Source organism: Candidatus Rokuibacteriota bacterium (assembly GCA_016188005.1).
Taxonomy (GTDB): Bacteria; Methylomirabilota; Methylomirabilia; order Rokubacteriales; family CSP1-6; genus UBA12499.
In genome coordinates, this window is sequence record JACPIQ010000007.1 from 57,258 (window position 1) to 108,992 (window position 51,735).

General features: G+C 68.0%; 51 protein-coding genes (1 of these 51 cut by a window edge). 1 reads left to right on the forward strand and 50 read right to left on the reverse strand.

Annotated elements, in window-relative coordinates; all coding sequences use genetic code 11:
- The 40 genes from HYV93_01440 to cysC all read right to left on the reverse strand — a co-directional run.
- On the reverse strand, positions 1–479 hold the 5' portion of the coding sequence (locus tag HYV93_01440; protein MBI2524621.1) for a class I SAM-dependent methyltransferase. Its footprint begins 223 nt before the window's first position; only the first 479 of its 702 coding nucleotides appear in the window; its start codon is at positions 477–479; the stop codon falls past the left edge of the window.
- A complete protein-coding gene (locus HYV93_01445; GenBank protein ID MBI2524622.1) occupies positions 476–1,324 on the reverse strand; it encodes a class I SAM-dependent methyltransferase in 849 nt (282 codons plus the stop codon). The genes HYV93_01440 and HYV93_01445 overlap by 4 nt, the downstream gene beginning before the upstream one ends.
- A 56-nt stretch (positions 1,325–1,380) precedes the next feature.
- A complete protein-coding gene (locus HYV93_01450; protein ID MBI2524623.1) occupies positions 1,381–2,721 on the reverse strand; it encodes an O-antigen ligase family protein in 1,341 nt (446 codons plus the stop codon).
- Positions 2,718–4,076, reverse strand: coding sequence for an O-antigen ligase family protein (locus HYV93_01455; protein ID MBI2524624.1), 1,359 nt, complete (start codon positions 4,074–4,076; stop codon positions 2,718–2,720). The genes HYV93_01450 and HYV93_01455 overlap by 4 nt, the downstream gene beginning before the upstream one ends.
- Positions 4,077–4,889, reverse strand: a complete 813-nt coding sequence (locus HYV93_01460) for a glycosyltransferase (GenBank protein MBI2524625.1) — start codon at positions 4,887–4,889, stop codon at positions 4,077–4,079.
- Positions 4,886–5,797 (reverse strand): methyltransferase domain-containing protein, encoded by a 912-nt coding sequence (locus tag HYV93_01465; protein ID MBI2524626.1) that lies wholly within the window; start codon positions 5,795–5,797, stop codon positions 4,886–4,888. Before HYV93_01465 ends, HYV93_01460 begins: the two co-directional genes overlap by 4 nt.
- Positions 5,794–6,498 (reverse strand): class I SAM-dependent methyltransferase, encoded by a 705-nt coding sequence (locus HYV93_01470; GenBank protein MBI2524627.1) that lies wholly within the window; start codon positions 6,496–6,498, stop codon positions 5,794–5,796. The genes HYV93_01465 and HYV93_01470 overlap by 4 nt, the downstream gene beginning before the upstream one ends.
- On the reverse strand, positions 6,495–7,358 hold the full coding sequence (locus tag HYV93_01475; protein ID MBI2524628.1) for a polysaccharide deacetylase family protein: 864 nt from the start codon (positions 7,356–7,358) through the stop codon (positions 6,495–6,497). The genes HYV93_01470 and HYV93_01475 overlap by 4 nt, the downstream gene beginning before the upstream one ends.
- A complete protein-coding gene (locus HYV93_01480; GenBank protein ID MBI2524629.1) occupies positions 7,358–8,521 on the reverse strand; it encodes a glycosyltransferase family 4 protein in 1,164 nt (387 codons plus the stop codon). The genes HYV93_01475 and HYV93_01480 overlap by 1 nt, the downstream gene beginning before the upstream one ends.
- The gene (locus HYV93_01485; GenBank protein MBI2524630.1) at positions 8,518–9,681 is read right to left on the reverse strand and encodes a glycosyltransferase; all 1,164 of its coding nucleotides are present in this window, start codon (positions 9,679–9,681) and stop codon (positions 8,518–8,520) included. Before HYV93_01485 ends, HYV93_01480 begins: the two co-directional genes overlap by 4 nt.
- Positions 9,682–9,769: 88 nt before the next feature.
- On the reverse strand, positions 9,770–10,672 hold the full coding sequence (locus HYV93_01490) for a hypothetical protein (protein MBI2524631.1): 903 nt from the start codon (positions 10,670–10,672) through the stop codon (positions 9,770–9,772).
- 217 nt (positions 10,673–10,889) lie between these two features.
- Positions 10,890–11,771, reverse strand: a complete 882-nt coding sequence (locus tag HYV93_01495) for a sulfotransferase (protein ID MBI2524632.1) — start codon at positions 11,769–11,771, stop codon at positions 10,890–10,892.
- Between the two features lie 71 nt (positions 11,772–11,842).
- On the reverse strand, positions 11,843–12,424 hold the full coding sequence (locus tag HYV93_01500) for a sugar transferase (GenBank protein ID MBI2524633.1): 582 nt from the start codon (positions 12,422–12,424) through the stop codon (positions 11,843–11,845).
- A gap of 73 nt (positions 12,425–12,497) precedes the next feature.
- Positions 12,498–13,730 carry an SPASM domain-containing protein gene (locus tag HYV93_01505; GenBank protein ID MBI2524634.1) on the reverse strand — a complete coding sequence of 411 codons (1,233 nt, stop codon included), beginning with the start codon at positions 13,728–13,730 and terminating at the stop codon, positions 12,498–12,500.
- 33 nt (positions 13,731–13,763) lie between these two features.
- Positions 13,764–14,417: a class I SAM-dependent methyltransferase gene (locus HYV93_01510; protein ID MBI2524635.1), complete on the reverse strand. Its 654-nt coding sequence runs from the start codon at positions 14,415–14,417 to the stop codon at positions 13,764–13,766.
- A complete protein-coding gene (locus tag HYV93_01515; GenBank protein ID MBI2524636.1) occupies positions 14,414–15,583 on the reverse strand; it encodes a glycosyltransferase family 4 protein in 1,170 nt (389 codons plus the stop codon). The genes HYV93_01510 and HYV93_01515 overlap by 4 nt, the downstream gene beginning before the upstream one ends.
- Positions 15,584–15,664: 81 nt before the next feature.
- Entirely contained in the window at positions 15,665–16,804 is a 1,140-nt protein-coding gene (locus tag HYV93_01520) for a radical SAM protein (protein ID MBI2524637.1), read from the reverse strand.
- Positions 16,801–18,468 (reverse strand): WecB/TagA/CpsF family glycosyltransferase, encoded by a 1,668-nt coding sequence (locus tag HYV93_01525; GenBank protein ID MBI2524638.1) that lies wholly within the window; start codon positions 18,466–18,468, stop codon positions 16,801–16,803. The genes HYV93_01520 and HYV93_01525 overlap by 4 nt, the downstream gene beginning before the upstream one ends.
- Positions 18,469–18,607: 139 nt before the next feature.
- Entirely contained in the window at positions 18,608–19,624 is a 1,017-nt protein-coding gene (locus tag HYV93_01530; GenBank protein MBI2524639.1) for a class I SAM-dependent methyltransferase, read from the reverse strand.
- A complete protein-coding gene (locus HYV93_01535) occupies positions 19,621–20,922 on the reverse strand; it encodes a DUF4910 domain-containing protein (protein ID MBI2524640.1) in 1,302 nt (433 codons plus the stop codon). The genes HYV93_01530 and HYV93_01535 overlap by 4 nt, the downstream gene beginning before the upstream one ends.
- Positions 20,906–22,063 (reverse strand): sulfotransferase, encoded by a 1,158-nt coding sequence (locus HYV93_01540; GenBank protein ID MBI2524641.1) that lies wholly within the window; start codon positions 22,061–22,063, stop codon positions 20,906–20,908. Before HYV93_01540 ends, HYV93_01535 begins: the two co-directional genes overlap by 17 nt.
- Complete coding sequence (locus tag HYV93_01545) at positions 22,063–23,517, reverse strand: hypothetical protein (GenBank protein MBI2524642.1); 1,455 nt, start codon at positions 23,515–23,517, stop codon at positions 22,063–22,065. The genes HYV93_01540 and HYV93_01545 overlap by 1 nt, the downstream gene beginning before the upstream one ends.
- 185 nt (positions 23,518–23,702) lie before the next feature.
- Positions 23,703–24,824, reverse strand: a complete 1,122-nt coding sequence (locus HYV93_01550) for a hypothetical protein (GenBank protein MBI2524643.1) — start codon at positions 24,822–24,824, stop codon at positions 23,703–23,705.
- A complete protein-coding gene (locus HYV93_01555) occupies positions 24,821–25,699 on the reverse strand; it encodes an SDR family oxidoreductase (protein MBI2524644.1) in 879 nt (292 codons plus the stop codon). Before HYV93_01555 ends, HYV93_01550 begins: the two co-directional genes overlap by 4 nt.
- Positions 25,700–25,717: 18 nt before the next feature.
- Positions 25,718–26,086: a cupin domain-containing protein gene (locus tag HYV93_01560; GenBank protein ID MBI2524645.1), complete on the reverse strand. Its 369-nt coding sequence runs from the start codon at positions 26,084–26,086 to the stop codon at positions 25,718–25,720.
- An 18-nt stretch (positions 26,087–26,104) separates the two neighbouring features.
- Entirely contained in the window at positions 26,105–27,943 is a 1,839-nt protein-coding gene (locus tag HYV93_01565) for an ABC transporter ATP-binding protein (GenBank protein ID MBI2524646.1), read from the reverse strand.
- A 24-nt stretch (positions 27,944–27,967) separates the two neighbouring features.
- On the reverse strand, positions 27,968–29,335 hold the full coding sequence (locus HYV93_01570; GenBank protein MBI2524647.1) for a hypothetical protein: 1,368 nt from the start codon (positions 29,333–29,335) through the stop codon (positions 27,968–27,970).
- Between the two features lie 3 nt (positions 29,336–29,338).
- On the reverse strand, positions 29,339–30,343 hold the full coding sequence (locus HYV93_01575) for a Gfo/Idh/MocA family oxidoreductase (protein ID MBI2524648.1): 1,005 nt from the start codon (positions 30,341–30,343) through the stop codon (positions 29,339–29,341).
- A complete protein-coding gene (locus HYV93_01580; protein ID MBI2524649.1) occupies positions 30,337–31,104 on the reverse strand; it encodes an SDR family oxidoreductase in 768 nt (255 codons plus the stop codon). The genes HYV93_01575 and HYV93_01580 overlap by 7 nt, the downstream gene beginning before the upstream one ends.
- A complete protein-coding gene (locus HYV93_01585; GenBank protein MBI2524650.1) occupies positions 31,101–31,772 on the reverse strand; it encodes an acylneuraminate cytidylyltransferase family protein in 672 nt (223 codons plus the stop codon). Before HYV93_01585 ends, HYV93_01580 begins: the two co-directional genes overlap by 4 nt.
- Before the next feature lie 28 nt (positions 31,773–31,800).
- Complete coding sequence (locus HYV93_01590; GenBank protein ID MBI2524651.1) at positions 31,801–32,862, reverse strand: N-acetylneuraminate synthase family protein; 1,062 nt, start codon at positions 32,860–32,862, stop codon at positions 31,801–31,803.
- A gap of 18 nt (positions 32,863–32,880) precedes the next feature.
- On the reverse strand, positions 32,881–33,648 hold the full coding sequence (locus HYV93_01595; protein ID MBI2524652.1) for a formyl transferase: 768 nt from the start codon (positions 33,646–33,648) through the stop codon (positions 32,881–32,883).
- 7 nt (positions 33,649–33,655) lie between these two features.
- Positions 33,656–34,237, reverse strand: coding sequence for a GNAT family N-acetyltransferase (locus HYV93_01600; protein ID MBI2524653.1), 582 nt, complete (start codon positions 34,235–34,237; stop codon positions 33,656–33,658).
- A 2-nt stretch (positions 34,238–34,239) separates the two neighbouring features.
- Complete coding sequence (locus HYV93_01605) at positions 34,240–35,331, reverse strand: hypothetical protein (protein ID MBI2524654.1); 1,092 nt, start codon at positions 35,329–35,331, stop codon at positions 34,240–34,242.
- Entirely contained in the window at positions 35,303–36,583 is a 1,281-nt protein-coding gene (locus tag HYV93_01610) for a DegT/DnrJ/EryC1/StrS family aminotransferase (GenBank protein MBI2524655.1), read from the reverse strand. The genes HYV93_01605 and HYV93_01610 overlap by 29 nt, the downstream gene beginning before the upstream one ends.
- Positions 36,584–36,590: 7 nt before the next feature.
- Entirely contained in the window at positions 36,591–37,535 is a 945-nt protein-coding gene (locus tag HYV93_01615; GenBank protein MBI2524656.1) for a Gfo/Idh/MocA family oxidoreductase, read from the reverse strand.
- Positions 37,536–38,312: a glycosyltransferase family protein gene (locus tag HYV93_01620; protein MBI2524657.1), complete on the reverse strand. Its 777-nt coding sequence runs from the start codon at positions 38,310–38,312 to the stop codon at positions 37,536–37,538.
- 45 nt (positions 38,313–38,357) lie between these two features.
- A complete protein-coding gene (pseB, locus tag HYV93_01625) occupies positions 38,358–39,374 on the reverse strand; it encodes a UDP-N-acetylglucosamine 4,6-dehydratase (inverting) (GenBank protein ID MBI2524658.1) in 1,017 nt (338 codons plus the stop codon).
- A 51-nt stretch (positions 39,375–39,425) separates the two neighbouring features.
- Positions 39,426–39,881 (reverse strand): GNAT family N-acetyltransferase, encoded by a 456-nt coding sequence (locus tag HYV93_01630; protein MBI2524659.1) that lies wholly within the window; start codon positions 39,879–39,881, stop codon positions 39,426–39,428.
- A gap of 175 nt (positions 39,882–40,056) precedes the next feature.
- Entirely contained in the window at positions 40,057–40,827 is a 771-nt protein-coding gene (cysC, locus tag HYV93_01635; GenBank protein ID MBI2524660.1) for an adenylyl-sulfate kinase, read from the reverse strand.
- Positions 40,828–41,141: 314 nt separating this feature from the next.
- Between cysC and HYV93_01640 the strand changes: the two genes are divergently transcribed.
- The gene (locus HYV93_01640) at positions 41,142–42,797 is read left to right on the forward strand and encodes a hypothetical protein (protein ID MBI2524661.1); all 1,656 of its coding nucleotides are present in this window, start codon (positions 41,142–41,144) and stop codon (positions 42,795–42,797) included.
- A 70-nt stretch (positions 42,798–42,867) separates the two neighbouring features.
- Here the strand turns inward: HYV93_01640 and HYV93_01645 are convergent, their stop codons facing one another.
- The 10 genes from HYV93_01645 to HYV93_01690 all read right to left on the reverse strand — a co-directional run.
- Positions 42,868–43,461 carry an ABC transporter substrate-binding protein gene (locus HYV93_01645; GenBank protein MBI2524662.1) on the reverse strand — a complete coding sequence of 198 codons (594 nt, stop codon included), beginning with the start codon at positions 43,459–43,461 and terminating at the stop codon, positions 42,868–42,870.
- A 128-nt stretch (positions 43,462–43,589) separates the two neighbouring features.
- Positions 43,590–45,119 carry a glycosyltransferase gene (locus HYV93_01650; GenBank protein ID MBI2524663.1) on the reverse strand — a complete coding sequence of 510 codons (1,530 nt, stop codon included), beginning with the start codon at positions 45,117–45,119 and terminating at the stop codon, positions 43,590–43,592.
- A 9-nt stretch (positions 45,120–45,128) separates the two neighbouring features.
- On the reverse strand, positions 45,129–45,410 hold the full coding sequence (locus HYV93_01655; GenBank protein ID MBI2524664.1) for a septum formation initiator family protein: 282 nt from the start codon (positions 45,408–45,410) through the stop codon (positions 45,129–45,131).
- Entirely contained in the window at positions 45,407–46,693 is a 1,287-nt protein-coding gene (gene eno, locus HYV93_01660; GenBank protein ID MBI2524665.1) for a phosphopyruvate hydratase, read from the reverse strand. The genes HYV93_01655 and eno overlap by 4 nt, the downstream gene beginning before the upstream one ends.
- A gap of 223 nt (positions 46,694–46,916) precedes the next feature.
- Entirely contained in the window at positions 46,917–47,786 is an 870-nt protein-coding gene (locus tag HYV93_01665; GenBank protein MBI2524666.1) for a polyprenyl synthetase family protein, read from the reverse strand.
- 20 nt (positions 47,787–47,806) lie between these two features.
- Complete coding sequence (locus HYV93_01670; protein ID MBI2524667.1) at positions 47,807–48,046, reverse strand: exodeoxyribonuclease VII small subunit; 240 nt, start codon at positions 48,044–48,046, stop codon at positions 47,807–47,809.
- On the reverse strand, positions 48,027–49,382 hold the full coding sequence (locus HYV93_01675; protein ID MBI2524668.1) for an exodeoxyribonuclease VII large subunit: 1,356 nt from the start codon (positions 49,380–49,382) through the stop codon (positions 48,027–48,029). Before HYV93_01675 ends, HYV93_01670 begins: the two co-directional genes overlap by 20 nt.
- A gap of 9 nt (positions 49,383–49,391) precedes the next feature.
- Entirely contained in the window at positions 49,392–50,246 is an 855-nt protein-coding gene (locus HYV93_01680; GenBank protein MBI2524669.1) for a bifunctional 5,10-methylenetetrahydrofolate dehydrogenase/5,10-methenyltetrahydrofolate cyclohydrolase, read from the reverse strand.
- Between the two features lie 11 nt (positions 50,247–50,257).
- Complete coding sequence (locus HYV93_01685) at positions 50,258–51,052, reverse strand: TIGR00282 family metallophosphoesterase (GenBank protein MBI2524670.1); 795 nt, start codon at positions 51,050–51,052, stop codon at positions 50,258–50,260.
- 2 nt (positions 51,053–51,054) lie between these two features.
- Positions 51,055–51,735 (reverse strand): HDIG domain-containing protein (locus tag HYV93_01690; protein MBI2524671.1); only part of this gene is annotated, 681 nt, incomplete at its 5' end.

The window sequence follows — 51,735 nt, forward strand, 5'->3', positions numbered from 1 at the left end:
TAGAGGTCGTACCACAGGATGTGACCGCCGGAGCGGAGCACCCGCGCCATCGCCGCGCTCGCGCGCCGCCGCATCCCGTCGTCCAGCATCGAGCTGAACGCGAGCACCTGCACCACCAGGTCGAACTGCTCGCTCTCGAACGGCAGCTCGGCGGCGTCACCGCAGCGAACGTCCACGTTCGGGTGCATGCGGCGCGCCTCCTCGATCGCGTCAGGCCGGATGTCGATGCCCTTCAAGCGCTCTGGAAGACACCCATAGGTCATGAAGCGCCGGAGGACCTCCCCGGACCCGCATCCCACCTCGAGCACGTCCAGCCGCGCCAAGTCGGTGAGCCCATGGTCACGAAGCAGGCGCAGCATATCACGCTCGAGCTGTTGCATCCAAAGCAGATGGCCGGGCGAGAAGTACGAGTAGCGCCCTGGAGGAACGTCCCGCTCGCGCCGCGCGTACGCGATCCTGATCCGCTCGACCTCGCTCATCGGGCGCTCCCCGGCGGCACCTCTGGTCGCGATGCGCCCACCAGCATGATGTCCCCGACGTCCACGTAGAGGCGCGCCTTCCCGATGCGCGAGTCCCGGAGGCGCTCGTAGAGAACGCGGCACAGGCCGAGCTGGGTCATGCTGTGCCCGATGAACATCAGGTGCCGAAGGGTCACGTATCGCCCGGAGGTCTCGACCGTCCGGACCTCGAACCCGGCCGATTCCAACATGCGCCGCATCGACCGCCGGGAGAAGAAGTGCAGGTGGAACGGCGGCGATATCAGCCGCCACTTCCGGCCGAGCACCCGGGCCATCCCGCTGTCGAAGTCGCCCGTCGTGATGTAGACCCGGCCGCCCGGACGCAGGACCCGGAACGCCGAGCGCACGTACGCGTCCGGGTTCGGCACATGCTCCAGCACATCCCACATGGTGACCACGTCGAAGGAGCCGTCGGGGTACGAGAGATCCGGAAGCTCGCCGACATCGACCGGAATCCCCAGCCGCGCCCGAATGGACTCCGCCGCGAAGCGCGAGATCTCGATTCCCCTGACGTCCCACTCCTTCGCGGAGATCTCGAGAAAGAGCCCGTCAGCACAGCCGACGTCCACCAAGCGGCCGCCGGCCGGCGGCATGCCAATCGCGCGGACCCAGAGTTCGAAGTTCTTGCGCCGCACGTCCTGATCCTGGAAGTAGGCGATCTCGAAGAACTCCTCGTTGTAGAGGGCCGCCAGCTCCTCCCGCCCGGGAAAGGGAGATACCCAGCCATGGCCACAGTCGAGGCAGCGGGCGATGGCGTAGCCGTTCTTCCGGAAGGCAACCCGCGACAGCGAGCTGCCACAGGCCACACAGCCGTTCCGGGTCTCCGGGATTCTCTCGCACCGGGCCCGTGCCGCCGGCTCCCTCATCGTCCCGCCGCACCAACACCGGCAGCCGCCCGATCGTGCGTTGCCTCCCGGAGGAGCCCTGTCGTCAGACCGACTGGCAGGGCAAGAAAGAATTCGTTCTGGCTGCCCGCGGAGACGAACAGGTCCATCGACGCGCCATAGGCGAACAGAGCCCCGGCAAGAAGCAACCACGTCCGCTGTCGTGGCGCCAGCCTCAGGTCGGCAAGCCGGAGCGCTCTCCCGACCCCCATCGCCCACAGGGACAGGTAGAAGGCGAGGCCGACCAGCCCGGTCTCCACCGCGTAGCGAAGCAGCTCCGAGTGCGGGGTGGTCGTCGGCCCGAGGGGCGACCCCTCCCGGCTGATCACCGTCTGGAACTGCTTGACACCGACACCGAGGAGCGGGCTGTCGCCGAACTTCCGCACGGAGAAGTCCAGAAGAAACAAGCGGCCCCCGGCATGCGCGCTCTTCACCGACTTCCAGCTGTGCTCGAGATCCGTCAACCCCTGGAGGAGCTCGTTGATCGAGCCGATGTGCTCGGCCACCACCGCCGGCGCGTGTCGCTCGAGAAACGGCATCGCGTGAGTGACGAATACGGGCACCGCGAGGACCATCGCGGCGACCCCCAATGCGACGATCAGCAGAAGAGTCGCCACACGCCGCATGACGACCGCCAGACCGACGGACACCGTCGGCGTGATCCGCGACAGGTACAGGGCGAACACGCCGGCCGCCGCGACGCCGACCCAGCCCTTCCGCTCCAGTGAGAGGAGGGTCAGGCACGTAAACAGGACGGCCGCCAGTCCGAGGCCCAGCCTCCGCGCCCCGGACCGGTCGAGAAACCCGAGTGGGAACAAGATCGAGGCGAGGAGGCCGAAGGCCCACTTGGGCTCGCCGGCGTCCTTGTAGCCGGCGAACTTGCCGCGCGCGACGTGGTAGAGCACGACGCCGACGACGATCACCACCAGGCCGGCGACGAGCACGCGGATGAACCGTTCTCGCGCTCGTTCGTCGGCGCCGACGCCCACGAGGGTCGCAGTGAACAGCAAGAACTCGGCCTTCTGGCCAAACCCGGCGACGGCCGCCTTCGAGCTGGCAAGCAGCAGGCCGTTGAGAAAGAGATAGACGGCGAAGAGGCCAGAGAGAATGAACCACCAGTCACGATGGAGACCCTGCACGGCCGACGCCCGCCACAGCCCCCCGAGCAGCGTCAGCGCGATCAGAGCGGCAAGCATCGGATCGAACGGCCGCAGCGTCAACCCGAGGACCTTGGTCTTGAGCGGGAGAAAGAGCGTCAGGACGGCACACGCCAGTCCCGGCGCCAGCAGGGCGGTCGCCCACTCCGCTCTCCCCTTCACGTGCCCTGCTGCTCGCGCCACAGGCCAGTCGCCAGCCCCACGGGGAGGGTGAGGAACAGCTCGTTCTGAGCGCCCGCCGCGACGAAGAAGTTCATGAACAGGCCGTAGCCGAGCATCGCCCCGACGACCATCACCCAGGTCCTGTGCCGTGCATCGGCCATCATCCGTGCAGCCGTCGCGACTCGCCTGGCCCCGAGCAGCCACAGCAGCAGGTAGAGGGACAGGCCCACGCCACCTGCCTCGACCGCGTACTGGGCGTACTCGTTGTGGGCGGTCGTCGCAAACGCGAGCGTCGGCGCGTCGCGCGCGATCGCCGGCTGGAACTGGTCCACGCCGATGCCGAACAGGGGGGACTCCCTGAGCTTCTGGAGCGAGAAGGCGACGAGGAACAGTCGCTGCCGTGCGTTCGGCGCCTCCACGTACTTGTAGCTCTCAGAGATGTCGGACAAGCCGACGACGAAGTCGCCCAGGGCCCGGACCCGGTCCACCGAGTCGGGGGCGCGCTCCTCCAGCAGCGGAGTGACGCTCGCGACCAGAAGTGGGATCGTCACGAGGAGTCCGGCGGTCAGCGCGATCAGCCCCCCGTAGAGAGCCACCGCCCGCACCGCCCGCCGTCCGATCGTTCTCCGGACGGCGTAACGGTGGGTGCGCAGGTAGAGGGCGGCGAGGACGGCCAGGACGAACGCCCCCCAGCCCTTCCGCTCGAGCGACAGCAGCATCAGCCCGACCGATGCCAGCAGCATCACCTTCAAGACGTGGCGCCCGCGCGACCGCGACCGGTCGAGATACGCCAGGGGAAACAAGATGGACGCCAGGAGCGCGAACGCCCACTTGGGCTCCCCCAGCCGCTTGTAGTCGACCCACTGGCCGGCCGCGACGTGCCAGAGCACCGTTCCGGCGACGACAGCCCCGAGTCCGAGGAGGAGCAGCCGGAGGAACGTGTCTCTCGCCCGCTCGTCGCCACCGACGGCCGCGATCGTCACCGCCAGGAAGAGGAACTCGACCTTCTGCATGAGCACCTTCACGGCGTCCTTGACACCTGCCAGCAGGAGGCCGTTGAGGGTGAGGTAGACGGCAAACAGGACGAAGAGGATGAACCACGCGTCCCGGGGGATCGCGCGGATCGCGGGGCCCCGGAGCAGACCCGCCGAGAGGAACATCGCCACGAAGAGGACGACCAGGGGGTCGAACGGACGGAGGGTGAGCCCCCCGACGACGGTCTTGAGCGGCAGGAAGAGGCTCACGACGAGCGCCGCCGCGCCGAAGGCGAGCAGCGCCGAGCGACGGACCGGGATGACGAGCCCCAGACCCCACAGGGTCGGCGCAGATCGGCTGACGCTCAGCGTCGATGCCACTCAGGTCACCCGCCGGCGATCGCGCGCCCGGCGCGCCAGGAGCCCGGCCTCGTACGCCACGAACCGGAAGATCCCGCGTGCGATCTGGGCCGCCATCGTGCGGGCCGTGTACCGGATCGGGATTCGATTGTTCCGGAGGATCCCGTAGAGTTGCCGCTTGTGGTACGCGATGGACGTGAGGCTCGTTCCACCGGAGACGCCGCCGAGGCGGAAGTAGGCGATCGTCCGGGGGAGCTGATGCGCCTTCTCGCCCCCCAGCAACGCCCGGAGGATGAAGTCCCGGTCGGCCCCGATCCTGAACCGCGGGTCGTACAGGCCATGTCTCCTGTGCACGTCGGCACGGACGAACCACGTCGGGTGGCCGATCATGTCGAGCTTGGGTGGCAGGATCTCCTCCGCCGTCGTCTTCTTCGTGAAGACAACCCGCCCGTCGAGGGCCGACACCATGTCCAGATAGCCATAGAAGATGCCGGTCTCCGGTCGCGCCCGCGCCGCCTGCACCACCGCGTCCACGGCGTCGGGGCAGTAGTAGTCGTCGCCATGAACCACGCCGATCAGGTCGCCCGTCGCGATCCGGATGCCCTTGTTGATCGCGTCGTAGATTCCCCCATCCGGCTCGCTCACCCACCGGGCGATCCGATCCTCATACCGCTTGATGATTTCCACGGTCCCGTCCGTGGACCCGCCGTCGATCACGATGTACTCGATGCGCGGGTAGGTCTGGCTGATCACCGAGCGGAGCGTCTCTTCGATGTAGGGGGCCCCGTTCCGGACGACCGTCACGACACTGACCAGCGGGTTGGCCTGGCTCACGCCGCCCTCTTGCGATGCGTCGCCATCAGCCAGGAGACCCGCAGCTCGTCGAGCGGGTAGTGGCGGAAGGCCGGGTGCAGGCGCTCGAGCGCGAAGTCCGGGGGAAGGGGGGCCAGGGTGTGCCGTGCCACCAGCCGCTCGAACCCGTGGTCGGCGAACAGCGCCTCCCAGTCGCGGCTGCGCAGCCGGTTGGTGTAGGAGCCGCGGTGGCTCGTCATCAGTTCCCAGACGGGCCGCGAGTACCGGAGGAAGCGGAGCCAGTCCTGCCCGGGCTGCATGCTGTAGTGGTCACGGAGGTCGATGATGCTGCAGACCACTCCGCCGGGCTTGAGGACCCGCCGGATCTCGCCGACGAGGGCTGCCGGCTCCCGCACGTGTTCGAGTGCGCTCCGCGACCACACCACGTCGACCGTCTCGCTGTCGACCGGCATCCGGGTGCCGTCGAAGCGGCGGACTTGCAAGGACGTCTCCGGGATCCGGCGCGCGTCCCCGAACCGCCGGAGGTCGAGGCGGGGCCGGAGCCAGCCGTGCGTGTCGTCCTGCGCGATCAGGCGGAGCAGCGCCTCGTAGGTGCTGGGGACGCGAACCTCCTCACCCAGGTACGGCAGCACGTCGAGACCGACCACGCGGCGAGCCCCCAGGAGCAGCGCCAGGTAGAGGAGGTCTGGCGTCTGGCCCGGCCCCAGCTCGATCACGACCCTGTCCGTCAGCCCCACCGACGCCTCCTCGAGGAGGCTCAGCAGGTCCCGCAGCACCGTGAGTGCGCGCTCCGGGTCGTGCTCGATCCCGGTGGTGTGATAGCGCCGCGCCAGGACCCGGCCCAGCGGAGAGCGCATCATCAGGTTCTGCACGACGTGTCGCACCGGGTTGTCGAGAAGGCGGGAGTCCAGGAGGGTGCCAAGGCTCACGGGGTCAGCGACTCGACGTGGGCCGTCACGATGTAGCAGATCCCCGAGTGGTCGATGCGGTGGATGTCGAGACGCCGAAAACCCGCGGCCAGGCTCGCCTCCATGATCGCCGCCTCATCGTAGCCGTAGACGGCGCACCGGCCGAGGAGGCGATACCGCAGGCGCCGGGCCGGCTCGCGAAACCAGTGCCTCCCGGGGAATGACAGGACAGCGCACCGGCCGACGAGCGGCCGGAGACGGGCCAGGAAGCGCGGCGCGTCCGCAACGTAGTCCATCACGCCCATGACCACGCCGTAGTCGAATACCGCCCCGGCCACCCCGGGCGGGCACCCGTCCGGGAACTCCGCGTCCACGAACTCGCACACGTCGTCGACCCCGAGCGTCCTGGCGCGCGCGCGCGCGTGCGCGACCATCCCCGGCGCGATGTCGAGTCCGACCACGCGGCCCGCACCCCGGCGCGCCGCCTCCAGGGAGTAGGTCCCGGTGCCGCAGCCGATGTCGATCACCGTTCTCCCCGAGAGGTCCGCCCCCAGGCGCTTGAACGTCTCCTCGTATCGCTCGTAGATGTCCCGTCGGAGCGTTCGGTCCACCAGACGCCAGAACGCGTTCCGCCGGCCGCCGTAGAGCGTGTCCCAGGTCCCGGCGAAGTCCGAGAAGAACGTGCTGACGCGCTCCGCCTGCCGGGGGGGCACGCCCGTCATGCCTTCCCTGCTACGAGATCGGGCAGGGTGTTCGCCTCCAGGTAGTCCACCACCCGGGTGAAGGGAAAGAGCGAGAGGAGGGCGCGCAGCTTCTCCCGCGCGGAGCGCACGCCCGTGTAGGTACGAAGCCGTCGGGCGAGCGTCATCTCCGCGATCCTCGGGACGATCTCGCCGATCTCGAACGGGTGCAGGTAGACGATCCCCGGAACGCCCCGCCGGTTGGCGGCGGCAAACAGGGTCTTCGTCAGGAGGAACGGGTAGATCCGCAGGTACCCGCCACCGCCGAACGGGATGTTGCGGTTCAGGAGCCGTACCGTGGACAGCGGCACCTCGATCAGGCCGTTCGGCATCCGGAACGGCACCGCGGGAAAGCCGCCGATACCGTAGACGTCGTGGAACCCGATGGGATAGACACTCGAGTCGTAGACGAAGCCGATCTCCCGCAGCGCGTCGAACACCCAGGCGTTGGCCTCGACGATCGAGAAGTCCGGGGCGCGGAAGCCGTGCACGGGTCGGCCGGACGCGTCCTCGAGCGCCCGCTTGGCCGCCACGAGGAACCGCTCGACCTCGGGGCGTGGAAAGCCGTAGAGCCGCCGATGGTCGAAGCTGTGGCACGCGATCTCGTGCCCGCCGGCCGCGATCCGTCTCACCAGGCCGGGCATGTCCCGCCCGATCCGGCCCAGGACGAAGAAAGTCGCTCTCTGGTCGAACTCCTCGAGAAGCTCGAGGATCTTCAGGGTGTTGACCTCGATCTCCCGCGCCTCCCCCACCTCCGAGATGTACTTCGCGGGGACGTGCATCTGGTCGTGGGAGGCCTCGATGAATCCCTCGATGTCGAAGGTGAGCAGGTTGGCCACCATCAGGGGAGTCCGTAGACCTCGGTGATGATGCGCTTGACGATGATCGACTCCGCGAACTCGGTCTCGGCCTTCCAGCGCGAGCAGCGGCCGAATTTCTCGCGCGTCCCCTCGTCTTCCACCAGGCGTCCGATCGCCCCGGCCAGGGCGGCGGAATCCCGGGCGGGAACCAGGTAGCCGTTCGTCCCGTCGTCCACGACCTCCCGACACCCTGGCCGGTCGGTGGTGACGATCGGCTTTGCCAGGGCGAGGGCTTCGAGCAGCACGCGAGGGACGCCCTCTCGGAAGTACGACGGGAGCACGACGGCAGCCGCCAGCGCGAGGATTTCCCTGATGTCCGTCCGGAAGTGGGTCAGCGCGATGAAGTTGGGAGCCGTCTTGTCCTGGAAATACGCCGGCGGGATCGCGTCGGGGTGGCCGTGTTCGAACGGGCCCACCAGGACGAACCTCACGCTCGGGGCCGTGCTCCGCAGCCGCTCGGCCGCCTCGATGAACTCCCGGACCCCCTTGCACCAGATCATCCGCGCGACCACCATCACGACCACGGGACCGGCGCCGTCGAGCCCCAGCTCCTGACGAAGCGCCAGCACCCGTCCGGGGTCGACCGACTCCGGTGAGTACTGCTCCACGTCCACCCCGCCCCCGCGGATCAGCACCGCTCGGTCGCGTCCCACGAGCCCCCGGGCGATGAAGAACGCCATGTCGTCGGGGTTCTGAAACCAGACCTTGTCGCTCAGGCGACCGCTCAGCCTCAGCAGCTCGAGGATGAGCCACGCGAGCGCCTTGAGCCGCACGCCAGGCTCGCTCACGAAGAATGGGTAGCCCAGTCCTGGAACCAGCGAGACCACCCACGGGACGCGCGCCAGCCGTGCCGCGATGCTCCCGAAGACCGCCGGCTTGATCTGCATGTTGTGCACGATGTCGTAGCGGCCCCGGCGAAAAACGCGGTAGAGACGGATCATCGTCAGGAAGTCGTTCCCGGGGTTCATGAAGCGATCCATGGGGACGGCGATGTGCCGGGCGCCCAGGGCCTCCAGCTTCGCGACGTAGGGGCCGGGCGGCGTCACCGTCGTCACGTCGTGCCCTCTCCGGAGCAACGCAGTGATGAGGCCGCCGCGGAAGTGCCACATCGTGAAGTCGTCGTTGATCACGAGCGCGATCTTCATGCCGCCCGCGCCCTCACCCAGCGGCCGGCGCCGGCATCGAACGACAGGCCGAGGACGCGCAAGACCGCCTCGTCCAGCACCCCTTCGAACGCGCGCGCCATGGTCCGGGCATCGTACAGCCGGAGCGCTCGCTCGCGCCCGGCCCTCCCCAGCTTCGCTCTCAGCATCGGGTCCCGGATGAGCGTGTCCAGGCGATCGGCGAGCGCTGCTGCGTTCCCCGGGGCGACGAGGAGACCGGTCTCTCCGTCCACCACCGAGCCCGTGATACCCCCGACGCCGCTGGCCACGACGGGCAGCTCCATCGCCATCGCCTCCACCACCGCGATACACAGCCCTTCCCAGAGCGAAGGCTGGACGTAGACGTCCAGGCCGGCGAGGAATGGCCAGATGTCGCTCCGATGCCCGACGAGGCGGCACTGCGCGTCGAGCCCGAGCCGCAGGATCTCCGCTCGGAGCGCCGCCTCCCCGGGCCCGGCGCCCGCCACCTCCACCGACACGTTGTCCAGACCGCGGTCGAGGAGTAGACGCATCGCCGCCAGGAGCACCGGGTATCCCTTCTGCTCGCGAAGCTTGCCGAGCGAGCCGATGACCACGCCCGCCCGCGCGGACCGCGGCGCCGGCTGCGGGATCTCGTCGAGGTCGAGCCCGCCGATGATGACGGAGCGCAGCCGGGCCGGCGCGACGCCGAGCCGGCGGGTGACGACGTCGCCGACCCGATCGGAGTCGGCGATCACCACATCAGCGAGGCGCTGGGTGAGTCGGTTCAGCGCGACCCGGATGGGACCGCCAAGGTTCTCGTTGTGCTCCCAGGTGAGGACCACCGGCACCCCGCTCAGCCTGCCGAGCACACGCCCCAGGATGCTGGCGTGGAAGAGCGAGCCGCAGAGGACGTCGGGGCGCTCCCCCCTGAGAAGACTCAGCAGCTTCAGGATCGACCCCGTGGCCGCGAGCCTGGACGTGATCCCGAGGCGCACAACCCTGATCCCGTGCTCGGAGAGCCGTCCCGGGATTCCTTCCTCGCCGACCCCGGGGGAGAGCGCCACGACCACGCTCGCATACTTCCGGCGGTCGAGGTTCTTCAGGATGCGGAACATCCCGACCTCGGCACCGCCCCCCCCGAGCGAATTGATCAGGTAGAGGAGGCGCAGACGCTCCTTCACGGGCTCTCCAGGGTGGCCGCGTGGCCCGCGTCAACCCGCGCTCGGAGGTCCAGCCACACCCGACGTCGAGGTGCCATCGGGAGAGACCCTACTGCAAGGTCAGCAACACGAGGATCTCGCCGCGCCCTTCGGCGAGTGGCTCCAGCGCCTTCCCCAGAACAGTGCCCGGGCGATGCAGCGCGATCCCCGACACACTCACGGGCGTGGATCGCATGGCGTGGCCGGGCGTCGGGCTCGTGACGAGCAGGTCGCCGACGGCAATGGCCCCGTGCGCCGCATCCACCTTCACGCGGACCCGGCCGCTGTGAGCCACCATGACCTTGTTCGCGCCCGCCTCGCCCAGCACGATCCCGGGCTTCGGCGACACCACTCCCGCCACTCTCGAGTCGTAGGCCCGGTCCGACGGCCCGACGCCCCCCGCATGCGTCGCATCGAGCACGATGACCGTGCCCGGCCCCGGCATGGACGGCGCCAGCACCCACTCGGCGATGTCCTGGTACCGCGCGGCGATGTTGCCGCCGAACGTCGCGTCGCCGCTGACGTGGAGGGTCGCCCCCACCCGCGTCGCCGCCCCCGCCGGGGAGAGCACCACCTCGTCCGACGGGTTCACCCGCAGCATGGCCACCGTGCCACTCGCCGCGGCATTCGCGCCCCGGAGGCTCTTCCCGTTGGCGAGGACCAGCTCGCCGCCGGCGGCGCCACTCGTGGAGCCAGGGGACCCGACGCCAACCACCCCATGGGAGTTTCCCAGGTCCACGCTCGCCGCGCCTGGGCCAACGAACAGGTCGTCCGACGCGCCCAGCTCGAGGACGTTCGTGGTCCCGGTCCCGCTGCCGTTCGCCCAGCGGAGCCGCCGGCCGTTCCCCAGGATGAGATCGCCCGCCCCGGCCCCCGTCAGCGCGCGCGGGGCGCCGATCGCGACCGGCCCGTCGAGGCCCCCGCCGATGTAGATCGGGTTGCTCGGCGCGTTGTCGACCTCGATCAGCCGCACCGTGGCGCTGCCGTGGGGTCGTCCCGACGATGAACGTCGAGCCGACGCGGACCTCGTCCTCGAACTCCGTCGCCTGCGCGATCCACACGCCGGCCAGCATCACGATGACGGCCCCGCCGACGAGCATCCTCACGCCACGCCTCTGCCTCATGGATGCCTCCTCCGTTCTCCCGGAGCGTCCGGCGTCATCCCAGGGAGCATCGCGGCCGGTGGGTCGTCACCGCCGAGCGGGGGCTCCGCTCGGGTCGCGCCACGCAGACAGGTCCAGTCCCGTCAGGCGCTGGAGCTCGCGGTTCGGCTCCTCGAAGAGGATGGCCAGCTCCCCCTCGATCTCACGCGGGAGCGGCTCGTACTCCACGGGCCTGCGGTTCCACCGATAGTAGAGTGTGGCGATGCGCGTCCACTTGACGAACTCCAGGAGAAGCACTCCCGGCCGGTATCGGTTGATCACGTCGGTACTGCGCTGGATCACCCTGTACAGCAGCACGTTCTGCCAGGCGCCGGCCTCGTTGTGCCTTCGACGGAGCGACGGCGGCGAGAAGGCGGGGTCGACGCCCAGGTACTCGAAGAGCGTCCGGAGCATCCGTTCGGGGTCCCGCCGCATCTCCTCGTAGACGAGGACGAGAAGCTGCTCCCGCGGAAAGAGATCGAGGTACTTCCGCAGGTGCTTGGCGTAGAGGCTCCTCTCGACGTATCGGTTCCCCGGCTTGAGCAGAACCTCGACCCCCTGCTCGGTGTCCCCCTTCAGCCGATCCATCCAGTAATGGGAGTGCGCCCGTGCGATCGGCTCCCGCACGATGGCGACCAGTTTCGCCCCCGGCAGCGTCCCCTGGATGCGCCGGGGAGCCCAGTCGTCGTGAAGGTACGTCGGCGTGACCTCACCGACGGCCGGCTCGTGGCGGGCGTGTCGGAAGAAGAGGCTGTACCAGTCGAGCCCTCGCCGGAACGCGTCCACCTCGCGTCCCACGGAATCGTGCCGGTCGAAGAAGTGGACCTCCTTCATCCGCGGCACGTACACTTCGGGGTGCTCCTGCAGGCAGAAGTAGAGCCAGGTCGTCCCGGTCTTCTCCGCGCCGAGCACCAGGAAGTTCGGCAGCATCGGTCAGGGTCGCCCTGCCAGTGGCGCGATGCCAACAGCACCAAAGAGAGAGCCTCGCGCCAGCGTCATTTCTATCTGGACTTCCCCCGTCGGTACTCGCACCTCCCTCTGAGGACAATCCAGAGGGTATAAGCCAGCAGTCGTAGGTCCAGCGAGAGACTTTGCTTCCGGATATACAGGAGGTCGTATCGAAACTTTTGTCGTCGCGGAATGTCCCTGGAGGCATAGACCTGCGCCAAGCCGGTGAGGCCTGGCCTGACCGTATGCCGCTCCTGAAAACCAGGGAGTTTCTCGAGCGCTACCAAGTCGCCACTACCGTGAACCTCGGTCTCCTCCGGCATCAACGCCCGCGGACCCACGAAGCTCATATCGCCTCGCATGATGTTCCAGAACTGCGGTAGCTCATCGAGAGCGGTTGCCCGAAGGAATCGTCCCACTCGGGTCGCTCGCGAATGCCCAGTGGACGCCCGCAGCCGCTCGGTTCTCTTGTGCACGCCTCGCACCATGGAACGGAACTTCCAGGTTCGGAACCGCCGGCCATGCCTTCCCACCCGCTCCTGCAAGTAGAAGATGGGGTGGCCATCATCGAGCACAATCGCGACAGCAATGAGGAGCCAAAGCGGGACCGAAAAGACGAGGCCAACCGTGGCCATTGCAAGATCGAATGGCCGCTTGACACTTGGCTCTCTGCCCAATGCGAAGATCGATCTTATCGGCCCGCCAACCTCAGAAAAGCACAACCGCTCCTGCCAACAGATGGCGGATATCAGAAACGTGTGGACGATACGGGTTCGAGCATGTCGAACGGAACGAGGTCAGGGTGCTGAGCCCGCAGCCTAGCGAGAATGCGGGGTAGTTTTCCGCTTCCTTGCGGTCGATGTATTCGCCCTGGTTGGTCCTGTTGACCGCCGAACATCCGTGGCAAAATGACGCCTCAAGTTCCCCGGTCTGGCTGGCATGCCCTGGATTCGACACCACCCGGCGGATGGCTTGGTACGCTCCGTTGTTCCAGACCCCGCGCACCCCAGACTCGAATACATTGCCAAGAATGTGTTCTGTGCGGCGTTCCGTGTACTGCTCCCCGATGCGGTGGACACAACAAGGAATCACATCGCCGTTGTACTTGATCAGCATCAACACATAAGGCCAATAACACCGTGGAATCGGCCGCGTGACCTTCGGCCCGTGGATGACGTATTCCGACACCACCCGATCGGCCCAGTTGTCCTTGTACCCTTCATACGTGAAGAAGTCGTCTGCTCCAAGCTCTCGCGTCATGCACCGAACCGCTTGGACCTGGTGCCGGTTGTGGGGGAACGAGAGACATTGAATTTCGATCTTTGGATACCGCAGGTCGTGACGGTTGCGGTACTCGGCGAGGCGCCGGAGGTTGGAGAGCACCCAGTCCAGCCGACCGCCCACACGGGAAACCCCGTAGAGTTCCTGGGTCGCTCCATCGATGCAGATCGTCAGATGGGTGACCCCGCTTTCGGCAATGTGGGCGATGCGTTGATCAGAGAACGGGAAACTGAAGCTTGTGCTCAAATGGACGTTGACGCGTGCATCAAAGGCCAGCCGGCAAAAGCTATCGACCTCCGAATGGGCGTATGGGTCGCCCATATAGTACATCGAGATCGCCAGAGCCCGCTCGCGGGCCTCGTTCACAATGCCTTCAAACTGTCCGCGGCTCATGCGGCCTCTCAAACGTTGTTGGTCGAGCGGGCCGCCATCGCCGCGTGGCTTGGCATGCACACAGATGGTACAGGCCATATGACAGCGCGGCGAAATGTCTACTTTCAGGATTAGTGGGTACGACCGCAGGATTTCCCGCTTGGCGAGGAACTGAAAGCTCGCCGAGCCCATTTCCAGGGCCTTGCGGAGGGTCAGGTTCTCGTTCATCCACCCTTGCCGGCGCAGGTAGTCCACCACCAGCCATTTTCTCAACTTCGACAAATCCATCGGGTTTCTCATTCGATTCGGCCACGTGGCACATCATCCGAATGGCTCGGCAACGACGACAAGAACATAGTTTGCTACCTTGAACGACACCCGCCGGAACCCGCTCTGGCCAAGCATGCTTTCAATGCCGGCCCTCGTGTAGTTGAAAATCGGGCAGTCGCAAAACAGACCGTATCGAATGGCTCGATAGGGGCCTCGGGTCCAGGTCCAGCGCGGGAACGTTGCGACCAGGGCCCCTTGGCAGTGGCCGTGCATGCGCCTGGCAACGGTCGCGGCATCCGGAAGATAATCGAAGAGGCCGAGGGCCACCACCACGTCAAACCGTTCATCAACCTCGATGAGGCGGTAGTCTCCCTCCAACAGCTCGACCCGTGCGCCGAATCGTCGCAGGCGATCACGAGCCAGTTCCAGCATGGGGGCAGAAAAGTCGATTCCTACGTAGCGACTCGCCCCATGCTCCAGAATGTCCTCAGCGATACGTCCTGATCCACACCCCACGTCCAGAACGCTGGGTGCTTCAAACGAACGAACCAGATCGAGGGTTACCTGCTGCCGTTGCCACAGGCTCCGACGCAGTATGCGTTTCAGCCGCTTGCCATCGTACAGTTTGTCAAATGAGCCGGCGTATTCGCTGAAGTGACGGCGTATTCGGGCCGCCGAGGGGCTTGTCTGCGATGTCGCCGTCATACCTCGCTCAGGCTCCGTTCGGCCCTGGCGCCAAAGCGCTCGACGGCAAGCTCGCGAATGACTCGCACCTGCTCGCCCAACATCGCGTTCTCATCATAATGTTTCAATGCGAACCCCCGAGCCCGCTGCCCGATCCTTACGCGACGGACCGAATCATCAACAAGGTGCACCAAGGCACCGACAAAAGCGTCGATGTCGCCATATGGCGCAAGGAGCCCCGTTTCGCCGTGGGTGACCATTTCCCGATTACCGCGCACATCGGAAACCACGGGCGTCGCGCCACTCACCATCGCCTCCATGAGCGCTCGGGCAAGTCCCTCGTATTGCGACGCCTGGACATAGATATCTGTCAATGCGAGGAGCGTCGGCACGTCCGTCCGGTAGCCGAGAATTCGCAGGTTCGGGGTGTGGGGTTGGCGCACGAGCGTCTCACGAATAGAGTGACGCTCGTTTTCGATGGGCGCCAGGACGGCCAGGAAACAGGTATCTGCACGCAGTTCGGCCACACGATTTGCCATCTTGATGAACTGCACAGCGCCCTTTTCCCGGGTCGGTCGGACAATCGTGGTAATGACTGTCGCGCCCTCCGGGATCGAGAGTTCTTCCCGGACGCGATCAAGCGCGACTGGCGGTATGGTATCGCGCTGAAAGCGTCGCACCTCCACGCCGTTGCCGATGACTCGGATGCGGTGCGCGGGGGCAAGGCCAAACCGGACGGCGGCTTCTCGATCCTCTTTGTTTTGAGTAAAGAGGAAGTCCGTGTACCGCGAGCCCAGGCGCTCGCATGCGACATAGAACTGGCGCGCCAGTGGATTCTGGCCGGGATGGAAGCGGAACCCATGAGCGGTGTAGATCGACAACGGCACCCCAGCCCGGCGCGCAGCGACTCGGCCCAGAACCCCACCGATGAGGCTATGCGTGTGGAGAATGTCAATCCGCTCTTCCCGCAATACCCCGATGAGTCGACGCAGGCACCTCAAGTGGTTCATCAGATCCATGTTTCTCGTGAAGGGAACCTCAATATACCGGTGCCCGCGAGCGATGACGTCGCGATGGAATGATCCACGTGGTCCACAGCAGCAAACCTCGAAACCCGCCTGCATACACCACCGGACAAGGGGGAGCAGATGCATCCGGAAGCCATAATCAAGCCCACACAGCTGCATGAGCCGAATCCTGTCGGGGCTCTCGCCGTCATCGGTCTGATCATGCGCCCGAGTGCTGCTCAATTCCCGATTGCGGCGCGGTTAAGCTCGCGCCCCCGTCATCGCTGGCGATGCCCCGCGCGCCCTGCCCACACGTATTCGCTGCCGCACAATGTCCGGCCAGTGTTGTGGCCGGATCAGCAAGGACACGGACAGGAAACATTCCTGCGTGCAAAGACAATGGGTCGTCTGGATGTGACGCCGGATCTCATCAGCGCGTGCCGAGCACCACAGCTGGCCAACGTCGTAGTTGTAGTCCCGAACGTTACCGAAGGTGTCCTCGAGGAGCTCGCAAGGACGCACCTGCCCATCGGAATAGATCACCGCACCTAGGGACCCGGCGGCACACGCACCGCCGCCGCCCCCCTGTCCACGTACGGTATCGATGATGACCTTCCGACGCGTGGCATTCTTTGCCGTCAACCACGACGCGGTACGGTGGCCCGAGTGGCCTTGGAGATCCCGGTCGAGGATGCGTTGTTCGATAATGCGATGGGCACGCTCGTAGTTGCTGGGATCGACATCGGCAGCCTTTGGATCTCTAGGATGACCTCGGGTGAGATTGATCATCCATTCGCCTTGCGGATGCACCCGCCTAACGATCTCGGCAATCTCCGCAACCTCATCCTGATTGTAGCTGGAGATCGTCGTAATCACCCCTACGTCCAGATAGTTGTAGTGTTCCTTGAGTCGGTTGAGCGATGTTATGGTCTCGACGGCCGCATCAAATGCCCCTCGTTTCTCGCGAACGGTTTCATGCGTTGCCCGGGTGCCGTCGAGGGAGACATCCACGCGGAGCGGGATGTCTCGATTGAGGGTGAGCATTTGCTGCGTCCTGCGAACGACCACATCCGTTCGCCACCCGGAGGTAGGGATTTGATAGCGATGCAGATGCGTCTTGCGGGCAAGCATGTGGGCAATTTCCACAATGTCGGGGCGAGTGAAGGCCTCTCCACCGGTGAGACTCAAGAAGGCAATCCGGTCAATCGAATCCGCCAGTCGCTCGTATTCATCGAACGTCATCTGACTCGATTGCAGGTGTGTTTCCTTCCATTGCTCATTGAACCAGCAATGGCGGCACTGCATCCAGCAGGTGTCGGTGACGAACAGAATAAGATACGGCGGTGTCTTGAGCAGGCGCGCGAGGGTGTTGTTCAGCTTCGTATACACGACGTCTTTCACGTGCACCGCTCTTCCTCGAGGCGGGCAACGAGCCGCGCCCCGGTGGTGGGCATCACGCCTTCGTAGGCACACATGTAACGAAGCAGGCCCAGATTGGTCGCGTAACGGTATTCGCGGTCTTGCTCGTACAGCCGGTGGTGCCAGCGGTGACGGCCACCGCGGCGGCCGCCGTCACACCATCCACTCGCCCCCGGGGCCGTGCGTTGCGAGAACTCGTAAGAGTGAAACAGGTACACGATGGCCGTGCCTCGGCGACGCGCTTCCCACACCAGGAGGCGGAAGAACGTCTTCATGAGTCGAAGTCCAAACAGGTAGAGAACCCCGGACACGAACGGCAGGCCGATCGTGCTCAGCGGCACGACATGCAGCTGTGCATCCCCCCGATGAAACGGCGAGTCAATCGAGGGACGGTAGGGCTGTCTGGGCGCAAGAAGGCGATGCAGCGTCCCTCCTCGAAACCGGAGGGAATCAAGACGCTGTGGGCAGACGGAAAAGTCCGCCGCATACCCGTGGCGCACCAGGGCCGCCTGCGTGGTGGCGGAGGTCGTCATCCTCGGACCTCGAAAGCAACGCGGCCACTGGCCAGTGTTCTGGTAGAGCCGCAGCGTGGCTTCGCCAATGAGGCGCTCGGCCACCGTCGCCGGCATTTCTCCGAAATCCTCTCCGACGTCATGGGCAACTCCATGACAACCGACTTCATGGTCGGCTCGCAAGAGACTTCGGATCTCTTCGGAGAATTCGTCTCCGGCATCGGCCGTGGAGAACACCGTCAGCGGAATGCCCGACTCATCGCAGTCCCGGATGAGACGTTCTAGGGCCGCATGCTGTTGACGACGATCGTGGTCATAGGCAAGTTCGAGATCCATCGTAATCAGCAAGGGAATCTTGCCGTCGGATGCCCCGGCCGCTCGTCCGCAACGTCTGTTTTCACGGCTGCTGGCGTGCCGTCGCTCGCGCTCTTGCCGCCGTAAGGACAATACATGCCAAAGAAACCACGGCGCCGCGACGATATTGCGGAGCCACTTGTCACGCGGCTCGAGGCCGAAACGGAACAGCCACTCGAGTCGAAGCCTGCGCAGCAGCGGAAATGCCCTGGGCTTGCGTTGTGAAACGAAATCCAGAAGACCGCCGACCATCCACAACATCGGTACAGTGAGGGCCGTCCGCTGACGAATCGCGAACTGCTCCTGCAACGGGCAACCACGACCAACGAGGACGATACCGGCGCCGCTTCGATTGATGTCCGCGACGATCTCTGGTTCACGTGCGATATCGAAGTAGCCCGAGCGAAAGCCGGCAAGCCGAATACCCGGGAACATGGTTTGCACGCGCCAGGCCGCATCCCGCACCACCGTCTCCGTAGCCCCAAGCAGATAGATCGGCACCCTCGCCGTTACCGCTCGACGCATTAGCATTGGGAAGAGATCGGTCCCGTTGAGATCCGCGCGCCATCCCTTCCCCAGCAGGAAGGCACCGAATTTCATCCCGATACCATCGAGGATGAGATCGGCATGGTGTGTGAGGGCATTCAGGAGGCCAGGTGACCGAACGAAGTGGTAGTAGTTATTGACATTGACGTGGCAGATGATTGTCGGCGTCGACGACGGATGTTGTGCCCGGGTAATCATCCATTGCGCAACGGCATGAAACGTGTCGCTGATCATCGTAAGGCCGGCAAACTCGAAACGGTTCGGTATGCCTGCGACCTCTCGGCGTGGGGCCAGCCGTTGACCGGGGCTCGAGGCGGTTGTGCTCAAGAATGATCCGCCTCAAGCGCTTCGCGTCAGGCCGCGACCTTTCATCTCATCGTTTCTCCAGAAGGACATGGATGTAGTCGCACGTTCGCATTCGATCGATCGCCAGCTGGATCTCCGAGATGGAGGAATGAAGGGCGCGGTACTCCGCGGAGTCCGGCTCGAGTCGTCCGAGCGACACGAGCTGGTTGAGCAGCTCGAATGCGTCCATCCCGAAAAACCACTGCGCCCGCATGCGGAAGCCGAACTCCCGGCAGATGAACTCATGGGTGGCTTCGCTGTAGACGTGGGTGGAAGCCGGGGGATGGATGAACCGATAGAGGTTGTCGGGGTTCTTCTGGGCCAGCGCCATGCTGAGCGACTGCCAGTTCGGATTGAACATCAGGAAGAGACCGCCGGCTCTGAGGACGCGAGCCGCCAGCCCGATCTCCTCGGCTGGGCGGTCCACGTGCTCCAGGTACCCGATGGCCGACACCACGTCGTAGTGACCGGGCTCCACCACCCGGGCGTGCTCCTGGATCGGTTGGTCGAGGAGATCCACGCCCAGCACGTCACGCGCGAAAGCGCGACAGGTCGCCGAAACCTCGAGCCCGACCCCCTGCCAGCCGTGTTCGCTCACCAGGGACACCGTGTCCCCGATGCCCGCGCCGAGGTCCAGCCAGCGCCCCCGTGCCCCGCTCCACTGGCCCAGCACGAAGTCTACCTTGGGGCGCGCCACCTGTTCCCGCCGGTACCGGTACGTTTCGGGGTCCGCGTACGTGTCGCTGGTCGAGCCCTCGCGCCAGTAGGCGATGAGCGCCTCCGGGCTCAGGCGCCGCTGGAGGAACACGAGAGAGCAGCGCTCGCACCGGTAGTACGGATAGCCGAACACGTGGACATAGGGGTGAATGTCCTTGGCGTCGCACAGCGGGCAGGCGTCGAGCTCTCGGACCGCCCGGGGCCGGAAGTGTTCGGCCAGCGCCCGGATGCGCTCGATCGTCGCCCGAACGTCGGCCATCACCCGCGGCTTCAAGCGCGAATAGTCGATCGGCTTGCCGTACCGGACGGACTCGGGCGGGCCGTTCACGGGGCGAATGTCGGGTCTTCCTCGGCCAGCCCGAGCTGCAGCAGCTCGTCGCCGAACCGGCGCACGAACTCGAAATCGATCTTGAGCGCATCCGCGATCTCCAGGTACGACCGCTCGCCGTCCATCAGGATCTGGATCTGCTGCAGGGCCCGGGCCCCGGCGCGCTCCTTCTTCGGATCGATGTAGAGACCGTATCGCGACAGGTAGAGCGGTCCCCGGTACCTCCGCCGGAGCCGCCGGTCCGTCTCGAAGACCTGCACGAGTCGCTGGAGCACGGACAGCGTGTCCTCCATCTGCGCCCAGTTGCAGTGTTCGAGGTCGTCCGAGCTGTGATGGTAGGCAGGGAACTTGTCCCGACCGATGGTCACCACGGGGATCCTGAAATCCGGGCCATCGTAGAACATCTCGTCGTTGCCCCACAGGTCGCGGTAGGCGCGCTCGAACGACCCGGGGACATGATGGGCCATCACGTTCCGGGTGGCCTTGTCGAGGTACGTGTCGCCCAGGAAGGATCGCGAGAACCCCAGCGGCTGGTAGTTGGCCATCATGTCCAGCGAGATGCCGTACCGGAGGTGCTCGATGCCCTTCGCATGGGTCAGGTAGCCCGCAGCGGCGTGATACTCGGGACCGAAGATCACCCGGTAGGAGTAGCGCAGCCCCTCGCGGCGGCGCACGAGCCCGCGGAACAGCTCCATGGCGACGGCGATGCAGGCGACCCCGTCGTTCACCTGCCCCGGATGGCATGTGTGCGCGAACACGAACAGGGTGTTCTCATGCTGTCCGCGCGCCGAGGCGTGATGCACGGCCATCTCCCCCGGCTGGAACGTCGCACGCAGGACCACCCGGTATCGGGCCGGGCGGAGCCGTCGGTACCGGTTGTGCGGCAGACAGAACCCCCACTCCGTGAAGTCCCCCGGCCGGTACGTCCACCGGTTGTGGAACGGGATGTCGTCGGGCATCGCCTCGGAGCTGTGGAGGTGGGGCCGTAGCTCCTCGAGGTCGAGCACCCCCTCGAACGGGGCCGAGTAGAGGCAGACGTGCAGGGGGTTGTCCCGGTAGTCGAGGATGCGCTCCCCGTCGAGCGTTTCGACGTACGCTTCCTCCACCTCCCATCGAGGGGGGATGATCCAGGTGAGGCATTCGCTCCCGGACGGTACCCGCAGGATTTCGCCCCCGATCTCCTCCGCGATGATCTCGCAGGTGCGCGTGGCATCCCGGGACACGGCGACGCGGTTCAGTCTCCAGGTGGCCTCGATGAACCGCCGCATCCGGGCCAGCGCGTCAGCGGACGGGCGCATGGGCCTCGCCGGAGCTGACGAAGAACTCCCCGGTGATGAACGCGCGCCGCACGAGCGCGCGATCCGCCTGCAAGAGGGCATCCTGGAGCACGCAGCGCCGCACGGCCTCCTGCAGCATGTCCGCCCCGCTCGGCTTCGGATCGAAGTACCGCAGCGTCCACTCCGCGAGCTCGGCGCGCGGGTACTCTGGGGGGGCCGCGATCGTCGCCGGGAAATCCGGCTCGGTCAGCCGCGCGTAGCCCAGGCGCTCCATCTCGAACTCGCACAGCTCCTCGATGAACCGAAGCTCCGTCGGCGTCAGCACCGTCTTCCACCGGTCGGCGAATCTCCCGGTGATCTCCGTCGAGGTCCCGTAGGAGGAGTTCTGTGTCCACCGACCGCCCTTCCCGTCACTGAAGTGGCTCGGGTCGACCATCGAGGGCGTATACGCGACCCCGAGCGCCTCCGAGACGCGGCGCATTTCCCGTTCGGGCGAGGCGATGATGTCCTCATAGCGAAGCATCATGTAGTTGTCGGTCAGGTGGCGGTTCAGCAGATGATAGGCGTAGGTCTTTCGCCAGTGGCGAATCAGGAAGAGGATCGGGTACATGCCGCTGCCCCGGGCCTTCTTCGAGGCGATCGTCGCCCGCGGATCCCGGACGATGTGGAGGACCTTCGCGTCGGGGAACGCATTCACCAGCGGCCGGATGAACTCCTCGCACCAGGCGTCCTTGGTGCCGACATACAGGGTGTCCGGGCCGCCGTACGCGATGCGAACGATCTCCAGCAGCTGCCAGAAGACGTCCCGCAGGAGGCCGGGCCGCACCTCGGCGAGGTGGGGGATCACGGCGGGGGAGAAGAGGGCGCAGCGGGTGGCGACGCGAGTCGTCAGGTGAGCGAGGTCCTCGGCAGACACCTCGACGTCCATGGCTGACGCCTGGACGGCCGCCTGGGCCTCCTCGTGCGGATTGAAGAAGTTGTCGGGCAGCGGGGCGTCGCGCTCCCATTCCACGCCGTGCCGGGAGTAGATCTTGTTCCGCAGGAGCTTGAAGACGTCCAGGTAGGCGTCCGGGGCGATGGTCACGCGCGGATGCCCGTCCACGCACCGGGCCAGGAGCGACGTTCCCGAGCGAAACATGCCGGTGATGAACACGAGCTGCACTAGTCCCTCCCCGCCGCGACGTGGACCGATTCGGGGACCTCGAGCCAGAACCGGCGGTCATCCCGGGCGGCGAACTGCTCGAAGCTCCGGTAGAACGGATCGCTCGCGAGAGGATTCGGCGGATGCTCGACCCATTCCGCCATGTGCTGGAAGTTCCGGCTCTCACCCGCCTCGCGCTCGCGCGGGTCGAGACTCGCGCGGTTCGGCGGCACGATCCGACTCGGGATCGTGGTGCAGACCTCCCGCCAGAAGAGCGTCGCTTTGGCCATCTGGATCTGCTCGGGTGTGAGCCGCGGCAGCTGGCCGGTGCGTCGCAGCAGCTCCCGGTACTCGGCCACGCTGCTCGTGTCGTACGCGTACCCGAGATCCCGGTAGAACGACCGGCCCGCCTTGACGGTCGGGATCCCGAGGCAGCCATACTCGACCATTGCCGTGCCGCGAACCATCACCAGGCACCGGGCCTCCAGCGCCGCGCTCGCCGTGTGAAGATCCGGCGGCGCAACGAAGATATTCCGGCCACCGCACCTCCGGACCACCGTCGCGGTCAGGCCCTCTTCCCGGTACAGGCGGGCCGACGGATGCTCCTTGATGAGCCAGTTCACGTCCTCCACCTCGCGCGCCACCGCGAGCGTATCGACGAACCACTCGTAGAAGTCCCGGTAGATCATCCCGACATCGTTGCGTGGCGCGTCCGAGAAGATATGGGGCAGTACCACGACGAGGGCCTTGCCCGGATCCATCCCGACGCGGCCGAAGAGCTCGTCCCGGCTGTAGCGACGCTTGCCGGCATAGGCGGTCCGGGTCCCCGCCTGGGAGTCCATCACCTTGCCCGCCAGGCGGCGGCTCAAGTAATCGTCGGCGAATCGCTCGCACTCCTCACCCATGTGCTCGGCCAGCCCCGCGATCGTGGCCGGATCGGGCTGTCGGAAGTGCTCGCGCAGGTCTTCCACGCCCGCGTAGCGCCGGTAGTCGCGGATGACGGGCACGTTCCGCGCGCCCGCGACGCGGCAGAGCACGCCGAAGCGCACGTATGAGACATGGCTCATCAGCAGATAGCGGACATCCCGGCGCTGGAAGAGCCGCCGGGCCTTCACATACATCCCGTTGAAGGCCAGGAGCGCTCTCAACAGCGCCAGGCTTCTCCCGCGGACCGTGTAGGTCCCCGGCGTGTTGCGGAGCACCTCGTCGTAGATCAGGTCGCCCATGGGAATGCCGTCCACCGAGAACCGGAGGACATCATCGGCCGTGCGCAGCCGCGCGAGCTGCACCAGCGCCTGCGGCAGATAGCGCAGCAGCGCAAGGGGGCTGTAGTAGTGCAGGTGGACCCCGTCGAAGTCCCTCACGCCGAACGACTCGAACACGCGTCGGTACGGTTCGGCCCACCGGCTGTTCCGCGCCAGGAGCACCAGCGGCGCGAATCCGTACACGCTCGCCAGCGCCCTCGCCTTCACCATCGAGGCCATCATGTGGTGCGAGAAGCGATGCATGCCGTCGACCAACACATACCCCGACCGGCCGTCGCCCCACGCCTCCGCCCACCATCGCTGACGGCGGTTCGCCCGAATGAACGCCTCTTGCTGCGCGGAGGGAGGGGAATAGAGGAAGCGACGGGCGTTCCTGAGCACGGCGCGCAGCGCCGTCACGCCCTGTACACCTGCGAACACACCTCACTCCAGATCTCCATCCCGTCGACCAGGCCGGCGATCAGCTGCCGCTCGTCGGCCGAGTAGCGCGGCGCGTCCTGCAGCCCAGCGCGGAGCCCTCTCACGAGCCCGTCGTAGGCGTCGAGACAAGCCGGCCCCCGGAGCTGCACCGCTCTCATCGTGTCGAGGAGACGGGGCGTCAGGAGCATGCCGGGAAGCTCCGCCCGCAGGTCCACCAGGTAGTCGTGCGGGTTTCGGTGCTGCACCACGAGTGGCTGCCCCCAGCTGACCACGCCGTCGAGCGCGTCCACGAGAGCCTGCAGGAAGTACCCGCGCCAGATATCCTGATAGCGGCCAATCACCTGTCCGTAGAGCCGGCCGCCCATCAGCGGCAGGAACATGGCCGGCAGGAGATCACGGTGGATGGCGGTTGCCTGGCTGTTGATCGGGCAGAGCATGCCCGGAGCCAGCGTGACCTGTTGGCCGAGGCGGTCGTCAAATCCCGTCGTGCGGACACCTCCCTCCAGGTGCGCGGTGGCGTCGACGTCGGGGGTCTCGAGCCACAAGCCCGCCGCGACGACGTGCCGCCCACGGCGTACGCCGATCGTCCACCGCTCGTCCTGCCAGCGCCGGTCGACCGGGAAGCCGCGCGGGTAGAAGCGACGCTCCGCGCGCAGCAGGGCACAGACGTTGACGAACCCCGTGGCGGAACTCACCGCCCTGAGCGTCACCTCGCTCCCCACCGTAGCCAGCGCCCCGAAAAAATCGTCCTCATCGGTCGCGTAGTTGTCGTCATCGATGTCCACGAAGACCGAGTGGCCCGCGAGGTAGGCCCAGAGGTACCCCAGGTTCTTGCGTTCGTACGAGTCGTATGGCAGCAGCTCGAGCAGGCGCGGGAACTTGCCGAGCTCCCTCTCCTGTCGCTCGCAGTCGAGGAACGTGACCTCGAAGTCCGGGCCGGACACCTTCCGGCAATACTCCTCGGCCTCCGGCGGCGTCTTGCGGTCGCCGATGACCACGCAGCTGATCCGGCGATGGCCGAAGCGCGTCGCGTTCCTGCGGTAGGACTCGAGGACGGTCGGGACGGCGATGGTCGTCAGGATGAGGCACACGCTCATCGGCGGTCACCGTTGGCCTCCAGCGCGCGGCGGAGGCGCTGGAGACCCGCGGAGACCCCGCACGGCGACAGGCCCAGCTCGAGGACGCGGGGACTCGACACCATCGACAGGTCGCGGGGGATCACCGGGTCGTCGCACTCCGAGGCCGCCACGAGGTGCTCCCCGAAGCCCAGGGCCGCGGCCATGCCCGAGAGGAACTCGTGACGGTTCACTCGATCAGCTCCCGCCACCTGCACGGCGCCCCGGAGGCGCTCCCGTATCACCAGGCGGATCGCCTCGCCCAGATCGTCAAGGAGGGTCGGCGTGTTGAACACGTCGGCGTACGCCGCGATCTGCTCGCCTTTCCGAAGCGTGTCGAGAACCCAGGCGACGAGGTTCCGCCGCGGCCCCGGCGCCCCATACACCCCACCGGTTCGGCAGATCGCCGCATCCACGTCCCGCTCGAGGATCAGGTCCTCGCTCAACTTCTTGCTCGCGCCGTAGACCGTCGTCGCCTCACGGGCATCCCCATCGCGGTAGCCCCCTCTGTCGCCTTTGAAGACGTAGTCCGACGAGACGTACACGAGGAACGCCCCGTATGCGGCGCACATCTCCACGATGTTCCGGGTCCCCAGGACGTTCACGCGCACCGTCTCCTCCACCTGGCGCTCGCACGCATGGACGTCCTTCATGGCCGCGAGGTGCACGACGACGGTGGGCTCGTGCGCGGCGAACACGGCACGCACGCGCGCCATGTCGGTGACGTCCAGCGACTGGCTGCCCGCGCCCGCTCCATCCGTGCGGCAGGTCGCCACGATCTCCGCCGCGCGCGCGAACCGACGAACGAGGTCCCGGCCGATGAACCCGCCCGCGCCCGTGATCAGCCATCTCTCCATGTGCGGAAGGGCCTCCCTTCAGTCGGGGACGTGAAACGGGTACATGTCCGGGGCAGCGTCGTCGTACTCGCTCGAGATCAGCTGGATCCAGCGCGCGTCCGTGACCGCGTCGAGCCGGTGCGCCTCGAACGGCCGCACCACGAACGCGTCGCCCTTCACGAATCGTCGCCGGTCAGTCGCGCCGCTGGCGACGTCAACGAAGGTGGCGGCCACTTCGCCGTCGAGGATGAAGAACAACTCCAATGACGTCTTGTGATAGTGGTGGCCCCGGGACGCGCCCGCCGCGCTCTCCACATAGTTCAGCTCGCGCCCCCAGTCTACCCGCGCGATTCCGCGGAACAACCCACGCGCGTCGGTCCGGCTGACATACGGAGGCACGATATCCATGGGACACGCCCGCCGCCGCTAGAGGCGGCGCGGCTCCGTGGCTCCCGACAGCGCCTGCTCGCCGGCGAACAGACGAGCGTAGAGTGGGTCGCGGGCCAGCGCCGTCCGGTGGTCGCCCACCGTCGTCACCATCCCATCTGCCATGACGGCAATCTGATCGGCGTGCTCGATCGTGGCCAGTCGGTGGGCGATCACCACGATCGTCTTGCTCCCGTGCATCTGCCGCAACGTCCGGCTCACGTGCTCCTCGGACAGGGCGTCGAGGGCGCTCGTCGGCTCGTCGAGGATCAACACGTCCGGGTCCTGGAGGAAGACCCGCGCGAGGGCCAGGCGCTGGCGCTGGCCGCCGGACAGCCTGAGTCCGCGATCGGCGATCATCGTCTCGCACCTGTCGGGGAGCGAGTCGACGAACTCCTGGAGCCCGGCCCGCGCGAGCGCCTCGGAGACCGCAGCATCCGAGCAGCCGTCGAGGCCGAAGGTCAGATTGTTCCGGATCGTGTCGCGAAACAGAACGGTGTCCTGGCTGACGAACCCGATCTTCCGCCGCAGCGACACGACATCGTACTCCTGGACCGGGACTCCATCGATGAGCACGCGCCCGCGCATCGGCTCGTAGAGGCGTGGAATCAGGTCCATGAGCGTCGACTTCCCCGCGCCGGACGGTCCGACGAGCGCCGTGGTCCGCCGCGCCGGGATGGTCAGCGACACCTCCCGTAGCGCGGGCACGGCGCCCGTGGGATAGGAGAATGTCACGCCGTCGAACGCAATGGCTTCTCGCACACCCTCGAACGGCCGGCGGCCGCCGGGGCTCTGCCGCGCCCGGTTCGCGTCGCGAATGAGCTGCTCGATCGAGCCAAGGCTGCCGGCCAGGGCCGCGAGCTGGTGGGCGCTGCCGTTGGCCCGCCGGATCACTGGCATCAAACGCAGGATGACGAAGCTGAAGAGGGCCAGGCTCGCGAGCGTCAGGCCGAGGGCCTCCACCGCCAGGAACAAGATGAGGAACGTGCCGAAGATGAGCAGCAGCTCGACCAGCGCCTCCATGCTCGCCTGGTTGCGCACGATCAGGGCGATGCGTGCCGCCAGCCCGGCGGACACCAGGCTGCCCTTCCGGGCTTCGACCTGCTCCTGTCCGGACATGCGGACCAGGCGGATGCCCGACAGCTTCTCGTCGACGATCGCGGTGTAGGCGTTGTTCAGCTCCGAGACCGCTTTGCCCAGCGCCCGTGCCGTCGGGAACTTGCCCCTGATGACGACGCCGCTCAGAATCAAGAGCCCGGTGACCAGACCGGTCAGCGGCGGGGACACCAGAACCAGCAATGCCACGTAGACGGCGATGAGCGCGGCGGCCGCAAGCAGCTCGGTGGCATGGAGGAGCCCGTTGCTCGCGCGTTGCGCGTCGAGCGTCAGCGCGTTCACGAGACGGCCGTGCCCGGCAGCGAGGTGAAAGCCGAAGTCCGCCTCGATGAAGCTCGTGAGCGTCTCGCTCCGCAGGCGCGCGCTCGCATCCCGCTGGATGTCGGCGGCGTACGCCGTGCGAACGTACATGAACAGCTGGCGGAGTCCGATCGGCACCACCGCAAGGAGAAGCAGAATCGCAAAGCTCGGAGCCACGCCGACGGTCGCACAGATCGCCGTCACCGCCCTCCAGTAGACGTTCGGTCTGGCAGGCAGGCCGGACTCGATGAACTGCAGGATGGGCAGCAACGACCCGACCCCGAACCCTTCGAACACCGCATACAGGAGAGTCAACCCGACGAGCACGACAGCCTTCCGAGGTCGCACGCGCAGCGAGCGGGCCAGGGCCGCTCGCGACGCGACCCGCCCCCTGAAGCCCCGCACCGTCCGCCGTCCAGTCACGCGTCCATCGCTCCCTCTCGCCGTCTAGCAGCTCTTCAGGAATTCCCGCGCCATCTCCCCGAGTCCGACCACGTCGTCGGCCGGGCGGCACACGTCGAGGATGGCGAGAGCGTAATGCTCCAGATCGGCTCGCGCCGAAGCGGGGTCGAACGCCTCGAGGTACTCGCGCATGCGCGCAGGCGCCGTCGAGTAGTCCCTGACGACCAGGACCGATTTCAGGATATCCCACGAGGCACCGCCGAAGATCACGACCGGCTTTCCCATGACGATGGCTTCGAGCCCTGCGGTACCGCTGATGGTCAGAACCCCGCACGAGCGGCGGATCGCCTCCTTGCCGTGAATCCGCGGCGACATGAGGCGCACGTTCGGGTAGCGCAGCATTTCCCGGTAGTGCGACAGCTTTCGGAGGTGCATCACCGGATGCTCCTTCACGTACACCATGTATCGCATGTCCACGGCGCGAGAGATCTTGGCGATGCACTCCACCTGATCTTGCTCCCAGTACGAGTAGAGCTTGAGGCCCGCCTCCGGTTCCTCATGCAGGGGGAAGTACAAGTACGCCTGCGACAGCTCTCTGATGTATGCGCGAGAGAACGCGCCCTGCGTGATCACCTTGCGGAATGCGCGGGTCACGCGATACGGCTGGAGTCCCGCGAGGCCGCGGCGCACCAGCGATCGAGCGCGCGGCGCGCCGAAGGCATAGGTGCGCGCCGTCAGGTTTCCGGCCGGCTCCACGAGCCGTCTCGCCGCGTCACGGCGCTCTTCAGCGGCTTCCCGGCCGTCGGAATACGCCTCGTAGACCTCCGGGACCCGCCAGAGGGTATCGCCGACGTCGGCGTTGACTCCCAGGTAGTTCCCGAGCCGGGTGGTCGAGAACCGGAACGACGGGATCCCCTGGCTCATGGCGTACGCCTTCAGCAGGAGCGCGCCGAGCTTGTCGGTCTCGGGTCCGTAGACGAAGTCCGGCTGGATCGCGCGGAACAGATCCTCGATCCCCACGAGTAACCCATCTGCGAGCGCCAGCAGCCGCCGCGTGTCCCGGGTGCGCGGCTCGTAGGTCAGTTCCCGCTGGCTGACGCCCCCCCCGAGGAGCTGTCCATCCGCGTGGAGCAGTCGCCAGATCCACGGGCCGTGAGCCGAATCTTCGAACCGCCGGAGCACCGACATGTCGGCGCGCGGGCGCGGCAGCGGCGGCGGGTTCGTGTACGTGACGATGCGGCTGGGCCGGACCAGCAAGCGATCGAGATTGCGTCCGGCGTCCCGTTCCCGCCGTAGCCGTGACCGATCCACGGTGAGATAGAGACCAATATCGGTGACGTTCAGCGCTTCGATCAGCTGATTGATCAGCTGCGTTTGCCGGTTCGAGAGCCGGGTGACGAAGATCGCTCTCATGGATCAACCGGTCGACGCGGCCAGGGCGATCTCCAGCACGCGCCGGGCATCCGCGACGTCGAGCAGTTCCGTGGAAGCGCCAGACAGGCAGTCGAGGAACTGACGCATCTCTTCTACGTACATAAGGTTGCCGTCGTAGGCGTCCTCGCGGTACAGGCTCTCCCATCGCCGTCGGTTCTTGTCGAAAAAGCGGACCTCGACGGCCTCCGGCGCCCGGCCCTGGCTCACCCAGACCACGATCCCGTTCTCCCCGACGACCTCGCACCCCCGGCTCTTGAACCACCGCAGGCAGTCAAGCTGTACCTGCGCCATACAGCCGGCCTCGAAGGAGAGCGTGAGAGAGGCGAAGTCCTCGGTCTCGATATCGAGCTCGCCGACCCGCGCCCGGGTCGCGTCGACCGCCTTGACCTCTCCCGCCAGCCAGCGCAGGTAGTCGATCTCGTGAATGCACTCGATCGTGAGACCGCCGCCCTGCCCACGGTGGCCGCTGTGGCTGAGCCGGTAGTCCTGCCCCGGCCGCCAGAAGGGCAGGTAGTGCCCATAGTGGGCCCTGAAGAACCACGGCCGGCCGACGGCAGCCCTCGTGAGCGCCGCGCGGATCTGGGCCACGCCGGGGTGGAACCGCATGTTGCACCCGACGATCACACGCTTCCCGGCCTGCGCGGCGACCTCGATGAGCTCCTCGGTCCCGTCGAGGGAAGTGGACAGCGGCTTCTCGACGAAGACGTGGGCCCCCGCTGCGATCGCCTGGCGGCTGACCGGGACGTGGAGGTGAGGGGGGGTGCACACGAGCACCGCGAGGGGCCGCGCCTGCAGGACCTCCTCGACCGACGCGACCCACTCGGCCCCGACCGCCGCCGCGAGCGACGCCGCACGATCCCTGTCCGAGTCGTAGAGCAGCAGGCGCTCGATTCCCAGCTCCCTCAGGTTCCGGGCGTGTCGCGACCCGATCGACCCGCATCCGATCAACCCGATCGAGTCGCCCACACCCCGTGCCCCGATCACCACGCGGTCAGGCCGCCGTCGAGAATCAGGTTCTGGCCGGTGACATACGACGACGCGTCGGACGCGAGGAACACCGCGAGCCCCTGGAGGTCGTCCGGCAGGGCCATGCGCCCGAGCGGTGTCCGGCCGCCATACCGCTCGAGGAAGTGTGGTTCCTGGTTGTTGAAGAGGCCTCCAGGGCTGACGCAGTTGACCCGGATGTTGTAGGGCGCCCAGTGGACGGCCAGATACCGCGTCACCTGGATGATCGCCGCCTTGCTCGCACCGTACACGATCGCGTTCGCCCGCTTCGTCCCCTCGTAGATCCGCGGATCAGGGGAGACCGTCCCGTAGATCGAGCCCACGTTGATGATGGCCCCCCGGCGCTGCTCCTTCATGGGGCGGCCGAAGGCCATGCAGCAGAAGAAGGTCCCGCGGACGTTCACCGCCATCACGGCGTCCCACGTCTCGGCATCGAGGTCCTCGGCAGCGAGGGTCGCCGACCGCCCGGCGAGGTTGAAGAGGACGTCCACGGTGCCGTGGCGGGCCACGACCAGCTCGGCGGCGCGCTCGACGGAAGCGCGCTCGATCACGTCGAGCGTGACCACGTCCAGCCGCCCCTCGTCGAGGCCGCCCAGGCGCTCCCGGACGCGCTCCGGCTGCCGCCCGGCGCAGACCACCCGCGCGCCATGCTCCAGGAGCGCGGCGACGATCGGCCGGCCCAGGCGACCGGAGCCACCCGTGACCACCGCCACCTTGCCCTCGAGAGAAAAACGCTCCTTCACGATCCCTTCATGAGGGCGCGGGCGATGCGGAGGTCGAGCTCCTCGTCGATGTCGAGCGACTTCTCGCGCGGCATGTAGAACCCGGCGCAGCGGGGGCCGTAAAACGTCCCCTGCTGCCGCACCACGCCCACCCGGCCGATCTGAATGGCCCCCGAGGGGCAGTACAGCCGCTCCATCTCCTGGCTCCGCCGCATCGGTGTCTCCGGCCACGCGCGGACGAGGAACTCATGGTCCTCCCGCAGCGCCCATTGCGGCGGGTGGGGGAAGTCCGTGACCGTGACCAGCGTGTCGGCGCCCGATGCCTCGTAGCGCTGGACCGCCGCCGCGATATCCCCCGCGCCGCAGAACGGGCACGTCACCTGCAGGACCACGACGATCTCGTCGTCCGGGACGGGCCCGATGACCTCGAGGTGATGAAACAGCACCTCCATCCGGCTCACGGCGTCGGTCGCCAGGGCCGCGGGGCGCCGGTACGGGACGCGAGCTCCGTACGCCCGGGCGAGCTGGGCGATCTCGTCGTCCTCGGTCGAGACGTCCACGGTCCGAAACAGGCCGGAGCCCAGCGCCGCCTCGACGGTGTATGCCAGCAGGGGCTTCCCGGCGATCTCCTGCAGGTTCTTGCGCGGGAGCCGCTTGGAGCCGCCCCGGGCCGGGATCAGACAGAGCACGGGGTGCCCGCCACCCGTTCCCCTGGAGTCACGACGCCAGGTCTTCCCACGCGAGAATGGAATCCGCGGGGCGCGCCTCCCGGAGCCGGCGTCCCACGACCAGGCCCGCGAACTCCGACGCGATGCCGAAGCCCGGGCGCTTGTAGGTGATGTCATCGGCGGTGATGATGTCTCCCGCGGCCTTGTCGCGGGTGAGCGTCACGCTCCGGCGCATCTTCTTCAAGCCGTCGCGCTCCTCGCCCGGCATCATCCGCCAGCGGTCTCCGCTCAGCGCGCGCTCCACCTCGCGGAGGCACACGATGAAGTCCTCCAGCTCCTTGGGCTCGATCGACATGACGTGTTCGATGCTCGCCTGGTGACGGTCCAGCGTGATGGTCTTCTCGATCATGTGGGCGCCCAGGGCCAGCGCGGCCACGTTCATGTGGATGCCCGGCGAGTGGTCGGAGAATCCGATCGGGAACGGGAACGTCCGCCGCAGGAGCTCGATGCTCCTGAGCCTCACCCCTTCGACCGTGGCCGGGTAGCCCGACGGGCAGTACACGATGACGATCTGCTCGTTCCCCGCCTGGAGGCACGTCTCGACGGCGCGCTCCAGCTCCCCGAGCGTTCCCCGCGTATCGAGCAGCACCGGCAGCCGGGTCTCCGCGGCGTACCGGATCAGCGGCAGGCAGTTCATGTCCCCGCCCGCGATCTTGATGCAGGGGGTGCCGGCCTCGATGAGCAAGTCCACGCTTCGCGGCGAGTCCGGCGTCGAAAAGAACGTGATCCCCTGCTCCCGCGCGTACCGCGCCAGCTCGAGCCATTCGGGGTCCGTCAGCTGCCTGCGCCGGAGGATCGTGGCCAGGTCTTCCTGGACGCTCTTCGTCGTCGTCGTGTACGTGACCGCCACCGGTTGCGACGACATCAGCCGATCGACGAAGATGGTCTGGAACTTGATCGCGTCCGCACCGGACTTCGCGGCCGCCCGCACGAGCTCCTTGGCCGACGCCAGGCCTGTGTGGGTCGCGCCGGCCTCGAAGACGAGATAGGCGGGGTTCCCGTCTCCGAGCGTGCGGTCGCCGATTCTTACCTGGACTCCCTCAGTGCCCATAGGTGCCCGTCCTCCCGCTCATTGCGCGTCGCCGTCCTCGTACTGGAGCTGCACGCGTACGTAGACACGATGTCCCCCCTCCTCGAAGTAGGCGCTCGGATATGGCGGAAACGTCCGGGCACGCAGGACATCGAGCAGGTCTCGGGCCTTGTAGTCGCGATCGAGGTCGATTCGATCGATCCGCTCGACCTCCTTCAACGCGTGATAGGTCCCGGCGGACGCATCCTGTGGCATGCGCCTCAGCTCCCCTCGCTTGAACCGTGGCCACGCCTCGGTGAACAGGTCGAAGGAGGCGGTCTCGAGCTTCCGGTACAGCGTCTCTCCCGTGTCGATCGGCTCGACCGCCACCTCGCGCTGTACCACCACGTCGCCCGTGTCGATCCCGATGTCCATGTAGTGCAGCGTCACCCCGGCGGGGGCCCTGTCCACGATGCTCCAGACATTGGGGTACGCTCCGCGGTTGTGCGGCAGCAGCGCAGGGTGGAGGTTGATGCACCCCTGCGGGAACGCCGCCAGCAGGTCCGGCTTGAGGATATGGCCGAAGAGCACGGACACGCCGAGGTCGGGCTCGAGCGCGCGAATGGCGCTCAGCGTCTCGGGCCCGATCAGATCCGGACCCTCGAAGACCCCCCGGGCGTCCACGCCGGACGCCGCGACGATCTCATTCCGATAGCGCTGGCGCTCCATGGTGTGGACGACCAGGCCCACGATCTGCTCGCCCTGGCCTCGCATCCACTCCAGCACGCGCCACGCCAGCCGGTTGTTCCCCATGAACAGGATTCTCATTGCCGCGTCACCGCGCACTGGGCGCACCGAACGGCCCGTGGGGACAGCGTTGCCGCCACTCATCGCTGAAGAGGGCCCCGTGGATCACGTCAACCTCCTCCCCGTTCCAGAGATGGTGGCGCACGCGCCTGCCGTCCTCCCGCATGCCCACCCGCTTCATGAGATTCAGCATCGCCACGTTCGGCGCAATCGTGCCCGCGGTGACCTTGCGCATCCCCGCGACCCGGAAGAGGAAGTCACACACGGCGAGCCAAGCCTCCGCCGCATAGCCCCGACCCTGCGCGGCGGCTTGGCCGACCAGGATGCCCACGTCCGCGACGCCGTGGCCCGGGTCCGTGTACGCGGTCATGGTCCCGATGTAGCCCAGCCCGTCGCCCCGCACGACCAGGGCCCAGAAATAGTTGGCCGTGCCATCGAAGGACTCCATGTATGCTCGGCAGCTCTCCCGGGTATGCCGCCGATGGCGCTGTTCGCTGAAGCGCACGATGGTCGGGTCGTTCAGCCACCCCAGGTACCCGGACGTCACGTGTTCCAGTGTGAAGGGCGCGACCCGCACGCGCGGCGTCTCGAGCACCGGCGACGTCGCCACTGTCACCGTCCGGTGTGTGCGCGGATCCAGTTCATCACCGGCGTGATGGAATCGGCCGGGATCGTCTCGATGAACGGTCGCTGGCGCTCGACGAGGGCAGCGCGAGCGGCAGGGCGCCGGATCACCTCTGCGAGCACGCGCTCGGCCTCGGCCGGGTCGGTCAACGTCGGCGCAAAGCCCAGCCGTCCCGCGATGAAGCCGTTGTCCCGAGCCAATCCGGGCTGGACACTCAAGACTGGCCGACCGAGCACGATGGCTTCGAGCAACAGCGTGGAGGTCATGCCGGTCACCACATCCGACCACAAGATCCAACGATACGGTTGCTCCTCCCCACCGAGGACCTGGACCGCCAGCCCGGGCTGCCGGGGATACCTCTCGAGGCGCTGCCGGAAGGCTTCGACGTCCTCGTACGGGTGGCACTTCACCATCAGCCGGACCGGTCGGTCCCCGCGCGCTGCGACGGCCGCGGCGCGATAGACGAGATCGAAGGCGTCGAACTCGTCGAACCCGAACGCGGCCTGCACCCCCCGCGCCACGTCGCTGGCGATGCACTCGCTGACGAACAGTACCCGCGTCCCGCCGCCGTCCCCCGGCACGTCCGTCGTGGCGATGAGCTCGTCGCGCCGCTCGATGAGCGGCGAGAGCCACGGGTGCCCGGTCACGATGATCCGCTCCGGCGGGAACCCGAGCAGGGCGAGGTCACGGGCCTGCGTCGCATCCACAGCCCCGACGTGGTCGGGATGGCCGGCGGCGAACCGCTCCGACAGGTTCGCCCACGCATCGTTCAGCGCCAGCGACGGGCACCCGTCCCGCCGCGCGACCTCCCAGAGTCCCGCCTCGAATGCCGCGTAATGACTGGTGCCGGTGACGAGGGCGTCGGCAGGGGAAGCCGTCCACGCCTCCGCCATCTCCGCGAGGTCGAAATCCTCGCTGAACTCGCGCGTGTCGAGGCCGCCCCGCCTGAAGATCGCCGTCGCCCGGGGGAGGGTCCACACGTCGAACGTGAACGGGAGGTCAGCCCCGCAACGGCCGAGGAAGCCGGCGATGACGTTCGCCCCCCCGGGATCACGCGCGGCGAATCGCACGTGCGCCATCGTCCTCCATCATCGCGAGCTCGTCACGGTGCGCCCAGACCTTCTCGAAGGCGTGACAGATCTGGTCGACCCAGGGGGTCCGCAGCTCCTCGTAGAGGAGGCTGTGAAAGAACACCTCTTCCTGGTACAGCCGTTCCGTCACGGGACAAAGCCCCGATCCGTACTTGCGGCCGTCCTTGCCGGACCACTCCGCCTGGTAGAGGGGCTGCAGGTAGAGGGGGCGGCAGTACCCCTCGAAGCACTCGACGCCCTCGGCGGCCAGCGCGCGCACCACCTGGCGCCGGCTCATGCCCGCGGCGGCCGGATCGATCCGCATCATGTAGGTGTAATAGACGTGCGTTCGGTCCGGCTTGACGAGCGGCACCGTGAGCCCGGGCAGGGCGCCGAGGCGCCGGTCGTAGACGCGAGCGTTCTCCTGGCGCGGCGTGGTGAGGCGCGCGAGCTTCCTCAGCTGCTCCCGGCCAATCGCCGCCTCGATCTCGCCCAGCCGGAAGTTGAAGCCCAGGAGGCGCTCCGCTTCCCGCGTGATCCCCATCTCCTCCACCACGCCCTCGCCGTGGTTGCGGATGAGCTGCAACCGCAGCGCGAGCGCGGCATCATCCGTGCAGCACACGCCGCCCTCGCCCGTCTGGATCGTCTTGTGACAGTTGAGGCTGAAGACCCCGATGTCGGCGAGGGTCCCGGCCCAGCGCCCCTTGTACAGGGCGCCTGGAGCCTGGGCCGCGTCCTCGATCACCCTGATTCCGCGCGGCCGGGCGAGCGCCAGCAGCTCGTCCAGGTCCGCGGGTTGCCCCGCGAGGTCCACGACGATGATCGCGCGGGTCCGGGGCGTGATGCAGGCCGCCACGCTGCGCGGGTCGAGATTGAAGGTCGCGGCGTCCAGATCCGCGAACACCGGCGTCCCTCCGAGGACTCGCACACAGCTGGCCGACGCGCTCATCGTGAAGGGCGACACGATGACCTCGTCGCCGGGGCCGATGCCGCACGCGCCCACCGCGGCGATGAGTCCGCTCGTCGCGCTGTTGACCGACACGGCATGCGCCGCCCCGAAGGCATCCGCCCATTCCCGCTCGAACGCCTTCACCTCGGGCCCGCCCAGGAAGTTGGCTCCGGCGGAGCCGAAGAAGGCGCTCAGGACGCCGCTCGCGACGACCCGGCGCGCTGCCTCCGCCTCTTCCGGCCCAAGGGAGCAGTACCGGGGGATTGGCCCCGGGACCGCGCGGGGGCCACCGAGGAGAGCTAGCCCGTCCATCCCGTCCTCACCGGCCGGCGCCCACGGTATCGAGGATCCGCGAGACCGCGACTGCGCGCTCGACCCCTCGCTCGTCCCCACTTCCGCTGTTCGCGACCCTCACGAGCTCCCGGAACACGTTCAGCATCGCCTGCCAGTCGGGCTGTTCGGTCGGGGCGTCCGCGAGGGGCACGAGACCACAGTATCCCTCGAATTCCCGGAGGGGGAACGCCCTGAACCACTCCACCCGCTGCTCCGAGTCGAGCACGCGGATCCTCCCGGCCTCGAACAACAGATCCATTTCCATGGGAGCGTACTGGGTGCCGGGAGTCGGGAGGAAGAGCGCGCGCGCCTCCGTCGAGCGGAACCGCAGCTCGAACAGGGGTGCCTCGTCGTCTCCGGCCAGGCGCGCGGCATGGTCTGGCCCGCCCAGCATCTCGAGCACCCGCTCCAGGAGGTGGGAGGCGTTGGCCACGGCCGAGCCGTAGTAGCGGACCACGATGCCGTGCACGGGTCCGAACCTCCCGCCGGCGCATTCACGGACGAGCTGCTGGTAGAAGGGGTCGTAGGCCCGGAAGTAGTTGACGAGAACTGGCCGGCCCCAGGCGCGCGCGCTCCGCGCGATTGCGGCAGCCTGGTCGCCGGTCGAGGCCAGGGGTTTCTCGAAGAGCGCCGCACGGATGGACCCGCACGCGATCAAGGTCCGCAGGGTGGACTCGCGCTCCGTGGGCGGCGTGCAGACACTCACGATGTCGGGCTGCGTCGAGGCCAGCAGGCGACCCAACCGAGCATCCGCTGCGCCGATTCCCCAGCGCCGCGCGAAGGCCTCGGCTCTGGCGCCGTCGAGGTCGCAACAGCCGACAACGTCCACGCCCAGCTTCCGGTACGCGGCGACATGCGTGAGGATAGCGTCGCCGTGCCCCTCACCGTACCCGCCGGCGATCCGACCGCACCCGACGATCACGGCCCGCATCTAGAGGGCCATCTCGAGCAACTCCTGGGTCGCCGCCCCTCCGGACGACGGGAACGAAAACGCGTCATCCATCCAGGTATTCTTCGCGACGAGATCCGGTCGCTGGTCCAGGAAACCGATGATCGTCGCGGCACTGAACGCGGGGTCGGCGGAATACAGCGCGGCAAAGATGGCGCGCACGACCTCGAGATCCTCGCTGTAGTCCACGCAGAGCCGGTAGGCCGGCCGGTTCAATGACGACGGCGCGGTCACGTTGAGCAGCCGATACCGGTCGGGGTGCCGATAGATGAAGCTGGTGACGTTGAGCCGATCCTCCGGATCCTGCGCCAGCCGCTCGACGTCTGCCAGCAGGTCCACGGAATACACCTGAACGTCGAAGCCGATCGGGAACGTCAGCACGTCGAGGACGTTGGCGACGTAGTCGAACCCGCCCTTCACGTAGCGCCTCATCACGGCATCCACGATCGCGGGGTCGATCAGGGGGCAGTCGCCGGTGATCTCGACGATCGCGTCGGCGCTCACGGACGCGGCGGCCCCGAGCACCCGCGAGAGCACGTCGTCCACCGCCCCCCGGAACACCGCCGCCCCCTGCTCTCGCGCAATCCCCGCCAGCTCGTCGTCCAGCGCCTGTTCCGTGGTCGCCAGGCAGACGACGTCCACCTCTGTCGCCCGCTTCAGGCGCTCCAAGAGGCGCGCCAGCATCGGCCTGCCCAAGATCGGCCGCGCATTCTTGCCGGGCAGGCGGGACGACGCCATTCGCGCCTCGACCGTCGCCACCACCCGCATCGCCTGCCGTCCGACCGGCGCCCGAGCCGGTATCGGCTAGGGCGCCCCTTCAGGCGCCGCCCCGAGCTCTTCGAGGTGTCCCCGCAGCTCCTCGGGCGTCAACATCCACGGTGCCGTGTTGCTGACGTACTCGAACCCCGGCGGCAACGGCTGACCGTGGGTCGATGGGTCTCCGTCGGACCTCACGCCCCAGAACCTGTGCTCAGGCTCGATCGTGTAGAAGGTCTTGAACTCCCGGGTGCGCGGCGCCTCCTCGCGCGTGATCAACTCCTCGTGCAGCTTCTCGCCCGGCCGCATGCCGATGACCTCCCATCGAGCCTCCGGCGCGATCGTCCTGGCGAGATCCTCCAGGCGCATCGCCGGGAGCTTCGGCACGAAGACCTCCCCGCCCTCCATGCGACCGACACAGTCCATCACGAACTGCACCCCCTGCTCCAGGGTGATCCAGAAGCGCGTCATCTCCGGAACGGTGATCCGGATCACGCCGTTTCGCCGCGCCGTCAGGAAGAGCGGGATCACGCTGCCCCGGCTGCCGAGGACATTGCCGTACCGTACGCAGGAGAACCGGGTCGCCCCGCCACCGACGTAGGAATTCGCCTGAATGAACAGCTTCTCGGCGACGAGCTTCGTCGCGCCGTAGAGGTTGATCGGCCGCACGGCCTTGTCGCTGCTCAGGAAGATCCCACGCTCGATGTCACAGTCGATCGCGGCGTCGATCACGTTCGCGGCGCCATCCACGTTGGTCTTCACGGCCTCGATCGGGTTGTACTCGGCGGTGGGGACCTGCTTCAGCGCGGCCGCGTGGACGACCACCTCGACGCCCCGCATCGCCCGCCGCAGGCGCTCCCTGTCGCGGACGTCACCGATGAAATAGCGGACCCGGTCGTCGTCGATCTCCCGCTGCATCTCCAGCTGCTTCAGCTCGTCCCGCGAGTAGACCCGGACCACCTTCGGATCGTGGTCGCGCAGTGCCACCTCCACGAACTTTCGACCAAAGGATCCGGTCCCGCCGGTCAACAGGATCGTCTTTCCCCCAATCGCAGAAATCCCCATACGCCTCCGTTTGCGGGCGCGCCCCGCTAGCCGACGGGATAAGACCTTGTGCTACGCACGTGTCCGTGACAGCCGCATGCAGACCGCTTCGTGTCCGCGGAGGGCACTGGACCCCGCGTGCAGGAAGCCGGCCCGCTCGAACGCTCGGATGGAGGCCTGATTGGTCGGCTTGATGTAGGCCAAGACCTCCGACGCGCGCGTCGCTCCGAGAAACCGGGCCGAGGCGATCCGGAGCGCCGCGGCGCCATATCCTCTGCCCCTCCGCTCCTCATCGATGACGATGGCAACCTCAGCGGTACCGTCTGATCCCACCTCGAACCTGACGAACCCCACGGGACATCCGTCTTTCTCGGTCACGATGTAGAAGTGGCAGTCACGATCCGCTCGCTTCGTCCTGAACCACTCGACGTGCGCCTTCCATGGGATCGGATCGGTCTCGAATGAGACCTCCCTGACCTCGGGCGCGTTTGCCCACCGCCAGAGCAGGGCGCAGTCCTCGTCGTGCACCGCCCGAAGGCGCAGCACCGGCGCCGTGCCAGTTCTGAGTGGCCTCGGCATCGCGTTCCTGTCAGGGGATTCGTGAGGATGCTCGGGCGAGGATCTCATGCTACCCACGGTCGGGGCGGCCCACGAGGCCAGCCTCGCCAGACGCGCGGAACAGCCCCCGGGCGTGTCACTCACCTCACGGGGGATCGCCTGGGGCGGGACCCGCCCACTGAACGCCTTGCGCGTCAGCCACCGGAGACCCGTCCAGTCCACCGTTGCCCACCCCACCATCGCGACCCGCCTGAGTGCTGCGCACGTCCCGCGTCAGTTGCTTCCCTGATCGGCCGTCGGGATGGACCTCGCCGGCACGCCGAACCGCCCGTTCCTCCGCCGGTCCCAAGTACCCCCGGGATGCCATCGCGTCCAGGATCTTCCCCACGCTCTCCTCGGGCGCCTCGCGATCGGTCTCGACAACAACCTCCGGGGCCAGCGGCGGCTCGTAGGGATCCGAGATCCCCGTGAACTCCTTGATCTCCCCGGCGAGCGCTCGTCTGTAGAGCCCTTTGACGTCTCTCCGGATGCACTCGGCAACATCGCACTTGACGTAGACTTCGATGAAACGCCCGATCTCGGCCCGCACCTCTTCTCTCGCAACGCGGTACGGAGAAATCAGGGCAGCAATCGCGATCACCTCATTCCGCGCCAGGAGCTGCGCCACGAAGGCAACCCGCCGGACGTTCTCGTCGCGATCCTCTCGACTGAATCCGAGGCCTTTCGTGAGCCGCAGGCGGACAGCGTCTCCATCGAGACACTCGACCCGCCGCCCCCGCCCGCGCAGCTCCGTCTCCAGGAGGCGGGCAAGTGTGCTCTTCCCGGCAGAAGGCAACCCCGTGAGCCACACGACGCAGCCGGGACACAAGATCTTTAGTTCCCTCCACTCCCTCTGACGCCTGGTCTCAACGGGCAGGCCTCCGGCCCTTCACTTACAGGCGGCTGATGCGCCCAGGGCCGCGCTGGCAGTGATGATATCCCATTCCCCCGCCGCCCCAGCGACAAAATCTCCACCAACCAGTCGCTGGTCGCTGCCCCCCGGGATTTCGGCGCGGGGGGCGTCTCGGGGCGTTGGGAATCCACAGAGCGTGGCGCGCTCGCCATCGCTCGCGACACCCCCCCTCCCACCACTTGTGCGTCTCCTCCCCGAATGAGTACAAGATCGTGTGGTCGGGGCGTGCGGCGTGGAAATGTTGCTTCGTCCTCCGATCGTTCTCGTATCTTAGTCGCATGCCCCGCGCGCGCCCTGCCCGGCCTTGGCGATCGCTCCGCCTGTTCGCGCTGTCGGTCGCACTGCTCGCCCATCCCGCGCTCCTCCCCGGCGCGCTCCATGCCGAGGACCGCACGAACGTGCCGCTCAAGAACTGGGGGGGGTTCGCTCTCCACCGACACGCCCTCTACGACGACCTCGAGCGCCTAGTCGCCAGCGGGCTCACCGATCGGACGCTTCTCAACACCAAGCCGCTGAGCCGTATCGAGGCCGCGCGGATCGTCGCGGGCGCCATCCGCAAGATTCGCGGCGACGAAGCGGGGACCTACAACGGGCGCCGTGACCTCGAGCCCGTGCTCGACCGGCTCATGGACGAGTTGCGCCCTGAGCTCCTGGAGCTCGGGGCGCTCCGACGGGATCAGGCGGCCGCCCGGACATCGTGGGTGTCCTTCGTGCCGATCGATCAGGCCCAGGTCGGTCTCGGCTGGGCGAGCCGCCACTTCTCGCTGCTCAACAGCCAGGGGCGCGCCGTCGAGCAAGGGGCCAACGGACTCGCGACGTTCGATACCCGCCTGCAGGTCGGCAGTGTCCTGACCTTCTATGCGCAGCCACAGCTCCTCGGCAACGAGGAGTACGGCGCGGCGCGGCTCGCCACCGGTTATGCCAAGCTCACGCTCTACAATATCGAGCTCCTGGTTGGCCGCGACAGTCTCTGGTGGGGGCCCGGGCTCAACGGATCCCTGATCCTCTCGAACAATGCGGCCCCCCTGGACCAGATCCGCCTCTCCTCGGCGGAGCCGTTCCTGCTGCCCTGGGTCGGCGAGTGGGTGGGGCCGACCAAGCTCCTCTTCTTCCTCGCGCAGCTCGAGGAGCGCCGCGACCATCCTCGCGCCAAGCTCGCGGGAATGCGGGGCACGATCTCGCCCGTCCGCGCCCTCGAGCTCGGGCTGAGCCGGGCGGTGATGTTCGATGGCGACGACCGCCCGCGCCCGGACGCTGGCGCGTACGGACAGATCCTCTTCGACCCCCCCGCCGGCGACGTGCGGACGGGTCCGAATGTGAAATTCAGGAACAACAACCTCTTCGCGATCGACGGGGAGCTGAGGTTCCACGATGTGGACCGGTACCTCTTGCCCAGCCGGGACCTGCGGCTCTACGGGGAATTCTCGTGGGACGATACCTGCTGCAACGACAACTTCTTCACGTCCAACGTCCTTCCGAACGGGAGGACACTCGGGGGGCTCGCCGGCATCCATCTGCTCGGGCTCTTCGGCCGGGAGGGGCTCGACGCCCGGTTCGAGTGGGTGTCGACGTCATCACGCTCCTATGTTCACGATCAGTTCTACAGCGGGTACTGGACGCGCGGCAACGTCATCTCCCACTTCGTCGGGACCGATGGCACGAGTGCCTTCGGACGCGTCACGCAACGCTTCGGCCAGAACTTCATGCTGGGATTCGGGCTGGAGCGGGCTGAGGTCGGAAGCACGGTCGCGCGGGCGGCCCTTCCGCGGCAGCGCCGGCTCGGCGGGGGCATCGATGTCTCCTACCGCTTCTGGGAGCGCTACTCCGTGTTCGGCCAGTACGTTGTCAGCGACGTCGAGAACCGGGACTTCGAGGTCGGCAATAACGGCCTGGACCATCTCCTCCGGCTCGAGCTGACTCGCTCTTTCCGCTAGCCCAAGTCTGGGAGTCCGCCGGTCTCGGGCCAACCCGCTCGGTCGAGTCAAGCAGGCCGTCCCGGTGCCGTCAGTCGTCGCGGGCCTTCTCGAGCCGCCGGACCAGCTCCTGGAACGAGGAGGTGCGGATGACCCGGTCGAACTGCGCCCGGTAGTTGGCGATGAGGCCGATGTTTTCCACGAAGACGTCATAGACCAGCCAGCGGCCGCTTCGGCTGAGCATCTTGGTCTCGACCGGCACCTCCGTCCCCCGCTTCGTGAGGACCCGGGCCCGCACGGTCGCGTGATCGCCCTCGACGGACTCGCCGAGGTAGCGCACGCGCTGTCCGCCGTAGAGATCGACCTTGGTCACGTAGGCGCGCTCCAGCAGGTCGACGAAGAGCCGCACGAAGCGCTGCTGCTCGTCGGGCGTGAGCTTCGTCCAGTGGATTCCCAGCGCCCGCCGGCCGGCCTCCACCGAATCGAACATCTCCACGGCGGCGCTGCGCACGGCGGCCCGGCGCGCCAGCCGTCCGTCGGGACCGCTGTGTCTCGGATCCTCGATGATGGCGATGATGCGGTCCGTGTACTGCTGCAGCTGCTGCATCGGGCCCGCCGCCTGGCCCGGGACGGCCAGCGCGAGGAGCGCGACGAGCAGGCCCGTCACGACGAGCCATCGACGCATTCGGGGTCCTCCTCTCTTGGCCCGTCCGAGGGCGCTCCGCGCTCCTCGGGCCAGCGGCCCCCGCCCTTCCCGCACCCCACGACCCTGAGTCGCCAGCCCGGGGCGCGATCCCGGCACCCGGCCGGGTCTCATGGAGCCCGCCCCTCGATGCGGAGCGTCGAGGGCAAGCGCCGGGCGGAGATCCGGTCGGTCTTGGCGGCCTCATAGCGGCCCCTCCACCACAGCGCCCAGAGGACTCGCCACGACGCGCGAGTGGCGAGCAGCCAGTAGGTTTGACAGCGAAAGGTTCCGAGGAGCTTCTCCTGGAGGCTCTTCCGGCGGAGATCGACGGACCGCGGCAGGAAGGGGTGGAGCTCCTCGATCAGCGTCTGGGTAACGATGCCCCCCACCCAGACCGTCAGCAGCAGCGACAGCGTCGGCGCGCCGATCGCCAGATAGAACAGCGTCGGGTGCTCCTGGCGGTAGACGTAGGCCAGGTACCAGCCGAGCCAGCCCGTGAGCGGATAGACGAGCGCCGCGACGGGCCACTCGACGACCTTGTTGCCCACGTGGCGGACAAGCTGAGCCAGGTTGAAGGGTGTCGACCGCTCGCGCCAGGTGCGGCGCAGGAAGGCGATGTCGTCGAGGACGCCGAGGTACCAGCGGGCATTCTGGCGGATCACCTTCTCGGAGGTCTCGGGCAGGTCGGTCAGCTCGACCATGGGCATCGCCTGGATCAGCACCCCGCGCGCGCCCAGCGCGTAGCCCAGCGTGGAATCCTCGGTGGCGCCGGAGGTGGGAAAGCCGCCGAGGGCACGGAGCACGTCGAGGCGGACGAACTGGTTGTGGCCGAGACAGATCTGGGAGCGGCGGAAGAAGAGCTCGAAGGCCGGGCGGAGCACGCGCGCGAGCCGCGGGGCCCGCTCGCGCAGGCGGGCGAAGAAACGCACGCGGCGGACCTCGTTGATGAGCCGCGCGATGGAGACCCGGATGAAGATCGAGGACTGTTGGATCGCGCAGATCTTTCCGCGGATGTCGAGCGCGGCGTAGTTCGCGAGGGAGACGGTGACACCCTGGTAGGCGAGGGCACCCGCACCGGCCATCTCGCGCTGGGCGATCCAGCGGTACGTGTCGGGATGGGGGATGGAATCGGCGTCGCTCACGCCCACGAACACCTGCTCGGCTGGCACGTCCTCGCCGAGCGCCTCGCGCAGAATTTCCGGGCGCAGCGCCCAGTTGAGCTGGTGTGCCTTGCGCCCCGGTCCGGGCATGGCGACATGCAACAGACGCCGCTGCTGACAGGGCGGGAGGCTCGCGCGCAGCCGCCGTACCAGCTCACGCGTGCTCGCCTCCATGGCGGGGTGCGGGGTGCGGTCCTCCTCCTCCTTGGTGACGACCACCACGTGGAGCCGGCCGTTCGGGTACCGGGAGGCGACCAGCGCGCCCACCGTGCCTGCGATCTCGGGCTCCTGGTAGGCGGGGACGAGGTGTAGGAACACGGGTGCCGCGGCGGCGCGCTCGAGGGCCGCCTCCGTGGGCAGCTCCGGGAGCCGGGCGTAGGCCTCGCGGACGAAGCGCACCGTGGTGAGCATGCCCTTCCAGTCCAGGGCGAGCTTGAACGCCGCCCGGATGTTGAGCAGGAGCGCGACGAAGAAGAACGCGGGGATCAGAAGCTCCATGAGGGGACCTCAGCCTCCGGGCGTGGGGGGCAGCTTGAAGACCTTCTCGCCGGGTTTGACGAGTCCGAGGGATTCACGGGCGAGTTGCTCGATGTAGTCGGGATCGCTGCGCAGGCGATCGATGGCCGCCGAGAGGCGGCCGGCCTCGGCGCGGAGCGCGGCGATGTCGCGCTCGAGACGCTCCACCTCCTGTGTCATCTGCCAGACGCGCGCGAGGCTCGAGCCCCCGTAGGCGAGGAGGAGCAGTGCCCCCGCAGCCAGGCACCCCGCGACGGCCACCCGCCCGGTCACCGCGCGCCGCCCCGGAAGGCCGCCCGGCCCGGCCACACCGCCGCCGTGCCCAGCTCCTCCTCGATGCGCAGGAGCTGGTTGTACTTGGCGATGCGCTCCCCGCGCGCCAGCGAGCCGGTCTTGATCTGCCCCGCGTTCACGGCGACGGCGAGGTCGGCCACGAAGGTGTCCTCGGTCTCGCCGGAGCGGTGAGAGATCATGGTGCCATAACCCGCGCGCTTGGCCAGCTCGATGGCCTCCAGCGTCTCGGTCAGCGTCCCGATCTGGTTCACCTTGACGAGGATGGCGTTGGCGAGCCCGTCGCGGATGCCCTGCTGGAGGATGGCGGGGTTGGTGACGAACACGTCGTCGCCCACGAGCTGGATCCGTGACCCGAGCCGGCGGGTGAGCGCGCGCCAGCCCTCCCAGTCGTCCTCGCCCAGCCCGTCCTCGACCGAGCAGATCGGATAGCGCGCGAGCAGCGTCTCGTAGAGCGCGATCATCTCCTCGCTGGACTTCTCGGCCCGGTCGGCACGCAGGCGGTAGCGGCCGTGCTCCCCGAGCTCGCTGGCCGCCACGTCCAGCGCCAGCAGCACGTCCTCGCCCGGGCGGTACCCGGCGCGCTCGATGGCGCGCAGCACGAAGTCCAGCGCCTCCACGGTGCCACCGAGGGTCGGCGCGAAGCCCCCCTCGTCACCGACGCCCGTCGAGAGCCCCTGGTCCTTGAGGAGCTTGCGCAGGGCGTGGAAGATCTCCGCGCCCGCGCGGAGCGCCTCGGCGAAGGAGCCCGCCCCCGCGGGCACCAGCATGAACTCCTGCACGTCGAGGCCGTTGTCGGCATGCGCGCCGCCGTTCAGCACGTTCATGAACGGCACCGGCAGCACGCGCGCGCCCGGGCCGCCCAGGTACTGGTAGAGCGGCAGCCCGGCGTCGTCGGCCGCCGCGCGGGCCACGGCCAGCGAGACGCCGAGCAGCGCGTTGGCGCCCAGCGCGGACTTGTTGGGCGTGCCGTCCAGCTCGAGCAGGGCGCGATCCACGGCCGCCTGCTCGGAGGCCTCCATGTCCTCGACCTCGGGGGCGATCACCTCGATGACGCCCTGCACGGCGCGGCGCACCCCCCGGCCGAGGTAGCGGGCGTTGTCGCCATCGCGCAGCTCAACGGCCTCGCGCTTGCCCGTGGAGGCGCCGGACGGCACCATGGCGCGGCCGAAGGCGCCGGACTCGAGCCAGACCTCGACCTCCACCGTGGGGTTGCCCCGGGAGTCGAGGATCTCGCGGGCGTGGAGCGTGCGGATCTCTGACACGGTCAGGCCCTCCGCGCCGAGACGGACTGCTCCGCCACCATGCCCGGCCGAGTGACGAGCCAGACGAGGCCCCGCAGTGCGAGCCGAAGCCGCAGGCGAGGCGAGCGGCCATGGACACGCTGGCGAGCGGAGCGAGCCGGCGCCGGCCGGAGGTGTACGTGGGTGTACGCCGAGGATCCGCGGCGACCGAGAACGACGTATGGCGACGTCGATCGGGCGGGCATCAGGCCCTCCGGTCGAGGACGAAGCGGCCCAGCGCCCGGAGTGCCTCGGCCGCCGGCCCGAAGGGCTGGAGCACGCCGCAGGCCTCGGCCATCAGCGCCTCCGCCCGCGCGCGCGAGGCCTCGAGGCCGTGGAGCGCCGGATACGTCGCCTTGCGCTGCGCCTGGTCCTTGCCCGCCGTCTTGCCCAGCTCGGTCGTCGTGCCGGTCACGTCCAGGAGATCGTCCACGATCTGGAAGGCCAGACCGAGGCTCGTCCCTGCCGTCGCCAGCGCCTGCATCTGGGCCGCCGTGGCACCGCAGAGCGCGGCGCCGGCGCGGATCGAGGCGCGGATCAGCGCCGCCGTCTTGCGGAGATGGATGCCGTCGAGCGCCTCGGGGGTCACCAGGCGCCCCTCGGCCTCGAGGTCAGCCACCTGCCCGCCCACCATGCCGTCGCTGCCGGCGGCATCCGCGATCTCCGCGAGGACGTCCCGCAGCACGCGGCCGTCCATGCCGGGGCGGACGTTCTCGGCGACCAGCCGGAAGGCCCGGGTGAGCAGCGCATCCCCCGCCAGGATGGCCATGGCCTCGCCGAACACCTTGTGGCTGGTGGGACGGCCGCGCCGGACGTCGTCGTCATCCATGGCGGGCAGATCGTCGTGGACCAGCGAGTAGGTGTGGATCAGCTCCATCGCGCAGGCGGTGGGCATCACGTCGTCCATGCCGCCGCCCACGGCCTCCGCCCCGGCGATGACCAGCACCGGGCGCAGGCGCTTGCCGCCGGCGAACACGCTGTAGCGCATGGCCCGGTGGAGCGTCTCCGGCGGCGCCGACTCGGGGGGGAGGAAGCGCTCGAGGGCCTCGTCCACGGCCCGGGCCCGCTCCTTCATGTACGCGTGGACGTCGAGGCTCACGCAGGCGCCCCCTCGTCCCACGGAAGCGGCTCGGTCTTGAGCAGACCGGACTCGTCCCGGGTCAGGAGCTCGATGCGCTTCTCGGCCGCCTCGAGGTACTGGGCGCAGCGCCGCGCCAGCCCCACGCCCTCCTCGAAGGCCCGGAGCGATTCCTCCAGCGGCAGGTCGCCCGCCTCGAGCGTGTCCACGATCTGCTCGAGCCGCTGCAGCGTCTCCTCAAACTTGATGTCGCTCATCTCGCTCCTTGACGTCGGTGACGCGGGCGCCGAGCACGCCCCGGGCCAGCAGGATCTCCACCGCGTCACCGGGCGCGACCTGCGCCGCCCGCCGCACCACGGCCCCGGAGGCCAGCCGCGTCAGGCTGTAGCCGCGGCCCAGCACGGCCAGGGGCGAGAGGCTCTCCAGCCGCCCCGCCGCCGCGGCGAGGCGGTGCCGCGAGGCCGTCACGCGGTGGGAGACGGACGAGGCGAGCCGCCCGCGGAGCTGCGTGAGCACGGCGACCCCGTGAGAGATCCTAGCCAACGGGTGCAGTGAACTCAAGGCGTTTCTGGCCAGCTCCACCCGGTGAGCAACTCGCCGGTGGCTCGCTCGCCCCGCGGCGCGCAGGCGCAGCCCGAGATCGTCCACGCGGCGGTGGAGGTCGCGGAGCGCGCGAGCGGGATCGCTGAGGACCCGCCGGCGCGCCAGCCCCTCTACGCGCTCGCGACGACGGGCCAGCTGCCCCGCCATCGCGGCCTTGAGCCGAGCGTAGGCGTCGGCGACCGACCGGATCACCGCGAGCTTCTCCCGCACCACCAGCTCGGCCGCGCCCGAAGGGGTGGGTGCCCGGAGGTCGGCCACGAAGTCGGCGATGGTGACGTCCGTCTCGTGGCCCACGGCGGAGATGACCGGGACGGGGCAGGCGGCGATGGCGCGTGCCACCCGCTCGTCGTTGAAGGCCCACAGGTCCTCGATGGAGCCGCCGCCGCGGCCGACGATGACGACGTCCAGCCCCGGCACCTCCGCGAGCGCCCGTAGCGCCTCCACGATCTCGGCCGGGGCCTCTTCCCCCTGGACGCGCACCGGAGTCACGAGGATGTGCACGTCGGGGAAGCGGCGGCCGATGATGGTGAGGATGTCGCGGATGGCGGCACCGCTCGGAGAGGTGACGATGCCGATGGTGCGCGGGAAGGCCGGTAGCGGACGCTTGCGGGCGGGATCGAAGAGCCCCTCGGTCTCGAGCCGGCGCTTGAGCTGCTCGAAGGCCAGCTGCAGCGCGCCGAGCCCCTGGGGCTCCATCAGCTCGACCACCAACTGGTACTCCCCGCGCGCGGCGTAGACGTCGAGGCCGCCGAAGGCCAGCACCTGCAATCCGTCCTCGAGGTCGAAGCGCACGCGCCTGCCGCGCCCCTTGAAGAGCACGGCGCGGAGCTGCGCGTCCTCGTCCTTCAGCGTGAAGTAGGCATGGCCGGAGGCCGGCAGGCGGAGGTTGGAGATCTCCCCCTGCACCCAGAGCGCGGGGAAGTCCTCCTCGAGCTGCGTCTTGATGCGGGCGGTCAGCTCGGAGACGGTGAAGACCGCCCGCTCAGCCACGTCCCGCGCTCACCGGGAGAGCGTCTGGCGCGTGGCGGCGAGGAGCGTGTTGCGCATGAGCATGGCGACGGTCATGAGGCCCACCCCGCCCGGCACAGGCGTGATGGCGGAGGCCCGCGGCGCCACCGAGGCGAAGTCCACGTCACCCACGACCTTGCCCGTCTCGAGGCGGTTAATCCCCACATCGATGACGACGGCGCCCTCCTGGACCATGTCGCCCGTCACGACGCCGCGGCGGCCAGCCGCCACGCACAGCACATCCGCGCGCCGGCAATGGGCCGCGAGGTCGCGCGTGCGCGTGTGGCACATCGTGACGGTGGCATGCCGCGCCAGGAGCAGCTGGGCCAGCGGCTTGCCCACCAGCCGGGAGCGGCCCACCATCACCGCCTCGGCGCCCTCGAGCTTGATGCCGTAATGGTCGAGGATCTCGAGGCACCCCGCCGGCGTGCAGGGCACCGGGCCCGGCGCCCCGGTCAGGAGTCGCCCGAGGTTCATCGGGTGCAGGCCGTCGGCGTCCTTGTCCGGCGCGATGGCGCTCACCGCCTCGTCCTCGTCCATCCCCCTGGGCAGCGGCAGCTGGAGCAGGACGGCGTGGATGGCCGGGTCCCGGTTGATGGCCTCGATGGTGCCGAGCAGTCTCTCCCGCGAGCACCCGCCCGGGAAGAGGTAGTCGCGCGAGGCGATGCCCGCCTCGGCCGCCGCCCGCTTCTTGTTGCGGACGTAGATCTGCGAGGGCGGGTCGTCGCCCACCAGGATCACCGCCAGCGTCGGCGTGACTCCGGTGCGCGCCAGGAGATCGGCGGTGCCGGCCTTGACCGCGGCCAGCACCTTCGCCGCCACGACCTTGCCCTCGAGGAGCTGCACGGCACGGGCCCTCAGGCTGGAAGCGGCACGCGCAGGCGCTCGATGGAGAGCGCCCGGCCGCTGTCCGCATCGATGCGGAGCACGGCGCCGTGCAACGCGGCCGGGCCCTTCGCGGGCTCGAACTTGTTCGGCATCTGGGTGAGGAAGCGGCCGATGGCCAGCGCCGGCTCCACCCCGATCACGCTGTCCACGGGCCCGGTCATGCCGAGATCGGTGATGTACGCCGTCCCCTGGGGGAGCAGGCGCTCGTCGGCCGTCTGCACGTGCCGGTGAGTCCCGACCACGGCGCTCACCCGCCCGTCCAGGTACCAGCCCATGGCCTGGGTCTCGCTGGTGGCCTCGGTGTGCATGTCCACGAGGACGATGGGCGTCTCCTGGCGAAGCCGCGGGATCTCCTCGTCCGCCTTCCGGAAGGGGCAGTCGAGGTGCGGGAGGAACACCCGCCCCATCAGGTTGAGCACCGCCACCTTGTGGGGGCCCGCCTTGACGACGATGGAGCCCGTGCCGGGCGTCCCCGGCGGGAAGTTGGCGGGGCGCAGCAGCAGGTTCTCCTTGGCGATGTACTCGATGATCTCCTTCCGGTCCCAGATGTGGTTGCCGGAAGTCATCACGTCCACGCCCTGGTCCAGAAAGGCCCGGGCGATCTGCGGTGTCACGCCGAACCCCGCGGCCGCGTTCTCGACGTTCACCACCGCCAGGTCGGCCTCGTGCTGCTTGCGGAGCCGGGGCAGCAGCGCCTGGACGGCCCTCCGCCCCGGCTCGCCGAACACATCGCCCACGCAGAGCACGGTGAGCGGGCGCGCCATGGCTACTTGGCCACCTCCACGGCGCGCGTCTCCCGGATCACCACCACCTTGATATGGCCGGGGTACTGCATCTCGGCCTCGATGCGCTTGGAGATGTCCTTGGCGAGCTGGTGGGCGTCGAGATCGGAGATCATCTCGGCCTTGGTCATGACGCGTAGCTCGCGCCCGGCCTGGATCGCGTAGCACATCTCCACGCCCTTGTAGGACATGGCGATCTGCTCGAGCTTGGCGAGCCGCTTGATGTAGCTCTCGAGGACGTCCCGGCGGGCCCCGGGGCGGGCGGCCGAGATGCCGTCGGCGGCTTCCACGAGGACGGCCTCGATGGTCTCGGGCTCCACGTTCTCGTGGCCGCACAGCGCGGCGTTGATGACCTGCGGGGACTCGCCGTACTTGGTCAGCACCTGGAGCGACAGCTCCGGGTGGCTCCCCTCCTGCTCGTGGGTGAGCGCCTTGCCGATGTCGTGGAGGAGCCCCATGCGCTTGGCGAGCTTGACGTCGACCCTGAGCTCGGCGGCCATCATCCCGGCCAGCCACGCCACCTCCTTGGAGTGCTGCAGGCAGTGCTGGCCGTAGGAGGTCCGGTACTTGAGGCGCCCGACCAGTCGGACCAGCTCCGGGTGGAACCCGTGCACGCCCACCTCGAAGCAGGCCTTCTCCCCCTCCTCCTTGAGCTGCAGCTCCAT

Bases quoted from the DNA above. Each gene is read 5' to 3' on its own strand.
- HYV93_01650 (MBI2524663.1), bottom strand. From the start codon at position 45,119: ATGGAGCTTCTGATCCCCGCGTTCTTCTTCGTCGCGCTCCTGCTCAAC.
- HYV93_01615 (MBI2524656.1), bottom strand. From the start codon at position 37,535: ATGCGGGCCGTGATCGTCGGGTGCGGTCGGATCGCCGGCGGGTACGGT.
- HYV93_01525 (MBI2524638.1), bottom strand. From the start codon at position 18,468: ATGATCAGCGACACGTTTCATGCCGTTGCGCAATGGATGATTACCCGG.
- HYV93_01645 (MBI2524662.1), bottom strand. From the start codon at position 43,461: ATGCGTCGATGGCTCGTCGTGACGGGCCTGCTCGTCGCGCTCCTCGCG.
- HYV93_01550 (MBI2524643.1), bottom strand. From the start codon at position 24,824: ATGAGCGTGTGCCTCATCCTGACGACCATCGCCGTCCCGACCGTCCTC.
- HYV93_01475 (MBI2524628.1), bottom strand. From the start codon at position 7,358: ATGGTGGCCAACCTGCTCACCTTCGACATCGAGGGATTCATCGAGGCC.
- HYV93_01480 (MBI2524629.1), bottom strand. From the start codon at position 8,521: ATGAAGATCGCGCTCGTGATCAACGACGACTTCACGATGTGGCACTTC.
- HYV93_01595 (MBI2524652.1), bottom strand. From the start codon at position 33,648: ATGAGAATCCTGTTCATGGGGAACAACCGGCTGGCGTGGCGCGTGCTG.
- HYV93_01560 (MBI2524645.1), bottom strand. From the start codon at position 26,086: ATGGATATCGTGCCTCCGTATGTCAGCCGGACCGACGCGCGTGGGTTG.
- HYV93_01665 (MBI2524666.1), bottom strand. From the start codon at position 47,786: ATGAAGGAGCGGGCCCGGGCCGTGGACGAGGCCCTCGAGCGCTTCCTC.
- HYV93_01515 (MBI2524636.1), bottom strand. From the start codon at position 15,583: ATGCAGCTGTGTGGGCTTGATTATGGCTTCCGGATGCATCTGCTCCCC.
- HYV93_01500 (MBI2524633.1), bottom strand. From the start codon at position 12,424: ATGGCCACGGTTGGCCTCGTCTTTTCGGTCCCGCTTTGGCTCCTCATT.
- HYV93_01685 (MBI2524670.1), bottom strand. From the start codon at position 51,052: ATGGCGCGCCCGCTCACCGTGCTCTGCGTGGGCGATGTGTTCGGCGAG.
- HYV93_01590 (MBI2524651.1), bottom strand. From the start codon at position 32,862: ATGGGCACTGAGGGAGTCCAGGTAAGAATCGGCGACCGCACGCTCGGA.
- HYV93_01505 (MBI2524634.1), bottom strand. From the start codon at position 13,730: ATGGATTTGTCGAAGTTGAGAAAATGGCTGGTGGTGGACTACCTGCGC.
- HYV93_01535 (MBI2524640.1), bottom strand. From the start codon at position 20,922: ATGCGCCCGTCCGCTGACGCGCTGGCCCGGATGCGGCGGTTCATCGAG.
- HYV93_01605 (MBI2524654.1), bottom strand. From the start codon at position 35,331: ATGGCGCACGTGCGATTCGCCGCGCGTGATCCCGGGGGGGCGAACGTC.
- pseB (MBI2524658.1), bottom strand. From the start codon at position 39,374: ATGGGGATTTCTGCGATTGGGGGAAAGACGATCCTGTTGACCGGCGGG.
- HYV93_01640 (MBI2524661.1), top strand. From the start codon at position 41,142: ATGCCCCGCGCGCGCCCTGCCCGGCCTTGGCGATCGCTCCGCCTGTTC.
- HYV93_01495 (MBI2524632.1), bottom strand. From the start codon at position 11,771: ATGCTGCCGAACTTCCTGGTGCTCGGCGCGGAGAAGACCGGGACGACC.
- HYV93_01470 (MBI2524627.1), bottom strand. From the start codon at position 6,498: ATGACGGGCGTGCCCCCCCGGCAGGCGGAGCGCGTCAGCACGTTCTTC.
- HYV93_01570 (MBI2524647.1), bottom strand. From the start codon at position 29,335: ATGAGAGCGATCTTCGTCACCCGGCTCTCGAACCGGCAAACGCAGCTG.
- HYV93_01555 (MBI2524644.1), bottom strand. From the start codon at position 25,699: ATGGAGAGATGGCTGATCACGGGCGCGGGCGGGTTCATCGGCCGGGAC.
- HYV93_01610 (MBI2524655.1), bottom strand. From the start codon at position 36,583: ATGGACGGGCTAGCTCTCCTCGGTGGCCCCCGCGCGGTCCCGGGGCCA.
- HYV93_01545 (MBI2524642.1), bottom strand. From the start codon at position 23,517: ATGGTGAAGGCGAGGGCGCTGGCGAGCGTGTACGGATTCGCGCCGCTG.
- HYV93_01510 (MBI2524635.1), bottom strand. From the start codon at position 14,417: ATGACGGCGACATCGCAGACAAGCCCCTCGGCGGCCCGAATACGCCGT.
- HYV93_01670 (MBI2524667.1), bottom strand. From the start codon at position 48,046: ATGAGCGACATCAAGTTTGAGGAGACGCTGCAGCGGCTCGAGCAGATC.